Origin of the sequence: Acrocarpospora sp. B8E8, assembly GCF_039871605.1 — a bacterium.
GTDB classification, from domain to species: Bacteria; Actinomycetota; Actinomycetes; order Streptosporangiales; family Streptosporangiaceae; genus Acrocarpospora; species Acrocarpospora macrocephala.
Genome location: NZ_JBDPLV010000009.1, coordinates 1 through 57671, shown reverse-complemented (window position 1 = coordinate 57671; position 57671 = coordinate 1). Strand labels below are relative to the sequence as shown.

General features: G+C 72.6%; 24 protein-coding genes (1 of these 24 running past the window's edge). 13 read left to right on the top strand and 11 right to left on the bottom strand.

Translation table 11 applies throughout. The features are described from left to right. The 6 genes in view from purU to ABGB08_RS10595 are tightly spaced (at most 7 nt apart) and all read right to left on the bottom strand, a layout consistent with a single transcriptional unit that may run on beyond the window. A protein-coding gene (gene purU, locus ABGB08_RS10620) for a formyltetrahydrofolate deformylase (RefSeq protein ID WP_347588899.1) crosses the window boundary here: on the bottom strand, positions 1-214 show its 5' end (the start). 692 nt of this gene lie to the left of the window's left edge; the window shows 214 of its 906 coding nt (coding positions 1-214); it begins with the start codon at positions 212-214; its stop codon lies off the left edge, out of view. A 7-nt stretch (positions 215-221) separates the two neighbouring features. Next, a complete protein-coding gene (gene metK, locus ABGB08_RS10615) occupies positions 222-1445 on the bottom strand; it encodes a methionine adenosyltransferase (RefSeq protein WP_347588897.1) in 1224 nt (407 codons plus the stop codon). Continuing rightward, positions 1442-2500, bottom strand: a complete 1059-nt coding sequence (locus tag ABGB08_RS10610; RefSeq protein WP_347588895.1) for a hypothetical protein — start codon at positions 2498-2500, stop codon at positions 1442-1444. The genes metK and ABGB08_RS10610 overlap by 4 nt, the downstream gene beginning before the upstream one ends. Before the next feature lie 4 nt (positions 2501-2504). Next, positions 2505-3983: a hypothetical protein gene (locus ABGB08_RS10605; protein ID WP_347588893.1), complete on the bottom strand. Its 1479-nt coding sequence runs from the start codon at positions 3981-3983 to the stop codon at positions 2505-2507. Next, positions 3983-4918 (bottom strand): methylenetetrahydrofolate reductase, encoded by a 936-nt coding sequence (locus tag ABGB08_RS10600; RefSeq protein ID WP_347588891.1) that lies wholly within the window; start codon positions 4916-4918, stop codon positions 3983-3985. The genes ABGB08_RS10605 and ABGB08_RS10600 overlap by 1 nt, the downstream gene beginning before the upstream one ends. Further along, complete coding sequence (locus ABGB08_RS10595) at positions 4915-5460, bottom strand: methylenetetrahydrofolate reductase C-terminal domain-containing protein (protein WP_347588889.1); 546 nt, start codon at positions 5458-5460, stop codon at positions 4915-4917. The genes ABGB08_RS10600 and ABGB08_RS10595 overlap by 4 nt, the downstream gene beginning before the upstream one ends. 219 nt (positions 5461-5679) lie before the next feature. On the opposite strand from ABGB08_RS10595, the gene ABGB08_RS10590 reads away from it, so the two are divergent. Then, entirely contained in the window at positions 5680-6873 is a 1194-nt protein-coding gene (locus ABGB08_RS10590; protein ID WP_347589189.1) for a DUF418 domain-containing protein, read from the top strand. Here the strand turns inward: ABGB08_RS10590 and ABGB08_RS10585 are convergent. Genes ABGB08_RS10585 through ABGB08_RS10575 form a run of 3 tightly spaced genes read right to left on the bottom strand, consistent with a single transcriptional unit; the run spans position 6870 to position 9655 of the window. After that, positions 6870-7562, bottom strand: coding sequence for a rhomboid family intramembrane serine protease (locus tag ABGB08_RS10585; RefSeq protein WP_347588887.1), 693 nt, complete (start codon positions 7560-7562; stop codon positions 6870-6872). The two genes, ABGB08_RS10590 and ABGB08_RS10585, sit on opposite strands and share 4 nt — an antisense overlap. 21 nt (positions 7563-7583) lie before the next feature. Further along, positions 7584-8630, bottom strand: a complete 1047-nt coding sequence (locus tag ABGB08_RS10580; protein WP_347588885.1) for an ornithine cyclodeaminase — start codon at positions 8628-8630, stop codon at positions 7584-7586. Then, the gene (locus tag ABGB08_RS10575) at positions 8627-9655 is read right to left on the bottom strand and encodes a pyridoxal-phosphate dependent enzyme (RefSeq protein WP_347588883.1); all 1029 of its coding nucleotides are present in this window, start codon (positions 9653-9655) and stop codon (positions 8627-8629) included. The genes ABGB08_RS10580 and ABGB08_RS10575 overlap by 4 nt, the downstream gene beginning before the upstream one ends. A 233-nt stretch (positions 9656-9888) precedes the next feature. Between ABGB08_RS10575 and ABGB08_RS10570 the strand changes: the two genes are divergently transcribed. Then, positions 9889-11748, top strand: coding sequence for a BTAD domain-containing putative transcriptional regulator (locus ABGB08_RS10570; protein ID WP_347588881.1), 1860 nt, complete (start codon positions 9889-9891; stop codon positions 11746-11748). 84 nt (positions 11749-11832) lie between these two features. Next, on the top strand, positions 11833-12069 hold the full coding sequence (locus tag ABGB08_RS10565; RefSeq protein WP_155349147.1) for a hypothetical protein: 237 nt from the start codon (positions 11833-11835) through the stop codon (positions 12067-12069). Here the strand turns inward: ABGB08_RS10565 and ABGB08_RS10560 are convergent. Beyond that, the gene (locus tag ABGB08_RS10560) at positions 12056-12859 is read right to left on the bottom strand and encodes an alpha/beta fold hydrolase (protein WP_347588879.1); all 804 of its coding nucleotides are present in this window, start codon (positions 12857-12859) and stop codon (positions 12056-12058) included. The genes ABGB08_RS10565 and ABGB08_RS10560 overlap by 14 nt on opposite strands. Continuing rightward, a complete protein-coding gene (locus ABGB08_RS10555) occupies positions 12840-14126 on the bottom strand; it encodes an MFS transporter (RefSeq protein ID WP_347588877.1) in 1287 nt (428 codons plus the stop codon). Before ABGB08_RS10555 ends, ABGB08_RS10560 begins: the two co-directional genes overlap by 20 nt. A 189-nt stretch (positions 14127-14315) precedes the next feature. Between ABGB08_RS10555 and ABGB08_RS10550 the strand changes: the two genes are divergently transcribed. The 10 genes from ABGB08_RS10550 to ABGB08_RS10505 all read left to right on the top strand — a co-directional run. Then, positions 14316-19754, top strand: a complete 5439-nt coding sequence (locus ABGB08_RS10550) for an SDR family NAD(P)-dependent oxidoreductase (RefSeq protein ID WP_347588875.1) — start codon at positions 14316-14318, stop codon at positions 19752-19754. Positions 19755-19773: 19 nt separating this feature from the next. Next, positions 19774-19977 (top strand): MbtH family NRPS accessory protein, encoded by a 204-nt coding sequence (locus ABGB08_RS10545; RefSeq protein WP_155349151.1) that lies wholly within the window; start codon positions 19774-19776, stop codon positions 19975-19977. A 20-nt stretch (positions 19978-19997) separates the two neighbouring features. Beyond that, positions 19998-20936: an LLM class flavin-dependent oxidoreductase gene (locus tag ABGB08_RS10540; RefSeq protein WP_347588872.1), complete on the top strand. Its 939-nt coding sequence runs from the start codon at positions 19998-20000 to the stop codon at positions 20934-20936. Continuing rightward, positions 20933-26554, top strand: a complete 5622-nt coding sequence (locus ABGB08_RS10535; RefSeq protein WP_347588870.1) for an amino acid adenylation domain-containing protein — start codon at positions 20933-20935, stop codon at positions 26552-26554. Before ABGB08_RS10540 ends, ABGB08_RS10535 begins: the two co-directional genes overlap by 4 nt. Before the next feature lie 100 nt (positions 26555-26654). Then, complete coding sequence (locus tag ABGB08_RS10530; RefSeq protein WP_347588868.1) at positions 26655-30233, top strand: amino acid adenylation domain-containing protein; 3579 nt, start codon at positions 26655-26657, stop codon at positions 30231-30233. Continuing rightward, the gene (locus ABGB08_RS10525; RefSeq protein WP_347588866.1) at positions 30230-36943 is read left to right on the top strand and encodes an amino acid adenylation domain-containing protein; all 6714 of its coding nucleotides are present in this window, start codon (positions 30230-30232) and stop codon (positions 36941-36943) included. Before ABGB08_RS10530 ends, ABGB08_RS10525 begins: the two co-directional genes overlap by 4 nt. Next, positions 36940-37701: a thioesterase domain-containing protein gene (locus ABGB08_RS10520; RefSeq protein ID WP_347588864.1), complete on the top strand. Its 762-nt coding sequence runs from the start codon at positions 36940-36942 to the stop codon at positions 37699-37701. Before ABGB08_RS10525 ends, ABGB08_RS10520 begins: the two co-directional genes overlap by 4 nt. Next, positions 37701-44576: an amino acid adenylation domain-containing protein gene (locus ABGB08_RS10515; protein WP_347588862.1), complete on the top strand. Its 6876-nt coding sequence runs from the start codon at positions 37701-37703 to the stop codon at positions 44574-44576. Before ABGB08_RS10520 ends, ABGB08_RS10515 begins: the two co-directional genes overlap by 1 nt. Then, complete coding sequence (locus ABGB08_RS10510; protein WP_347588860.1) at positions 44573-54670, top strand: amino acid adenylation domain-containing protein; 10098 nt, start codon at positions 44573-44575, stop codon at positions 54668-54670. The genes ABGB08_RS10515 and ABGB08_RS10510 overlap by 4 nt, the downstream gene beginning before the upstream one ends. Continuing rightward, positions 54667-57671: amino acid adenylation domain-containing protein (locus ABGB08_RS10505; protein ID WP_347588858.1), on the top strand; the 3005-nt coding region annotated here is incomplete at its 3' end. The genes ABGB08_RS10510 and ABGB08_RS10505, both read left to right, overlap by 4 nt.

Sequence of the window (57671 nt, the reverse complement as noted above, 5' to 3'; positions counted from 1 at the left end):
GGTGGAACTCGGTGCGCAGCATGAACCGCCCGCCCCTGGACCCGGTGGAGAACTGGTCCGACTGGAGGATGTTCGCGCCGTGCCGGTAGAGGAACGCGCTGATGAGGGCCACGATGCCGGGCCCGTCCTGGCAGGAGACGACCAGGCGCCCGATGTCGTCGGCGACGGCGGATCGGGCCGGGGCGAGGGGCTGCTCGGAGACAGTGATCGACATGCCGGGCTCAGACCATCGACGGGGTGGCGTCGGCGGTCAGCCCGGCGGCCACCCGCAGCTCGTCGGCGCGGTCGGTGCGCTCCCAGGGGAGGTCCACGTCGGTACGGCCGAAGTGGCCGTAGGACGAGGTCGCCTGGTAGATGGGCCGGTGCAGGTCGAGGTAGCTGCGGAACGCGGCGGGACGCAGGTCGAAGCAGTCCGTGACCAGGTCGTCGATCACGGCGGGGTCCACGCGCTCGGTGCCGAAGGTGTCGATGAGCAGGGAGACCGGCCTGGCCACCCCGATCGCGTAGGCGACCTGCACCTCGGCGCGCCGCGCGAGACCGGCGGCGACGACGTTCTTGGCGACGTACCGGGCGGCGTACGCGGCGGAGCGGTCCACCTTGGACGGATCCTTGCCGGAGAACGCGCCCCCGCCGTGGCGGGCGAAGCCGCCGTACGTGTCGATGATGATCTTGCGGCCGGTCAGGCCGGCGTCGCCCACCGGTCCGCCGATGACGAACCGGCCGGTCGGGTTGACCAGGAGGCTTCGGTGGAGCTCGCCGGCCTCGTACAGATCGGCGGGCAGGACGGGCACGACGACGTGGTGCCACATGTCCTCGCGGATCCGGTCGGCCGTGGCGTCCTCGGCGTGCTGGGTGGAGATGAGGACCCGGTCGATCCCGACGGGGACGCCGTCGCGGTAGCGGATCGTCACCTGCGTCTTGCCGTCCGGCCGGAGGTAGCCGACCGCCCGCGTGGTGCGGGTGTGCGCCAGCCGGCGGGCCAGGCGGTGGGCGAGCGTGATCGGCATCGGCATGAGCTCGGGCGTGTCGTCGCAGGCGTAGCCGAACATCATCCCCTGGTCGCCGGCGCCCACCCGGTCGAACGCGTCGTCGGACAGGCCTTCGCGGTGCTCGTGGGCCCGGTCGACGCCCTGGGCGATGTCCGGGGACTGCCGGTCCAGCGCGACCAGCACGGCGCAGTGATTGCCGTCGAACCCGTAGGCGCCGTCGTCGTAGCCGATGCGGTTGACCGTGTCGCGGACGATGCGCGCGTAGTCGAGCTGCCTCGGTGTGGTGATCTCACCGGCGAGTACGACCATGCCGGTGGTGACCAGGGTCTCGCAGGCCACCCGCGACAGCGGGTCGGCGGCCAGCGCGGCGTCCAGCACCGCGTCGGAGATCGCGTCGGCGACCTTGTCCGGGTGACCCTCGGTCACCGACTCTGAGGTGAACAGGAAGTCCTTCATGGCGTGGCTCCTTCGGAGTGGGTGATCGGTGGCAGCTCGTCCCGGACGATCCGCGCCCCGCGGGCCATCGCGGCCAGCTTCGCCCGGGCGATCGCGCCGGTCACGTTGCGCAGCCCGCAGTCGGGGTTGATCATCAAGCGGTCGGCCGGGATGTGCCGCAGGGCGCGGCGGATGCGGGTCGCGATGAGGTCGGGCGACTCCACGTGGTCGGTCTTCACGTCCACGACGCCCAGCCCCAGGTCGCCTGGCCAGCCGAATTTCTCGATGATGGCGAGGTCGTCGTCGCCCTTGCGGGCGAACTCGAGGACCAGCTGGTCGATGTCGGCGCGCAGGACCTCAGGGAAGAGGAAGTCGTAGTGCCCTTCCCAGGACGGGCGGGCGTACCGGTTGCCGTAGCAGACGTGCAGCGCCCAGGTGACGTCCACCCCGGCGGTGACCACGTTGATCGCGTCCACCGCCAGCCCGGCCTGGCCGGTGTGGCCGGCGAGGAACGGCTCGTCGATCTGGAGCAGCTCCGCGCCCAGCTCCGCCAGCGCGCGCGCTTCGGCGTTGAGCACGGCGGCCATCGCCATGACGAGGTCCCGCCGACTGGCTGGGCCGAGGTCGTGCGCCCGGCACGAGAGCGAGAACGGGCCGGTGAACGAGAACTTGATCGGCGCCGCGGTCTGGGCCGAGGTGAACGCGTAGTCCGCGGCGAGGCCCAGCGGCGACGGCCCGGCCGGCTCGGGAAGCGCGGCGACCTTCGCCTCGTAGTAGTCGAAGTAGAAGTCCTTGGCCGTCTCCGGGATCTCGATGCCGGGCATCCGGGCCAGCGTGTAGTCGATGTCGTTGTCCCGGCGCAGCTCGCCGTCGGAGACGATGTCGATCCCGGCGAGCTCCTGGTCGCGCAGGGCGGCCTTGATGGCCATGTCGTGCACGTCCTGCAGCTGGCTGTAGCTCATCCGGCCCCGGAAGTAGTCGGTCTTGAGCCGCTCCAGCCAGTCCGGCACGGGGTAGCTGCCCACTACCGTCGTCGGCAGCACCGGCACGCGGGCGCGGACCGTTCCTCTCGCCATGGGTTCAGTCCCTCGCCTGCGCGGTCATCGTGATGATGTTGCCCGCCGACCGGTGCCGGAAGGGCTCGTAGTGCACGTCGAAGCCCTTGCGCCGCCCGACGTGCGCGAGCAGGGGGCCGTTGACCCAGTTCACGACCGACCCGTCGTACTTGCCTGGGCCGCGGAACTGGCTGCGGTAGCCCTCGACGCCGGTGACGAAGAGGTCGTGGCAGATGAGCCGGCCGTACGGGTGGAGCAGCATGAGGCTGTCGGCGAAGCTGGCCACCGCGCCGTTGCTGACGTGCATGCGGACGTCCGCCCCCGACTCGAGCAACGGCCGGAGCGCCTCCCCGTTGAACTGTCCTGTGACGGCGTACTGGTCGAGACCGGCCAGCGGCGCGTACCGCTCCTCCAGGCGCAGCATCGACCAGGCCTGCCGCCAGAACGCGACCGCGGTGTCCACGTCGGGGAAGTGCGCCGGGGCGGCGTCGGTCAGCAGCTGCGGGCCGAGCCGGAGCAGCTTGTGCACCAGGGCCGGGACCTGGTCCGGCGTGGCGGAGACCGAGTCCGCCAGCGTGGCCGCCGCGGCCGCGGGCAGGTAGGCGCGGGTCTCGACGCCGTACGTGCGGCCGCCGATCTGGGCCACCTCGTCCGTCGGCAGGTTGTCGTACACGTTGGACACGTAGACGAGGAACACCTTGTACTTGAGGAAGCCCAGCGAGGTCAGCGGGCGCGTCGCGTCGAGCGTGACGGAGCTGACGCGGCCGGCGTGGTCGGCGACGGTCTCCCCGGCCAGGTCGAGGACGTGCTGGGAGTAGTCGCACATGAGGTAGTGCAGGCGCCGGTAGTAGTCGCCGCCGCGGGCCTGGTCGGCGCGGCGGAACTCGTCGAGGAAGACCTTGGCCTGGTGCCCGTTGCCGACGCCGAGCTCGACGACGACCAGCTCCTCCGGCAGCGCCGCCGAGCTCGCCAGCGAGTCCCAGACGTCGAAGAGGTCGTTTATCACGCCGCGGGCGGAGTCCAGGTTGCGCGCGTCGCTCTCGCCGCCCGGCAGCGCCTGCTCGTAGCCGCGTCCCGACGCCTTCTCCCACAGTTCCAGCGCGGTCCAGTAGAGGGCGTTGAAGGCCCAGACGCAGCCGGCCGAGCCGAGCCCCCAGTCCTCCAGGTAGGCTCGCTCGCCGGACCCGCCCCGCAGGCAGGCGGCGGCCAGGCCGCCCAGCGCGACCTCGCCGCCGCGCCGCACGTCGACGGCGACCTCCAGGTCCTCCTGGCGGATCCCCGCCGGCGTCGGCACGGTTCCCCGGCCCGGGGCGGACAGGATGGGCCTCGCGTCGACGACGTCGCGGAAGTTCTCCCGGTACTGCACCCAGTCGCACACCACCCGCACCCGGGCGAGATCCCACCCGGAGTCGACCAGCGCCGCGACGACCGGGGCCACCGAGGCCACCAGGTCGACCGGCTTGTCGGCCCGCAACCTCGCGTGCGGCCGGAAATCAATCAACATCACTGTCGCCCTTCCTGGAGAGCCGCGACCGCCGGGCGGATGCCGGCCCGGCGCACGATGTCGGGAACCTCGTCGTCGTGGCCGAAGACCATCAGGTGCACGCCGCGCACGCCGGGAATCTCGACCAGGGCCTGGATCGTCTCCACGCAGGCGTTGAGGCCCTCCTCCGCCACCCGGTGTTCCGGCACCCCGCGCAGGCGGCGCTCCAGCTCCGCCGGCACGTGCACGCCGGGCACCGAGCCGGTCAGGAACGCCAGCATGCGCAGTGACCGGATGGGTCCGACGCCCGCGATCACCGCGCACCGCTCGGTGACGCCCTCCTCGCGCAGCCGGGCGACCCAGCGGGCGAAGGCGGCCACGTCGAAGACGTACTGCGTCTGCACGAACTCGGCGCCCGCGGCGACCTTCTTGGCGAGCCGCCGGGCGCGCAGCGCCGCCGGCGGGGCGAACGGGTTCTCGACCGTGCCGATCAGCCACGAGGGCCGGGTCGCGAGCGGCTTGCCGGACAGCAGCGTGCCGTCGTCGCGCAGCGTGCGCGCGGTCCAGACGAGCTGGACGCCGTCGAGGTCGAAGACGGGCTTGGCGTCCGGGTGGTCGCCGAGCGCAGGGTGGTCGCCGGTGAGCAGCAGCACGTTGGGGATGCCGAGGGCCGCGGCCCCGATCAGGTCCGACTGCAGCGCGATGCGGTTGCGGTCCCGGCAGGTCAGCTGCATGACCGGGTCGACGCCGGCGCGCTGGACGAGGACGCTGCCGGCCAGGCTCGACATGCGCACGCTGGCGCCCTGGTTGTCGGTCACGTTCGCGGCGTCCACCCAGCCGCGCAGCGCGGCGGCCTTGCGGGCGATCGCGTCCGGATCGGCGTCGCGCGGCGGCCCGATCTCGGCCGTCACCACGACCCGGTCCGACGCGAGCGCGGCCCGCAGCCCGCCGCTCATCGGCCCGCCCGCGCGGAGCCGGCCGCGATGGCCGGGCGCGGGTCGGCGCCGGTGAACGCGACCGCGATGCCCTCGTCGCGGCCCTGCCAGTAGTTCACCCACGAGCTCCGCGACCACTGCCGGTTGTCGACCGGCCGCTGGAGGAGGTCGAGGTCCGCGCCGCGGCCCGCGCTCTCCGCCCGGTCCCAGGCCGTGACCCACACGCACCGCAGCGTGCGGTCGACCTCGCAGGCGCCGTCCGGCGAGACGCCGCCGCACGGCCCGTTGCGCAGCTGCTTGGGGCAGGTCATCGGGCAGGCGTAGCCGGTCGCCGGCAGCGCGCACTGGCCGCACATCCGGCAGCCGAACAGCCGCTCCTTGGTGACCCGCTCGCCGGTGGTGAACCAGCGGTAGAGCCTCGGGTGGCGCTCGAGGAACGCGGCCAGCCACTGATAGACCGGGCTCCTGGCGAGGACCGCGTGCAGCGCGTATGCCAGGGACGCCGGGATCCGCGGGCGGAAAGGTCGCGGCGTCCCCGGATCTCGAGCCTGTTCCACGACCATTCGCACTCCTCACGCCGGTATGCGCACAAAGGTCGCAGGCCCGCAGTGAGCGCGTCTTCGGGTGGCGCCGCAACATTCCGGCCATCGTCTTTGTGTCCCGCCACAAGACCGCTCCGAGCCTTCGCCGCTCACCAAGCAGGACAAGCTCAAGGCGCGTGCTGAATGCCGCACAAATGGCGTATGCACGCCAAAACCATAGGAAAGTTGCGCGTGCGGATCATGCTGGTGAGCGTGACCACGCTGCCTCGGGATCCTTCCCCGTCCCTGTCGCCCCTCGTGCGGCGCGTCGTCGAAGTGGACATGCTTCGCGGGTTCGCGCTTTTCGGCATCCTCGTCGTCAACATCTCCTACATGGCCTCGCCGTACGGCACGTTCGGCCTGCCCGACCCCGACTTCACCGGAGCGGTGGACGACGTCGCCCGGCTGGTCGGCGAGGCGTTCTTCGTCGACAAGTTCTACCTGCTGTTCGCCTTCCTGTTCGGTTACTCCTTCACCTTCCAGGCGGAGCGGGCGGGCGCGTCGGTGGTGCGGCGGTCACTGCGCCGGTACGGGGCGCTGTTCCTGCTGGGCGCCTTCCACGCGGTGGTGCTGTGGCGCGGGGACATCCTGACCGTGTACGCCGTGCTGGGCCTGGTGCTGCTGGCGGCGCGCCGGGCCAGGCCGCGCACCGCGGTGAAGGCGGCCGTCATCCTGCTGGCCGTGCTCGTGGCGTTCTACGCGCTGCTGGCGGGGTTCAGCTTCTGGGCGGAGTCGGTGGGCCGGAACACCTCGATCAACGTGTTCGACGACCCGAGCCAGATGATCGCGGCCTACCGGGGCGGGCCGCTGGATGTGATCGGCGAGAATCTGGCCCTGCTGCCGGGGATGCTCGGCGGGATCTGGTTCATGCAGGCCGGCAGCGCGATGGCCATGTTCCTGCTCGGCTTCGCCGCCGGTCAGGTGCGGCTGCTGGAGGACGTGCCCCGGCGCTGGATCGTCCGGGCGCAGTGGCTGGGGTTCACCGCCGGGCTGGCCGGCTCCCTCGCGGTCGGCCTCACCCACCTGGTGGACCACAGCGGCAGCGGCGCCCTGATGGCGCTCGACCTGGCGGTGACGACCGCCACCGCGCCCCTGCTGGCCGCCGCCTACGCGGCCACCCTGCTGCGGATCAGCAACGCCCGCCCGGCGATCGGCCGGGCCCTGGCTCCGGCCGGCCGCCTGTCGGCCAGCAACTACCTCGGCCAGTCGGCGCTGATGGCCCTGCTGTTCACCGGCTACGGCCTGGCCCTGTTCGCGAAGGTCTCCCCGCCGCTGCTGCTCGGCATCGCCGCCGCCGTGTTCGCCGGCCAGCTACTCCTCAGCGCCTGGTGGACGCGGAGCCACCGGTACGGCCCTGCCGAATGGTGGCTCCGCACTCTCACCCACGGTCGTTAGAGGAACTGCCGCGCCACGGCCAGCGCCACCAGCAGCACGGCCGTGGCCGCGGTGACCGCGAGCCGGGCCCGGCCGAAGCCGAGCGCGAGGACCGTGCCCACCAGCAGGCCGCCCGCGTGCGCGGCGATGGACATCCCCGGGACCGCGAACGTGGCCACCAGCCCGACGCCGAGCAGGACCAGCGGCAGGGTCGTGTTCGCCCGGGCCCGCAGGCTCACCACCAGCAGCGCCGCGATCAGGCCGAACACCGCGCCGGACGCGCCCGCGGTGAGCACCTCGGGGTCGAAGTAGTAGACGGCCACCGCCGCGCCGAGCCCCGACAGCAGGTAGACGGTCAGCACGGTCCCCGATCCGGCCAGGGGTTCCAGGCGGCGCGCGGCCAGCCAGAGCAGCAGCAGGTTGGCCAGCAGGTGCAGCACGCCGTAGTGCAGGAACATGCTGGTGAGCAGCCGCCAGTACGCGCCGTCCTCGATGGCGGGGCTGTTCAGCTCGCCCCACTCGTGCAGCGGGCTGACGCCGTCGTAGAACACGGCGGCGAGGTCGAACCCGTCCCTGACGACGATCATGACGCTGGCGATCACCGCGACGCCGACGTTGACGGCGATCAGGGCGGTGAGCGCGTGACGCCGCCCGGCTTGGGCCTCTGGCGGGGCGGGGGAGGTGACGGCTCGGATCTGGTCGTTGCTCATGGCGGTCTCCTTCGCGGGGGGTCACATCGCCAGGCGGACGCCGGCGTCTCGCCGGGCGGCCACCTCCTCCACGGCCTGGCCGAGGGCGATGTCGAGGATGGACATCCCGAACGGGTTGCTGAGCACCACGTCGTGCTCGCTCCGGCGGCCGGGGTGGGCGCCGGTGAGGATCGCGGCGAGCGTGGTGTCCACCCGTCGCGCCGAGGGTCCTGGCGTGACCCCCGGGTGGCTTCCGCCGTCGGGGCCGAGCAGCAGCCCGTCGCGGTGGAGCCGCCCGAGCAGCCGCCGGTGGTCGTGCCTGACCAGGTCCCAGTCGTCGACCACGACGAGCCCGGCTCGCCGTACGACGTCGGGGAGCACGTCGTCGAGGGACACGTGCGCGACGAGCGCCCCGGGCGCGAGCCACTCGAACGGCAGGTAGCCCTCGGTCACCGTGGTGACCGTGACCACCAGGTCGCGGCCGCGTACGCACGACTCCGCATCCGCCGCCACCCGCACCTCGGCCCGGTCGCCCACCGCCTCCGCCAGGGCCCGCGCGCGGAGCGGGTCGCGGTCGTAGAGGCAGACCTCGGTGATCCCGGCGGGCAGCAGGGCCAGGTGCGCCTTGGCGAGCGTGCCGCAGCCGATGACCGCCGCGCCGCGCATGCCCGGGCGGCCGAGCAGCCGCGCGGTGAGGGCGGTGACGGCGGCGGTGCGGGTGGCGCTCAGGTAGGCCGACTCCATGATGGTCCGGGGCCAGGCGATCTCCGGGTCGAACATCATCAGCAGGCCCTGCGAGCGGGCCAGGCCCCGGTCGGGGTTGCCCAGGTTCCCGTTGATCGTCTTCAGCCCGAGCGCGAGACCACCGGACAGCCGCAGCCCGCCGGGCATGGCCAGCGACCGGGCGGCCGTGCCAGCCGAGGTCTCCCAGCCCAGGTAGGCCTCCTCGGGCAGCATCGTCTGCCCCCGGCCATGCCGGACCAGCGCGTCCTCCACCACCGCCAGGACGTCGATCTCCGCGCAGCACTCGATCACGGCCGCCCTCGGCAGGTAGCGCAGCTCGCTCGCCGGATACTCGGTGAAGTTCACGGGCGCGGATCCTCCAGGTGGAAGCGGACGCCGTCGCCGCGCAGCCGCGCCGCGGCCTCGGCGACGGCGGCGGTCAGCCGGTGGCGGGCCAGCCAGCCGTCGTCGTAGACGGTGTCGGCGTAGGTCAGGCCGGTGTCGGCGCACAGGCAGAGCGGGCGGCGCGGCGCGCCGGGGGCGGTCAGGTCGCGCAGGCAGGCGGCGACCACGCTGCCGCTGGAACCGCCCAGCGCCACGCCGGTGTCGGCGCGGAACAGGCGGCAGACGGCGACGGCCTCCGGATCGGGGACGCGGTAAGCCCGGTCGTACGTGCCTGGGGGCAGGAATGCCGAGCGGCGGCTCGCGCCCAGGCCGTTGATCAGGCGCGGCCCGGTGGCGGGGCCGGTGGCGAGCGAGCCCTCGGCGTCCACCGCGACCACCCTGACGCCCCGGTCCAGCGCGTGCAGGTGGGCGGCGACCCCGGACAGGGTGCCGCCGGTGGAGACGGCGATGTAGACGGCGTCCAAACCGGGCCCGCCCTGGGCGGCGATCTCGGGGCCGGTGGTGCGTTCGTGGATGCGCGGGTTGGCGGGGTTGCCGTACTGGTCGGTCCAGCGGTAGTGCGGGTTGTCGGCGAGCAGCCGGTCCACGGCGCGGAGCCGGGTCAGCAGGTAGCCGCCGTATCCGTCGGGTTCGTGCACCTCATGGAGTTCGGCGCCGGTCGCGATCAGCCGCTGCCGAGTGGCCCGGGGGGTGCCGGGGTCCAGGACGGCGATGAACCGGCAGCCGAGGGCCGCCAGCAGCCGGGCCAGGCCGAGACCGAGGTTGCCGGAGGTGGACTCGACCACCACCGTGCCCGGGGTCAGCGGCCGTTCCCGGTCCAGCGCCATCAGCAGGCCCGCGGCGGTCCTGTCCTTGATCGAGCCGGTGGGGTTGCCGCTCTCCAGCTTCAGCAGCACGCCGTGCGCGCGCCCGCGCAAAGAGATGTCGAGGCGCACCACAGGGGTGCCGGTGATGGCCGAGTGGAGTACCTCCAGCGGGGACAGCATCAGCGGTACCTCACGGCTGCTTGACGATTCCCCTGCAGGATCGAGTCCGCGCCGGTTATCGGGAAGGGCGTTGGCGAGTTGTCGCCAGCTGAACAGGTGATGTTACGAACTGCCAGGTTGGCGAGTAATGCCCTGGAATACCCGATGAACATGTGGACTGTGGGGCTTCACAGACGTAGACAATTTGTGAAGATCAGGGCGTGCGGCAACTTGAGTTCCACACACTTGGACCGTTGGAGATCTCCGTTGACGGCAGGGCGTGCTCGCCTGGCGGCAACACCCAGCGGGGTCTGCTCGCGATCCTGCTGCTCAACGCCAACCAGGTCGTCCCGGTCAGGGAGATCATCGACGAGCTCTGGGACGAGCCTCCAGAAACCGCGCTCGGCCAGATCCAGACGCGGGTGTGGCGGCTGCGCGTGCTGCTCAACGGCTCCGGCGGCAAGACCGACGGCTCGCCGCTGGTCACCCGCCCCGGCGGCTACATGCTCAGGGCCGACCAGGAGGCGCTCGACTTCGCCCGGTTCGGGGCGGGGGTCGACAGTGCCCGCGCCATGCTCGCCTCCGGGCGGGTGGAGGCGGCCGTCCGGGTGCTGGAGGACGCGCTGACCCTGTGGCGCGGTCCCGCTTTCAGCGACGTGGACCTGGCCACTGTGCGGACCGCCGCGGCCACCTTGGAGGAGCTGCGGCTGGCCGCGATCGAGGAGCAGGTGGACGCGGGCCTGACCCTGGGGCGGCACCGGAGGCTCGTTCCCGAGCTCCAGGTGCTGGTCGAGCGGCACCCGCTGAACGAGCGGCTGCGCGGCCAGCTCATGCTCGCCCTGTACCGCTCGCAGCGCCAGGCCGAGGCGCTGGAGATCTACCGGGACGGCCACCGGCGGCTGATCGAGCTCGGCGTCGAGCCCCGCGCCCAGCTGCAGGACCTGCACCAGGCCATCCTCACCTGCGCCCCGCAGCTCGACCCGCCACGGTCCGCCCCTGCCGTGCCCGCCTCCACCCGGCCGACCCCGTCCCCGCAGGGGCGGCGCGAGCTGCCGCCCGACCTCGCCGACTTCACCGGCAGGGCCGGCACGATCGACGCGCTCACCCGGTTCCTGTCCGGCTCGGCGGCCCACGCCGGGCTCGCGGTCGCCGCCATCACGGGCCGCGCGGGGACGGGCAAGACGGCGCTGGCCGTGCACGTGGCCCACCTGCTGGCCGACGCGTTCACCGACGGCCAGTTCTTCGTGGACCTGCGCGGCCTGGACCGCCAGCCGGTCGCACCGGCCACCGTGCTGGCCCGGCTGTTACACCGGCTCGGCGTCGAGGACGGCGACGTCCCCGCCGACGAGGCGGAGCGGTGCGCCCTCTACCGCGCCAGGATGGCCGGCCGCCGCGTCCTGCTCGTGCTCGACGACATCCGCGGCGAGGCCCAGATCCGCCCGCTGCTGCCCGCCGGGTACGGCTCCGCCGTGATCGTCACCAGCCGCCGCCGGGTCTGCGGGGTGCCCAACGCCCGCGCCTTCGATCTCGACGTGCTCACCGAGAGCGAGGCGGTGGACCTGCTGAGCCGCGCCGCGGGCCCGGAACGCGCCGCGGCCCGCGCCGACGCCCGCCGGATCGCCGACCTGTGCGGGCGGCTGCCGCTGGCGCTGCGGGTGGCCGGAGCCCGGCTGAGCGGCCGCCCGCACTGGCGGCTGAGCCGCCTGGCCGACCTGCTGGAGCACGAGCGCGGACGCCTGGACGCGCTGTCGGCCGGGGGCCTGAAGGTCCGCGCCAGCCTGGCGCTGAGCTACGAGAGCCTGGACGCTCCGGCCGCCCGCCTGTTCCGCCTGCTCGGCACGCTGACGGCGCCCACCTTCGCGGGCTGGGTCGCCGGACCCCTCCTCGGCGAGACCGGTACGCACCCGGAGGAGCTGATGGAGACCCTGGCCGAGGCCCGCCTGATCGACGTCGCCGGCGTCGAGGACTGCGGCACCGTCCGCTACCGCATGCACGTGCTGTTCCGCCTGTACGCCCGGGAGCGCGCCGAGGCGGAGGAATCCCCCGGCGAGCTGGACGCCGCGCTGCGCCGGTTGGCGGGAAGAGCTGTGAGAGAGGGTGAAGAGTGGGCGTAGAGGACAACCCAGGCGCCAAAGCATAGCGTGGCTCATGTTCGATCCGGTCAGATCCTCGGGGACCTGCGGAGAGGAACCGTGGTCATGGATGATGTCGTCTCCCGGCCCGAGGCTACGCGCCGTACCCTTCCAGATCACCTGCACGCCGTGCTGCTCCAGCTGCTGAGCGGCGCCACCGACCAGACGGCGAGCAACCGCCTGGGCATCTCGCCCCGCACCTACAGCCGGCGCGTGTCGGAACTGCTGGAGCACCTGGGCGTGGAGAGCCGCTTCCAGGCGGGCGCTGAGGTGGCGCGGCGCGGCTGGCTCAGGTCCGGCTGAGGAAGTCCACCAGGATCCGGTTGACGACCTGCGGGCGCTCCATGAAGCCGAAGTGCCCGCAGCCGGGAACCTCGGCGTACTTGGCGCCGGGGATGGCGTCGGCCACCTCCTTGCCCAGGGCGGGGGGCATCACCAGGTCGTCGGAGAAGGCCACCACCAGCACCGGCCGCCGCACCCCGCCGAGCGCCTCCCGCCGGTCGCCGGCGAGCGTCGCCTCGTACTGCAGGGCCGGGCCCTCACCCGTGGTGGGGAAGGCGGTCAGCACGTCGAGCCAGTCGGCGGCGGCCCGGTCGTCGGCGAGCGTGCGGGGCGAGAAGAGCTGGCACATCATCGCGACGGCCGCGTGCTCCGCGGACCCGGTCTCGGGCCGCCTGACCCGGTCGGCGCTGGCCCTGGTCATCGCGGCGCGGAAGTGGTCGGCGCGGGCGCGGGTGCCCAGCAGCACGGCCGAGGCGACCAGCTCGGGGTGGGCGAGCGCGAGCTCCTGCCCGATCATCGCCCCGAGCGAGGCCCCCACCACCCGGACGGGACCGCCTGCCACGGCGCGGATCAGGCCCGCCGCGTCGGCGACCAGCTCGGCCAGCGGGTACGGCCCCGGCGGGCAGGCCGACGGCGCGGTGCCCCGGCTGTCGAAGGTGATCACCCGGTGCCCGGCCGCGAGCAGGGCGGGCACCTGGTGCAGGTCCCAGATCCCGGCCTTGGACGCCGCGGGGGAGACCAGCAGCACCGGAGGCCCCGACCCCGTGTCGGTGTAGCTGAGCTCGACCCCGTTACTCCTGATCGTCGGCATCCACGCTCCCGGTCCTGCTCCACAGCCCGGTGGAGTACCGGGTCAGCGCGATCACGAACAGTATGGCGATCACGGCGGCGGCCACCAGGACCGGTGTGCGCAACCCGATCTCCCGGCCGCCGAAGAACTGGCCGAGCGTCACCAGCAGCCCGCCGATGGCCGAGCCGAGCGGCAGCGGGCCCCACGAGATCAGCCGGTAGATGCTGTTGACCCGGCCGAGCAGGCCCTCGGGCACGATCCGCTGCCGGTAGCTGATCGTGATGATGTTCCAGGACAGGCCGAGGCCGGCGCTGGCGGACAGGGCCAGGGCGACCACGATGCCGCTGCTGGTCAGGCCGACGATGACCAGGGCCGCGGCGCTGCCGGCCAGGGATGCCAGCAGCACCCGGCGGGGGCCGATCCGGCGCTCCAGCCACGGGGTGCCCTGGGCGCCGATCATGCCGCCGATGGCGCCGACCATGAACAGCAGGCCGTACTGCACGGCGGTGAGGCCCAGGATCTCCTGGGCGAACAGCACCTGGGTGGCGATGGCGACCGCGCCCGCCATGTTGAGCACGCCCAGCAGGAGTCCCAGGTCGCGCAGCGGGCGGTGTCCCCAGAAGAACCTCAGCCCGGCGATCAGGTCGGCGCGCATCGACGCGGACACCTCGCTGACCTGCGGTTCCGCCGTCGGCAGCATCATCACCAGCAGGCCGGAGGCGACGAACAGGACGGCGTCCACGGTGAACGGGACCGCCAGCGCGACCCCCACCAGCAGGCCGCCGACCCAGGGGCCGACGAAGACCCCGGCGACGGTGTCGGCGATGGTCAGCCGGGCGTTGGCCACCTGCAGCCGCTCCCGGACGACCAGCCGCGGCAGGATCGTCTGGGCGGCGTTCTCGTTGGCCACGGTGAGCGTGCCCAGGGTGAAGGCGACGACGTACAGGATGGCCAGGGCCATCAGGTCCAGGTAGAGCGCGAGCGCGATGCCGCCGACCAGGGCGGCGCGGCCCCAGTGGGTCGCGGCCAGCACCCGGCGGTGGTCGGCGCGGTCCACGATCGCGCCGATCGGCAGGCTGAGCAGCAGCCACGGCAGCTCGGCGGCCACCCCGATCAGCGCGATCAGCAGCGGTTCCCTGGTCAGCGAGGTGGCCAGCCAGGGGAAGCCGACCGCGCTGATGCCGGTGCCGAGGTTGGCGATGAGGAATGCCGCCCAGAGCATCCAGAAGCGCCGCCCCAGCCCGCGGCTGGGTGGCAGGGGCAGGGTCTGGCTCGGTCGCGACACCACGCGGCGACGCTCCTTCCTCCGGCGGCACCGGCGACACGCCCAGTGATGCGGTCAGCGGACCAAGCGGGGGGAAGGCCCGTCAACTCCGCTGGCGACTTGTCGCCAACCAGCTGTTTCGTCCTTGCCGGGCCGCGTGTTGTCTCGCAGCCTTGAGCTTGCCGAGGACCGGTGATCACTTCAGGAGCGCAGATGACGGCGGAGAGCGCGGCCAGCGGGCAAGTGGCGATCATCGGCATGGCCGGTCGATTTCCCGGGGCGCACGACATCGGGGAGTTCTGGCAGAACCTGGTGAACGGGGTCGAGTCGATCACGTTCTTCACCGACGAGGAGCTGCGCGCCGCCGGCACGCCGGAGGACCTGCTCGCCTTCCCCAACTACGTCCGCGCCGCGCCGATCGCGCCCGACACGGAGTTCTTCGAGCCCGCCTACTTCGGCATGTCGACGCGCGAGGCGGAGATCCTCGACCCGCAGCACCGGGCCTTCCTCGAGGTGTCCGACACCGCGCTCCAGCACGCCGGGTACGACCCGGCCCGCTACCCGGCCAGGATCGGGGTCTTCGGCGGCGTCGGCATCAACAGGTACCGCGAGCTGAACGTGATCCGCAACAGCGACGCGATCCGGCTGATGGGCCACTTCGCCATCGACCTGTCCAACACCAGCGACTACGTGGCCACCCAGACGGCCTACCGGCTGAACCTGCGCGGGCCCGCCACGACCACGCTGTCGGCCTGCTCGACCTCGCTGGTCGCGGTGCACACCGCGTGCCGGGCGCTGCGCACCGGCGAGTGCGAGATCGCCCTCGCCGGCGGCGTGGACGAGCCGCTGCCGCGCGTGTCCGGCTACTTCTACGAGGACGGCGGGATCTTCTCCGCCGACGGCCACGCCCGCGTCTTCGACGCCAGGGCCAAGGGCACGATCTTCGGCAGCGGGGCGGGCGTGGTCGTGCTCAAGCGGCTGGAGGACGCCCTCGCTGACCGCGACACCATCCACGCCGTCATCCGCGGCTCGGCCATCAACAACGACGGCTCGGCCAAGGGCGCGTTCGCCGCGCCGAGCGTGCCGGGGCAGGCGGCCGTCATCCTGGCCGCGCTGGCGAGCGCGGGCGTGAGCGCGGCCGACATCGGCTACGTGGAGGCGCACGGCACCGGCACCCTGGTCGGCGACCCGATCGAGGTGGCCGCGCTGACCCAGGCGTTCCGGACCCACACCGACCGGGTGGGGGACGTGCCGATCGCGTCGGTCAAGTCCAACGTCGGCCACCTGGGCGCGGCGGCCGGCATCACCGGGCTGATCAAGACCGTGCTGTGCCTGTCCCATCGGGCGCTGCCGGCCAGCCTCAACTTCGAGGAGCCCAACCCGGGCATCGACTTCGCCTCCTCCCCGTTCCACGTCAACACCCAGCTCACGCCGTGGAAGGTCAACGGGCATCCGCTGCTGGCCGGGGTCAGCTCCTTCGGCGTCGGCGGCACCAACGCGCACATGATCGTCGAGGAGGCGCCCGTTCGGGAGGCCGGGCCCAGCGGCAGGCCGTACCAGCTGATTCCGCTCGCGGCTCGCACGCCGACGGCGCTGGAGAGTCTGGGCGCGCTGGTGGGCGGGCACCTGGAGGAGCGGCCCGGCGATCTGGCCGACGCCGCCTACACCCTCGCCCTGGGCCGTACGGCTCGGGCCTCGCGCGGGTTCGTGGTCGCGGGCGGCGTCGCCGAGGCGGCCGAGCGGCTGATCGGCGGCGTCCCGGCCGGGCATCCGGCGCTGGCCCCGCCGCGCGGCGGCGAGCGCGAGGTCGTCTTCGTCTTCCCCGGCCAGGGCGCCCAGCACGCGGACATGGGCCGCGACCTGTACGACACCGAGCCGGTCTTCCGCGCCGAGATCGACGCCTGCGCCGAAACGCTGCTCCCGCTCACCGGCTGGGACCTGCGTGAGCGGCTCTACCAGGGCGGCGACCTGAACGAGACGGCCGTCACCCAGCCCGCCGTCTTCGCGGTGGAGTACGGGCTGGCGGCGCTGCTGCGCTCGTGGGGGGTGGAACCGGCCGCGATGGCCGGGCACAGCATCGGCGAGTACGTCGCCGCCTGCCTGGCCGGAGTCCTGGACCGCGACGACGCGCTGGCCCTGGTCGCGGCGCGCGGGGCGCTCATGCAGGGCCTGCCGCGCGGCGACATGCTGGCGGTGCCGCTGGCCGAGGAGCAGCTGGTCCCGATGCTCGGCCCGGGGCTCGACCTGGCCGCCGTCAACGCCCCTGACCTGTGCGTGGTGTCCGGACCCGCCGAGGCCGTGGCGGAGCTGCGGGAGACGCTGGAGGTGCAGGGCGTTTCCGGTCGCCCGCTGCACACCTCGCACGCGTTCCACTCGGCGATGATGGAGCCGATCCTGGCCGAGTTCACCGCCAGGGTGGCCGCGGTGGAGCTGCGCGAGCCCACGCTGCCGTACGTGTCGAACGTGACCGGGACGTGGATCACCGGGGCGCAGGCGACCGACCCGGCGTACTGGAGCGAGCATCTGCGCCGCTGCGTGCGGTTCGGCGACGCGGTGCGGCTGCTGGCCGACGGGCGCCGCCGGGTGCTGGTGGAGGTCGGGCCCGGGCAGACGCTCACCACGCTGGCCCGCCGCCAGCTGGACGCCGGGCAGGCCGGCCTCGCGGTGCCGGCGATGCGGCATCCGCAGCAGCGGCAGTCCGACGTGGTGGCGCTGCTCACCGCGGTCGGGCAGGTGTGGCAGGCCGCGGGGCGGCTCGACTGGGAGGCGTTCTGGCGGGAGGAGGAGCGGTCGCGGATTCCGCTGCCGACCTACCCGTACGAGCGGCAGCGCTGCTGGGCCGAGCCGGACCCGGAGTCGGAGCAGGCCACGGTCGCCGGGCCGCGCGACACCGGACCCTACTATGTGCCGGTCTGGCGCGAGACCTCGGCGCGGCCGCCGGCGACCCCCGACAGCGGCCTGTGGGTGGTGTTCTCGCCCGGGCACGGTCTGGTGGAAGAGCTTGTCCGCCGCCGCAGGGCCGAAGGGCTGCCCGTCGTGGCCGTGGTTCCCGGTTCCGAATTCGCGGAAGGCGACCGGTTCACCGTACGGCCGGGAGAGCCGGCGGACTACGGCGCGGTGTTCGCCCAGACGGGCGGCGAGGAACGGCTCACCATCGTCCACGGCTGGTCGGCCGCCGACACCGCCGAGGGCCCAGACGGCTGGCTCGACCTGGGCTTCTACAGCGTGCTCAACCTGCTGCAGGCGCTCGCCCGCCAGCGCAGCGCCCCCGACGCCGACCTGGTCGTGGTCTCCACCGACATGAACGACGTCTCCGGCGACGACCCCGTGGTCCCGGCCAAGGCCGCGCTGCTCGGCCTGATCAAGCTGGTGCCCAAGGAGCTCACCGGGATCGGCTGCCGCGGCGTCGACTTCAGCGGCACCGGTGACCCGGTCGCGGACGCGGCACGGCTCGCGGCGGAGATCTCGGCCGTCTCCCAGGACGATCAGGTCGCCTACCGGGGCCGCAAGCGCTGGATCTGGGGCTACGACCAGGTGGACCTGGACCGGCCGACCGGGGAGCCGCTGCGCGAGGGCGGCGTCTACCTGATCACCGGCGGCCTGGGCGGCCTGGGCCTGGTGCTCGCCGAGGACCTGGCCGCGCGGGTGAACGCCCGCCTGGTGCTCGTCGGCAGGACCGGCCTGCCCGGCCGCGACCAGTGGGACGCCTACCTGGCCGCGCACGACCCCGCCGACCCGATCGCCCGCAAGATCCACCGCGTCCGCGCGCTCGGCGAGAACGTCCTGGTGATCGCCGCCGACGTCGCCGACGCGGCCGCCATGCGCGCGGTCCGGCAGCGGGCCGAGGAGGCGTTCGGGCCGGTCGAGGGCGTCTTCCACGCGGCCGGGATCTCCGGCGGCGGCATGCTGGAGACCCGCTCTCCCGAGGCCGCCGCGCAGGTGTTCGCCCCCAAGGTCGGCGGCCTGTACGCGCTGGAGGAGGTCTTCGGCGACGAGCTCGACCTGCTCGTCCTGTACTCCTCGATCGCCGTCATCTCCGGCGACTTCGGCCTCGGCGACTACTGCGCGGCCAACGCCGTCATGGACGCCTACGCCCAGTCCCGCACCGGCGGGCGCACCCGGGTGCTGTCCATCAACTGGCCGATCTGGTTCAACGTCGGCATGGCGCACGACACGTACGCCCCCGCCGTCCTCACCGACTTCGAGCGCGGCGACCGCTACGAGCCGGTCGACCATCCGCTGCTGGACAGCCGCCTCCACCAGCTCTACTCCGACGACGTGGTCTTCGTGAAGCGCCTGTCGGAACAGGACTGGGAGGCCTCCGAGCACCGCCTGCAAGGGCTGCCGACGATGCCGGGCACCAGCCTGGTGGAGATCGTCAGGGCCGGGTTCGAGCTGGCCACCGGCGACCCGAGGGCCGAGATCAGGGACCTGGTGTTCATGCGCCCGCTCTCCTTCGAGCAGAGCCGCAACATCCGCGTGCAGTACCGGCCGGACGGCGAGGGCGGCTACCAGGTGTCGATCCTGGACGCCGACGACGGCTCCGGCCAGGAGATCGCCGAATACACCAGGGCCCGGGTCAGGCACGCCCCCGCGGAGCAGGTTCCCACCCACGACCTGGGCACGCTGCGCGCGATCTGCGACCAGGAGGACACCCCCGCGTACGAGCCGAGCATCGGCGGCCTGACCGTCGGCCCGCGCTGGGACAACATCCGCGGCCGGTGGCGGGGCCAGGACGCCGAGCTCGTCCTGGTCGAGCTGCCCGAGGCCTACCTGGGCGATGTCCCCCGGTACGGCCTGCACCCCTCGGTGCTGGACAGCGCCAACGCGCTCGGCCAGAGCATCGCCGCCGACGCCCGATTCCTGCCCTTCGGCTACGACCGGGTGGTGGTCCGGGGCAAGCTCCCGTCCCGCGTCTACAGCCACATCCGGCACCGCGACGACACCACCGGCGACATCACCCGCAGCGACATCACGATCATGGACGAGGCGGGGACCGAGCTGGTCGCCATCGAGGGGTTCACCCTCCTCGCGTACGACACCGAGGGCAACGCCGACGTGCTGCCGCCGGAAGCTCCGAGCGCGCCGGAGGCGGGGCCCTCGGCCGCCGCCGACCTGGAACTTCGGCTGCTGCGCGAGGCCGACCTGGAGTTCGGCATCCACCCGGAGGCCGGCTCCGCCGCGCTCTGGCAGATCCTCGCCAGCGGGGTGGCGCCGCAGCTCATCATGTGCCCCGACGGGCTGGGGGAGCGGCTGCGCCGGGCCGCGGGCGTCACCCGCGAGGCGCTGCGCGCCCAGATGGCGCAGGCGCCGCAGCGGGCCGCGACCGTCACCACCCGCACCCTCACCAACCCCTACGTCGAACCGGAGAACGCCGCGCAGCGGGCGCTGGCCGGGTTCTGGGAGGACTCGCTCGGCGTGGACCGGGTCGGCGTGGACGACGACTTCTTCGACCTCGGCGGCAACTCGCTGATCGCGGTCCAGCTGGTCGCCCGGATCAGGGAGCACTTCAGGACCGAGCTGGCCGTGGCCGTGCTGTTCGAGTGCCGCACCGTGCGCAACCTCGCCGCCGACATCGAGAGCGTGCTCGCCGAGCAGGTCGCGGCCATGTCCGAGGAGGACGCGGCCGCGCTGCTCGCAGCCCTGGAATAGCACATCGAGAGGGGATCCCATGTTCGAGGACGACGACGACCGGGAGTACACGGTCGTGATCAACCACGAGGAGCAGTACTCCATCTGGCCCACCCGCCGGGTCATCCCCGACGGCTGGTCGGAGGTCGGGAAGTCGGGCCTGAAGGCCGACTGCCTGGCCTACATCGAAGAGGTCTGGACGGACATGCGGCCCCGCAGCCTGCGCGAGCGGATGGGCGGCTGAGGTTGCCCGCCACGACCGGAGTGGTGATACACGGGCAGGACCTGCCCGTGGCCGAGATGCTCGAGCGGGCCCGCCTTGCCGAGAAGCTCGGCGCCGACGCCGTGTGGCTGGTGCAGCTGCCCAGCCTCCGCGACAGCGCCGCCGTGCTGGCCGCGATGTGCGGCGTCACCGACCGGGTCACCCTGGGCGCCGGCGTGCTGCCCTACTACACCCGGCCTCCGGTCACCATGGCCCAGACCGCGCTGACGATCGACGAGCTGTCCGGCGGGCGGTTCGCGCTCGGGGTCGGCACCGGTCACCGGCTCACCGCCGACTGGATGCTCGGCCGGCCGGCGGACGCGCCGGTGCCGTCCATGCGCGAGTATCTGGAGGTCGTCACCGCTCTGGTCCGCGACGGCGAGGTGCACACCACAGGCTCCCGGTTCCGGGCCAACGCCGTCTACGTCTCGCCGCGCCGCGCCGGGCTGCCCGTGTACGTCGGCGCGTTCGGGCCGGCGCTGGCGGAGCTGGCCGGGGAGGTCGCGGACGGGCTGCTGGTGTGGATGTGCACGGCCGATCACCTGCGCGAGGTGGTCATGCCCGCGTTGCGGCGGGGCTTGCGTGCCGCCGGGCGCTCCTTGGACGGGTTCCCCGTTGTCGCGATGGTTCCTGGCGCGGTCTGCGACGATCTGGATCAGGATCGGGAGCTGTTGCGCCGTTACCTCGCCGCGTACGCGCGGGTGCCCTCCTACCGGCGGATGTACGAGCGGAGCGGGTTCGGCGGCGACCTCGCGCGTGGCGCGGTCGGGGATGAGATGCTCGCCGCCATCGCCGTGCTGGGTGTCGAGAACGACATCCGCGCCATGGCGGACCGGTACGAGCAGGCGGGGGCGACCCAGGTCGTCATCACGCCCATGGCCTCCGCGCACCACGACCGCACGCTGTTCACCCGTACCGTCGAAGCGCTGGCCTGCCGATGACCGCGACGTTGCATGGAGCGGTGCTGGCGGCGGCGGCGCGAAGGCCTCAGGCGGTCGCCGTCGTGTGTGGCGCGGAGCAGCTGACCTATGGGGAGCTCGCCGAGCGTTCCCTGGCGCTGGCGGGGCGGTTGCGGGCGCTCGGCGCGGGGCCCGAGCGGGTGGTCGGGGTCTGCGTGCCGCGCGGGGTACGGCTGGCGGTGGCGCTGCTGGCCGTGCTGGAGGCGGGGAGCGCGTTCCTGGTAGTGCCGGTGGGATCCCCTGATCGGCGCGCGCGGGCGATCCTCGCCGACGCCGGGGCGACCATCGTGGTCGGTACTTTCACGGGGCTCACGAACGTGGACGTGGACCGGCCCGGCGGGCCCGCCGTCGCGGCCTGGCCGGAGGTTCCGCGGGAGGCGGCGGCCTACGTCGTCTACACCTCGGGGTCCACTGGGACGCCCAAAGGGGTCGTCGTGGCGCATGGGGCGGTGGCGGCGCATGTGCGGGCCATGGCCGTACGGCTGGGGGTTGGGCCGCGGGACACCGTCCTGCAGGTGGCCGGGGAGTCGGTGGACGTCGCGATCGAGCAGCTGTTCGTGGCGCTGGGCAGTGGGGCGACCGTGGTCATGCGTGGCCCCGATCCGTGGGGGACCGCCGAGGTGCGCCGTGCTCTCGGTGACGGCGTGACCGTGGCCGATCTGCCCGCCGCGTTGTTCGCGGAGCTCATGGCGGAGGAACGCCCGCTGCCCGCTGGGTCGTTGCGGTTGCTGCTGGCGGGTGGGGAGCGGCTTCCGGTTCAGGCCGCGCGACGTTATCTGGGTGCGCATCGTGTGCCGCTGGTCAACGCGTACGGGCCGACGGAGGCCGTGATCACCGCCAGCTTGCACGAGGTGGTTTCGGCCGAGGCGGAACAGGTGCCGATCGGGCGGCGGGTCGGGGTTCGGCGGCTGGCGGTTCTGGATGGGGAGTTGCGGCGGGTCCGTGGTGGCCGGGGCGGGGAGCTTTACATCGGCGGCGACGCTCTGGCCCGGGGGTACCTGGGGCGTCCGGGGGAGACGGCGGAGCGGTTCGTGCCCGATCCGTATGGGCCGCCGGGGGCGCGGATGTATCGCACGGGTGACCGGGCGGCGCGGCGGAAGCCGTATGGGCTGGAGTTCCTCGGGCGGGTGGACGAGCAGGTCAAGATTCGCGGGCATCGGGTGGAGCCCGGTGAGGTGGAGGCGGCGCTGGGCGCGCATCCGGCGGTGGCGTGGTGCTGCGTGGTGGCCGGGCCCGATCGGCTTGACGCCCATCTCGTCGCCGCCGGCAGCCCGCCGTCTCCTGGGGAGCTGCGGGCGTGGCTGGCCGAGCGGCTGCCGCCGTGGATGATTCCGGGGGCCTGGCACCTGCACGACCGGCTGCCCGTCACGGCGGCGGGCAAGCTCGACCGGGCCGCGCTGCCGGGGCGGCCGATGGAGGCGGGGACTTCGGGCCCGCCCAGGACTGAGATGGAGCGCGAGCTGGCCGGGATCTGGCGGCGGGTGCTCGGACTGCCCTCGGTCGGCGTGGACGACGACTTCTTCCAGCTGGGCGGCACCTCGATCGGCGCGATGCGGGTGCTGGCCGCGCTGCGCGCCTCGACCGGCGTGGAGCTTGAGCTACGCGAGGTGTTCGCGGCCCCGACCGTAGCCGGGCTCGCGGCGCTCGCCGGTTCCGGCCGGTCCCGCTCGACCTGGCCGCCGCTCACCGCCGCCGGTGGCGGGCCGGGGGAAGTGCCGCTGTCGCTCGCCCAGGAGCAGATCTGGTTCCAGGAGGAGCTCCAGCCCGGCAACATCGCCTACAACGCGCCCACGACGTTCCGGCTGGCCGGGCCGCTTGACCACGCCCGCCTGGAATACGCGGTCACCCGGCTGGTCGAACGGCACGAGGTGCTCAGGACGACAGTGGCGACCGGCGCCGACGGAGGGCCGGTGCAGCGGGTGCATCCGCCATACCGGGTGGAGATCCCCCTGGTGGAGGTGGACGAGGCCGGACGCGAGGCGGCCGTGCTCGCCGAAACGCGCGTCCCGTTCGACCTGACCCGGCTACCGCTGGTGCGCTGGACGCTGCTACGCCTGAACCCCCTGCTGCACGAACTCGTGCTCGTCGAACACCATCTCGTCCACGACGGCTGGTCATTCGCGCTGCTGGTACGGGAGCTCTCGGCGCTCTACCGGGGGGATGAATCGCCGGAACCGCAGGTGCGCGGCTTCGCGCAGGTGCGACAGCGGCCGGATATGCCGGAACTGCGGGTTCAGTCCGGCGACTTCGCGGACGGGCGACGGGGGGCAGATCTGCCGGAACCGCAGGCCCAATACGGCGATTTCGCGCGCTGGCAGCGGCAGGCCGATCTGCCGGAACCGCAGATCCAGTACGGCGATTTCGCGCGCTGGCAACGGCAGACGGATCTGTCGGAACAGAGGGAGTACTGGACGCGGCGGCTGAGGGGCGCCGATGACTCCCTGGACCTGCCCTACGACCGGCCCCGGCCGCCGGGACCGGCGTTCGCGGGCGCGGCCCACCGGGTGGAACTGCCGGCCGAGCTGTCGCAGCGGGTCCGCGCCTGCGCCCGCGAACGCGGCGTGACGCTGTTCGCCACGCTGCTGGCGGCCTACGCGACACTCCTGCACCGGGTCGGCGGCCAGCGAGACCTGTGCGTCGGCTCGGCCTTCGCCAACCGCCGCGTCCCGGGCAGCGAGAACGTTCTCGGGATGTTCGTCAACCCGGTGACCCTCCGCTTCGACCTGACCGGAAACCCCAGCTTCGCCGACGTGCTCAGCCAGGCCATGGAGGTCGCCCTCGGCGCCCAGGCCAACCAGGAACTCCCGTTCACCCGCGTGGTGGAGGCACTGGCTCCGGCCCGAACCCCCGGCCGCAATCCGCTGTTCGCGGCGATGTTCAACATGGACGACGCACCACTCGGCCCGATCGACCTGGGCGACGTCCACGGAACCTACCTAGAACGCCAGAACGGCACCGCCAAGGTAGACCTCTCCGTCCTGGCGGTTCCCCGCGCGGAACGCCAGACAGATCTCCCCGCCAACGAGCGCGACCCCCGAATCACCATGATCTGGGAATACCGGGCCGACCTGTTCGCCCCCGCCACGATCACCCGCCTCACCCACCAGTACGAGCACCTCCTCACCGCCGCCCTCAACGACCCAACCCTGCCGGTCGGCGAACTGACTCTGGAGTCCCCCGACCCCGTCCAGGCCCTGGTCGAGCCGGAGGTTCCGGTCGGCGAGTTGGCTTTGGATCGCGCGGATCTCGTTGAGGTGCTCGTTGGGCCGGATTCGCCGGTTGGCGAGTTGGCTTTGGATCGCGCGGATCCCATTGAGATGCTCGTCGAGTCGGATGTGCGGGTGGGCGAGTTGGTTTTGGATTGCCCTGACCCCGCCCAGGCCCTGGTCGAGCCGGATCTGCCGGTTGGCGAACTGGTCCTGGGTCGCCCCGACCCGGTCCAGGTCCTTGTCGAGCGGCACGCTGCTGCCCATCCCGGTGCGGTCGCGGTCCGGCTCTGCGGCGGTGGCTCCCTCGCCTACGGGGAGCTGAATCGGTGGGCCAACCAGGTCGCGGCCTTCCTGCGGCGCGCGGGGGCGGGTCCTGAGCAGGTCGTCGCCCTGTGCCTGGATCGCGACCTCGCCATGCCGCCTGCCGTGCTGGGTGTGCTCAAAGCGGGCGCGGCCTACCTTCCCCTGGACCCCTCCTGGCCGACTGAACGCCTCCGCCACGCCCTCCTCGACACTTCAGCGACGATCATCCTGACCACCGCGCGGCTCAAGCCCGCCCTCGCCCTCGCTGTCGGCGGTTCCGCCACGGTCGTCGCCGTGGACGCTCTCGCCGGGCCGGACGAGGGGAACCGGCTGTCCGTCGCCGATCCGGAGAACGCCGCCTACCTGATCACGACGTCGGGATCCACCGGACGGCCCAAGCGGGTCGTGCTGACCCACGGCGGGCTGGCGGCGGAATACCGGGCCTGGGCTGAGGCCTACCAACTGCGCCCCGGCGCGCACGCGCAACTCGCCGCGTTCCCGTTCGACGTGTGCACCGGCGACCTGGTCCGGGCGCTGGCCAGCGGCGGCACACTGGTGATCTGCCCACGCGACACCGTCCTCGACCCGGCCGCGCTTTACCAGGCGCTGCGCGACAACGACGTGCGCTACGGCGAGTTCCTGCCCTCGGTCGTGCGGCTGCTAGTCGATCATTGCGCCGCCACTGGCGAGAGCCTGTCCTTCCTGCGGCTCATCGCCGTCGGCGGCGAGCCATGGACCCCGGCGGAATACCGGGCGTTGCGCCGCGTGACAGGTCGTGGCCCACGCATCCTCAACGTGTACGGCGTGACCGAGGCCACGGTCGGCAGCACCCTGTGGGACGGGGTCTTGCAGGACGAGGCCTTGCAGGACGGGACCTTGCGGAACGAGATCTTGCTGGCCGAGATGCGGCACGGGGCCTTACAGGACGAGGCCTTGCAAGACGGGACCTTGTGGAACGAGATCGTGAGGGATGGTGCCTTGCGGCACGGGGCCTTGCAGGACGAGATCTTCCGGGACGGGGCTTTACGGGACGGGGCTTTACGGGACGGGGCTTTACGGGACGGGGCTTTACGGGACGGGGCTTTACGGGACGAGGCCGCCATTGGCGGTGCGCTGTGGCTGCCCATTGGGCGCGGGCTGCCCGGCGTCACTGCCCGCGTCTTGGATCAGGCCGGGCGACCCGCCGCCACCGGGACGGCCGGGCAGATCCACCTCTCCGGCCCCACCCTCGCCCGCGGGTATCACGGTGAGCCCGCCCGCACCGCCGAACGGTTCGTGCCCTGCCCGACCGGCCCGCCCGGCGCTCGCTCTTATGCCACCGGAGACCGCGGCCGGGTGCGCCCCGACGGAGCCATCGAGTTCCTGGGCCGCGCCGACGACCAGGTCAAGGTCCGCGGCTTCCGAGTCGAACCCGGCGAGATCGAAGCCGTGCTGCGCACCTGCCCCGGCGTCCGCGACGCGGTCGTGGTCGCTTGCCGCGATGCGGGCGCCGACTCCGCTGGTCAGGCCACGGGGCGGTCCGAACGGCTCGCCGCGTACCTGATCGTCGCCCCCGGGAGGGTCGCCGACCTGCGGGAATGGCTCGGGTCGCGGCTGCCGGACTACATGATCCCCGGGTCGTTCACCGAGGTGCCCGCCTTTCCGAGGACCAGCTCAGGCAAGGTGGACCGGCGGGCCCTGGCCGAGACCGCGCCGCCCGCGTCCGACCTGCCATTTGTGGCGCCTCGGGACGAATTGGAACTGACGGTAGCCACAGTGCTCGGCGAGGTGCTGGGCGTGCCACGGGTGGGCGCCTTCGACGACTTCTTCGCCCTCGGCGGGCACAGCCTGCTGGCCGCACGCGCCGCCATCCAGCTGCGCGCTCGGCTCGGCCGCGAGGTGTCCGTACGGGACCTGCTCGCCGCGCCGACCGTCGCGGCCATCGCCCAGCGGGTCGCGGCGAGGGGGCTCGCGCTCACCCTCCCGCTGGTGGCCGCGGGCCGGGAGGCGTACCGGATGGACGCCGACCTCTTCGACGACCCCGACGGAATCGATGGCTTCGACGAGCCCGGCGGGTTCGGCGGAATCGGTGCGGAGGTGGCCCGGTGAGCCCGGTCGTCGCGGTTCCCGCCTCCTACGCGCAGGAACGGTTCATCGATGGGTTGGTCGGGCCCGGCGGGTTCGGCGAAATGGGTGCGGAGGTGGCCTGGTGAGCTCGGTCGTCGCGGTTCCCGCCTCCTATGCACAGGAGCGGTTCTGGTTCCTGGAACAGCTTGCCGGGGGTCCGCCGCCGCACACGATGCACCTGGCGCTGGAACTCACCGGCCCGCTGGACGTCCCAGCTTTCCACGCGGCGCTGCAGCGGGTGGTCGCGCGGCACGAGTCGCTGCGCACCACACTGCGGCCGGTCGGCGGCCGGCCCCATCAGGTGATCGCGGACGAACTCGCCGTCGCGCTGCCGGTGATCGACATCGGGCCGGGCGAGGTTGAGGCGCACGCCGCCGAGCACGCGCGGCGGGCGTTCGATGGCCCGCTGGTGCGCAGCGAGATGCTGCGGACCGCCCCCGACCGGCACGTCTGGCTGCTGGCCGTGCACCACGCGATCTGCGACGGGTGGTCGGTGGGGGTGCTGCTGGACGAGCTGAGCGTGGCCTACCGGGGCGCGGAACTGCCGCCGCTTCAGCTGCAGTATGCCGATCACGCCCTGTGGCAGCGTGCGCTGGTCGAACGCGGCGAGCTGGATCGGGGGATCGCCTACTGGGCGCAGTCTCTGGCCGGAGCGCCACCGCTGCTGGAACTGCCGGTGGACCGGCGCCGACCCAGCGTGCGGGGATACCAGGGCGCGCTCCTCGCCGTGGACCCGCCACCTGCCGCGCTGGCCACGCTGGCCAGGGAACTGCGGGCGACGCCGTACACCGCGATGCTGGCGGCCTTCGCGCTGCTGCTGCACCGGGTGAGCGGCGCTGAGGATCTCGTGATCGGAACCACGCACGCGGGCCGCGACCGCCCCGAGACAGCGGCGCTGATCGGGTGCTTCGCGAACACGCTCCCGCTCCGAGTCCAGGTACGGCCCCGAGAGGGATTCCGCGATCTACTCGCCCGAGTGCGGGAAACGGTACTGGCGGCCCATGAGCACGCCTCGGTGCCCTTCGACCGCATCGTCCACGCCGTCAACCCCACCCGCACACCAGGCCACAACCCCCTGTTCCAGGTCATGCTGGACGCCGAACCCCTCTCGTCGGGACGACTCCACCTGGACGGCGTCAAGGTCACCCCGCTGACCGTGCTGGACCGGCGAGTCTCCCTGTTCGACCTCAGCCTCACCGTCACCGGCGACGCCCACCTGCTCGCCGAGTACAGCACCGAACTCTTCGAGACCCCCACCGCCACTTCCCTACTCGCCTGCCTGTGCCCCCTCCTGGCGGCAGCCGTCACCCACCCCACCCGCCCGATCACCGAACTCCCGCTGCTCGACACCCACGACCGAGCCAGAATCCTCGCCACACCGCCCAGCGTCCCCCGACCCACTCCCGAACCGCGCACGACCAGCGCACTGCCGCCCGCTCCCGAACTAAGCACGTCCGGCGCATCTCTGCTGACTCCCAAGTCGCGCACGACCAGCGCGCTGCAGCCCACTCCCGATCAAAGGATGTCCGGCGCATCCCCGCTGACTCCCGAGTCGTGCATGCCCAGCGTCCTTCGGGCCTCTCCCGAACCGAGCACGCCCAGCGCACCCTGGCTTACCCCCGAACTGGGCACGCCGGGGGACCCCCGGCCCGCTCCCGAACCGCGCACACGTAACGCCCTTCGGTCCGCTCCCCAACCGCACACGCCCAGTGCATCCCCGCTCACCCCCGAACCGCGCACTTCCAGCGCACCCCGGCTTGCCCCTGAACCCCCCACGCCCAGCCCGGTGGCGGTGATCTCGGCGTCGGGGTCGGAGCGGCTCACCTACGCCGAGTTGCGCCTGGCCGCTGATCGGCTGGCCGGGCAGCTTGGGCAGCGCGGTGTGGGGCCGGGATCGCTGGTCGCGGTCTGCTGTGACCGGTCGCCGGAGGCGATCGTCGCGATCCAGGGTGTGCTGCGGGCAGGGGCGGCCTACCTGGCGATTGAGCTGGACCAGCCCGTGGAGCGAATCGCCGATCTTCTCGGCCACGCGGCCCCGGCCGCCGTACTCACCAGCGCTCGGCACGCGACCGCTCAGCACGCGACCGGCCTCCCGCCGGACGCGCTCGTGGTGACTCTCGCGGAGACTTCGCATCGGGTCAGCTCTGCGCAGAACGCGCTCGTTGTGGATCTCACGGAGACCGAGGCTCCCGAGGAACCGGCGCAGGCGTGGCCCGAGGTCGGTCCCGACGACCTTGCCTATGTGATGTTCACGTCGGGGTCGACCGGGCGGCCCAAGGGGGTCGAGGTCACTCGGGGCGGGCTTGAGGCCTATGTGGCGGCCGATCTCGTGGCGTACGGGCTGAACTCGGAGGATCGGGTGCTTCAGTTCGGCTCGCTGGGGTTCGACCTCAGCGCGGAGGAGATCTTCCCCTGTCTGGCCACCGGGGCTGCCCTGGTTCTGCGCTCCGACGACATGCTCGACAGCCCGCAGACCTTCCTGGAGGCGGTAGCCCGGCTCGGCGTCACCGTCGCGCATCTCCCGACGTCCTACCTGAACCTCCTGTGCGCCGCCATCGCTGAGGACGGCGCGCCGGTGCCCGAGTCGCTGCGGCTGGTCGTGATCGGCAGCGAGCCCGCCGACCCGGCCCAGCTCGCGCGCTGGCGCCAGGTCGCCCCCTCGGTACGGCTCGCGCACGCCTACGGCGTCACGGAGGCGAGCATGGTCTCCGCCATCGCCCACCTGGACGCGAGCACCGACCGGGCCAGGGTCACGATCGGCCGGGCCATCCCGGGAACCGAGATCCACCTCCTGGACCGGGAGCTGGAACCCGTGCCCGACGGGGTCCCCGGCGAGATCCACATCGGCGGGCTCGGGCTGACCCGGGGTTATCTCCGCGCGCCCGGCGCCACGGCCGACCGTTTCATCCCGCACCCCTTCGCCACCGGCCGTCGCCTCTACCGGACGGGCGACATCGGCCGACGTTTCGCCGACGGCTCCCTGGAGTTCGTACGCCGCGCCGACAACCAGATCAGCCTGCGCGGTTACCGGATCGAGCCCGCGGAACCCGAGTCGATCCTGCGCCGGCATCGGTCCGTGCGGGACGCGGCGGTGACCGTACGCGCCGGGAATCTGGTCGCCTACCTCGTTCCGAGCGAGGAGGGGCAGGTCAGCGCACGCGAGATCCGGGCGCACGCGGCCCGGCTGCTGCCGGGCCACCTGGTCCCTGCCGCGTACGTGTGGCTGCCCGTCCTGCCCAGGACAGGCAGCGGGAAGATCGACACGCAGGCGCTGCCCGACCCCGTTCCCGCCCGCGCCGACCGGGCTGAGCTGTCCGGACAGACTCAGCACACGCTGGCCGAGATTTGGTGCGAGGTCCTCGGAGTCGCCGAAGTCGGCCCCGATGACGACTTCTTCGAACTCGGCGGCCACTCGCTCCTGGCCGCCCAGGCCGCGGCCCGGATGCGCCGCCGCCTCGGGGTGAGCGCGGGCGTTCGTTTGATCTTCCAGCACCCCCGCCTGGCCGACGTGGCCGACGCCGTCGACCGCGCGACGGCTTCACCCGGACCGGAGATCGCCACCGCGACCCGCCTCCGCGCCGGCCGCGCCCTGGCCGCAGCCGTCGGCGACACCCCGGAACTGGCTGAACTCTTACGCGGACTCGGAGGTGACTCCCGATGACCGAACTAGCCCCACCGACGGAAACCCTGGTCGCACCGGTCTCCCTGGGTCAGCGGCGGCTGTGGTTCGTGGACGGTCTGGCCGGTGGTGGCCGGGATTATTCGGTGGTGTGGCCGTTGCGGCTGACCGGGGTTTTGGATGTGGGTCGCCTGAATGGGGCGTTGTCGGCTTTGGTGGCGCGTCATGAGGTGTTGCGGTCGCGTTTTGTGGGGGTGGGCGGCGAGCCGGTGATGGTGGTGGATCCGCCTGTCCCGGTTCGGGTGGAGTGGATCGACGCGTCGGGAGGGTCCGGTTTACCGGAGGACGTGGCCGCGGGCTGGGAGTGGGTCGACTCGCCGGTGGAACCCGGTTCGCCGGGGGACGTGGTCGGGGGGTTGGTTCGGGCGGAGGGGCGGCGGGTTTTCGATCTGGCCGCGGGGCCGGTGGTGTTTTTCCGGTTGGTGCGGGTGGGTGCCCGGGAGCATGTGCTGGTGGTGTCGGCGCATCACATCGTCTTTGACGGCTGGTCCGGGACGGTTTTCCTGCGGGATCTGGCCGCTTTGTATCGGGGCGATGTTCTAGCGGATTTGGCGGTGTCGTTCTCGGACTTTGCGGTGTGGGAGCGCGAGAACGGGGTGCCGCAGGAGAGTCTGGCGTTTTGGCGGGAGGCGTTGAGCGGGGCGGATTCGGTGCTGGATCTGCCGCTGGATCGACCTCGTCCAGCCCGGCGGAGCGGGGCGGGGGAGCGGGTGCCCTTCGGTCTGGACGTGCGGGTGACCCGGCGGCTGGTCGAGGCATGCCGGGGTGAGGGTGCGACCTTGTTCATGGGGTTGCTGGCCGCGATGAACGTGGTGGTCTCGCGCTACTGCGGGAGCGGCGATGCGGTGGTCGGGACCTTTTCCTCTAATCGGGTGGTGCCGGAGTTGGAGGAACTGGTCGGCTTCTTCGTCAACACTCTGGTTTTGCGCACGGATCTGAGTGGTGATCCGGGGTTGGGCGAGGTGATCCGGCGGTCCCGGGACACCGCCGTGAACGCATTCGCTCATCAGGAGGTTCCTTTCGACCGGATCGTGGAGGAGTTGGCTCCGGTTCGTACGCCGGGGGTGACGCCGTTTGTTCAGGTTGCGGTGGTGGTGCAGAACACGCCCGAACCGACGGAGGAGTTCGCGCCAGGTCTGCGGGTTGAGCCGGTCCCGGTCGAGGTGAGCACAGCCGCGTTTGACTTGTCGCTGCACGCCTGGCAGAGCGAGTCGGGCGAGTTGGAGGGGTTCCTGGAGTACTCCACCGAGTTGTGGGATCGGGGGAGTGCCCAGCGGCTGGGAGATGCGTTGCGGCTGGTGCTCGAGGCGGGGCTCGCCGATCTGGACCTGTCCATTCACGAACTGCCTCTGGTTCCACCCCTGGTGCAGGAAGTGGATCAGTCGACTCCGGCGCGCCTCCTGCACGAGTTGATCGTTGAGCAGGCGGCTCGGTGTCCCGGCGCGGTCGCCGCGACTTGTGCCGGAGCCGAGCTGACCTACGGCGAGCTCGAACATCGCGCGCGTCGGCTCGCAGCCCGTCTGAACGAGCTCGGCGTCTCACCGGGGACGACTGTCGGCGTCTGTCTCGAACGATCGCTTGACGTGCCGGTCGCGCTGCTGGCTGTGCTCTTGGCCGGAGCCGCGTACCTGCCGCTGGAACCCGAATACCCGCGGGAACGCCTGACGTACATGATCGAGGACTCGGGGACGACGGTGATCATCACCGACGATGCCTCCGCTCCTCGCCTCCCGGAAGGGCTCCGGCTCGTTCGGGTCGCGGATGGCGTCGCGCCGGGCTTCTTGAGTGCGGCCGGATATGGGCCGGACAGCCTCGCGTACGTTATCTACACCTCCGGCAGCACCGGGCGGCCCAAAGGAGTCGGGGTTCCGCACGGCGCTGTCACGCGGCGGGTCAGCGAACCGGGCTGGCTGCCGCTGGACGGGCACGAGGTGTTCCTGTTCGCCACTCCGCTCTCGTTCGACGTGTCGGTCCTGGAGGTGTTCGGCTGCCTGGTCAACGGGCACACCCTGGCGATCCTCCCGCCGGGAAAGGCGCTGCCCGAGCGGGTCGCCGCGTTCCTGGCGGCCGAACCGGTCACCGTGACCTGGCTGACGGCCGCGCTCTTCCACGCCGTCGTCGACTGCGCCGAGCGCCCGTTCCCGACCGTACGCTGGCTGATCGCTGGCGGGGACCAGCTGTCCGCCGACCACGTCGGGCGGGCCGCCGCGCTGGTCCCGAACGGCCAGGTCATGAACGGGTACGGCCCGACCGAGTGCACGATCTTCAGCACCTGCTATCCGGTGCCGCGCGACCACACCGGGCATGTGCCCATCGGCGACGCGCTGCCGTACACCAGCGTGAGCATCGTGGACCGGCGTCTCCACCGCGTGCCGGACGGCGTCACCGGCGAACTGCTCGTCGGGGGTGACGGGCTGGCCCGAGGGTATCTCGGGCGGCCGGGGCTGACAGCCGAGCGGTTCGTGCCCGATCCGCGCCCGGGAGCGGCGGGGCGGCGGCTCTACCGGACCGGGGACCTGGTGCGACGCCGCGGCGACGGGCTCATCGAGTTCCTCGGCCGGGCCGACCAGCAGGTCAAGATCCGGGGGTTCCGGGTCGAACTGGCCGAGATCGAGGCGGTGCTCCGCAAGCATCGGTCGGTACGGGACACCGTCGTCACCGCGCCCGAGCACGAGGGCGACCGCAGGGTGATCGCCTACGTGGTCGCGGAAGGGGCGTGGCCGGGGCCGAGCGAGATGTTCCGGCACGCGCGGCTGGCGCTGCCCGGATACATGGTGCCGTCGCAGTTCGTCCTGCTCGACGCGCTGCCGGTCAGTCCCAGCGGGAAGGTCGACCGGGCGGCGCTGCCGGAACCCGAGGCCGGGCGTCCAGATCTCGACCGGTCGTACGAGCCGCCGCGTGACCCCATCGAGCAAGCAGTCGCCGGCATCTGGACCACGCTGCTCGGCCTGGACCGCGCGGGAGTGCACGACCACTTCTTCGACCTCGGCGGCCACAGCCTCCTCGCCGGCCGCCTGCTGGCCCGGATCCGGCGCGCCTTCGGCCGAGATGTCCCCCTCGCGGACTTCCTGGCCACCCCCACGATCGCCAACCTGTCCGAACTCCTCCGAGACCGCCTGACCTCCCCCTCCCCCTCCACCCGCCCCGCCATCACCCCCGGCCCTCATGAGGGCCCCCTGCCCCCCTCCCTGGGTCAGCGGCGGCTGTGGTTCGTGGACGGTCTGGCCGGTGGTGGCCGGGATTATTCGGTGGTGTGGCCGTTGCGGCTGACCGGGGTTTTGGATGTGGGTCGCCTGAATGGGGCGTTGTCGGCTTTGGTGGCGCGTCATGAGGTGTTGCGGTCGCGTTTTGTGGGGGTGGGCGGCGAGCCGGTGATGGTGGTGGATCCGCCTGTCCCGGTTCGGGTGGAGTGGATCGACGCGTCGGGAGGGTCCGGTTTACCGGAGGACGTGGCCGCGGGCTGGGAGTGGGTCGACTCGCCGGTGGAACCCGGTTCGCCGGGGGACGTGGTCGGGGGGTTGGTTCGGGCGGAGGGGCGGCGGGTTTTCGATCTGGCCGCGGGGCCGGTGGTGTTTTTCCGGTTGGTGCGGGTGGGTGCCCGGGAGCATGTGCTGGTGGTGTCGGCGCATCACATCGTCTTTGACGGCTGGTCCGGGACGGTTTTCCTGCGGGATCTGGCCGCTTTGTATCGGGGCGATGTTCTAGCGGATTTGGCGGTGTCGTTCTCGGACTTTGCGGTGTGGGAGCGCGAGAACGGGGTGCCGCAGGAGAGTCTGGCGTTTTGGCGGGAGGCGTTGAGCGGGGCGGATTCGGTGCTGGATCTGCCGCTGGATCGACCTCGTCCAGCCCGGCGGAGCGGGGCGGGGGAGCGGGTGCCCTTCGGTCTGGACGTGCGGGTGACCCGGCGGCTGGTCGAGGCATGCCGGGGTGAGGGTGCGACCTTGTTCATGGGGTTGCTGGCCGCGATGAACGTGGTGGTCTCGCGCTACTGCGGGAGCGGCGATGCGGTGGTCGGGACCTTTTCCTCTAATCGGGTGGTGCCGGAGTTGGAGGAACTGGTCGGCTTCTTCGTCAACACTCTGGTTTTGCGCACGGATCTGAGTGGTGATCCGGGGTTGGGCGAGGTGATCCGGCGGTCCCGGGACACCGCCGTGAACGCCTTCGCTCATCAGGAGGTTCCTTTCGACCGGATCGTGGAGGAGTTGGCTCCGGTTCGTACGCCGGGGGTGACGCCGTTTGTTCAGGTTGCGGTGGTGGTGCAGAACACGCCCGAACCGACGGAGGAGTTCGCGCCAGGTCTGCGGGTTGAGCCGGTCCCGGTCGAGGTGAGCACAGCCGCGTTTGACTTGTCGCTGCACGCCTGGCAGAGCGAGTCGGGCGAGTTGGAGGGGTTCCTGGAGTACTCCACCGAGCTGTGGGACCGCAGCAGCATCGAGCGGCTGAGCACGGCGTTAAGGCTGGTGGTGGAAGCCGGAGTCGCCGACCCGGACCTGCCTATCTACGAACTGTCCCTGATCTCCCGCGAACAGCCGTATGCCCTAGATGGTGGGCCTGCCGCGAGTGACGAACGAATCGCATGCCTTTTCGCGAGACGGGTCGAACAGCATCCCCAGGCCGTCGCTTTCAGAACCGCCACAGCCGAGCTGACATACGCGGAACTCGACCGCCGCGCGCGGGCCCTGGCGGTCAGACTCCACCGGCTCCCGCCGGAGAGCGTCGTCGGCGTCCGCCTCGGGCTCGGACTCGACCTGCCCGTGGCGGCCCTCGCCATCCTGTACGCCGGAGCCGTCTACCTACCACTCGACCCGAGCCACCCCGACGACCGCCTGAACTACATGATCGAGGACTCGAACGCCCAGGTGATCATCACCGACGGCACCTGGACGCCTTCCACGCGGCGGCGCATCATCCAGATCGACGACCTCGACCGCCTGCACAACCTGCCCGACCTGCACGAGCTGAACGAACTGGACGGCCCGCCTGACCTGCACGAGCTGGACGAATCAGACGGCTCACCCGAATTACACAACCTGCACGTCCTGCACAACCTGCACGTCCTGCACGAGCTGGATGGCCTGAGTGATCTCGGCGACGCGACCATGGTCGTCACCGGTGCCGATCCGGAGGCGCTGTCGGCCGTCGTCTACACGTCGGGGTCCACCGGCCGCCCCAAGGGAGTGGCGATCACCGGGCGCTCCCTGCTCAACCGTCTCGCCTGGATGCATCGTGACCTGCCCTTCGCTCCCGGCGAGGTGGCCTGCCAGAAGACTCCCATCGCGTTCGTCGACAGCCTGTGGGAGCTGCTCGGTCCGGCGCTGGCGGGCGTGCCCACGGTCGTCCTCTCGCCCGAGGCGACCCGCGACCCGCACGCGCTCGTCGCCGAGCTCGCCGCCAACCGGGTCAGCCGCATCCTGCTCGTGCCGTCGCTGCTGCGGCTGCTGGTGCGTACCGTCCCCGACCTGGCCGCGCGATTGCCGTACCTGACGACCTGGATCAGCAGCGGCGAGCCGCTCTCGCACGAGCTGGATCGTCTGTTCCGCGAGGTCATGCCGGGCCGCGCCCTGGTCAACCTGTACGGCGCGTCCGAAGCCTGGGACGCCCTCTGCCCGGACGCCGCCCCGGGCGAGCCGGGGACGGCGAGCAGTGTCCCGGTCGGGCGGCCGATCGCGGGCGTACGGGCATGCGTGCTCGACCGGCGGGGAAACCCGGTACCGGCGGGCGTTCCCGGCGAACTGCACGTAGGTGGCGCCTGCCTGGCCCGTGGCTACCTGGGACGGCCTACCCTGACCGCCGAACGTTTCCTCCCAGACCCAGCTGGATCGGGACAGCGCCTCTACCGCACCGGCGACCTGGCCAGGGTCCGCGCCGACGGGCAGGTGGAGCTGCTCGGCCGGGCCGACCACCAGGTCAAGATCCGCGGGGTGCGGGTCGAACCCGGCGAGGTGGAAACCGTCCTCGAAGAACTCCCCGAGGTGGCACAGGCCGCCGTCGTGGCCGTGCCGGAGGCCGCCGGACGCGAATCCGCCGGACGCGAATCCGCCGGGCACGAATCCGCCGGGCACGAATCCGCCGGGCACGGATACGTCGGCGACGGAAGCGCCAGGCACGAAGACATCGGGCACAAAAACGTCGGCCAGGGGAACGTCGGGCGCGAAAACGTCGGCCAGGGGAACGTCGGGCGCGAAAACGTCGGCCAGGGGAACGCTGGGCATGGAGACGTCGGGCACAGGCTCGTCGCGCACGTAGTTCCGGCCGGGCGCTGCACCCCGGACGGGCTGCGGCGAGCCCTGGCCGCCCGGCTGCCCGCGCACCTGGTCCCGGCCCAGGTCGTGCTCCGCGACGAGCTGCCCCGCACCGCCACCGGCAAGATCGACCGCCGGTCCCTGGCCGAGGACCCCCTTCCCGCCCAGGAACCCGTCCAAGCCGTTCCCGCCACCCCACTGGAGCGGCGGATCGCCGCCGTCTGGGCCGAGGTGCTCGGTCGTGACGTCGGCGGGCACGACGACTTCTTCGACGTCGGCGGGCACAGCCTGCTCGCGCCCGTGCTGGTCGGGCGGCTGTCCGCGGAGCTGGCCGTCGAGCTGCCGCTGAGCTGGGCCTTCGACCATCCGACCGTGCACGCCATGAGCCGGTCGCCGGAAGTCGCGGCCCACCGGACGCCGCAGGACCGGACGCTGGAGGAGAGGCCATGACGGACCCGAGGAACCCCTGGCTGGCCCGATTCCGGCCGGCCGGAGACGGCGCGATCCGGCTGATCTGCTTCCCGCACGCGGGGGGCGGCGGCGCGACCTTCCGCGACTGGGCCGACGACCTGCCCCCGGAGATAGACCTGTGCGGGGTACGGTTCCCGGCACGCGAGAGCCGCCTGCGCGAGAAGCCGTACCTGCGGATGGACGAACTCGTGCCCGCCCTCGCCGAAGGCCTGGCCGACGACCTCGCCCGGCCATACGCGCTGCTCGGCTACTGCTCGGGGGCGCTCGTCGCCTGGGAGCTGGCCGCGTTCCTGGCCAGGTCGGGACGGCGCCCGCCCGAGCTGCTCGCCGTCTTCGCCTTCCCCGCCCCGGCCCTGATCGAGCCGACGCTGGTGCACCGGCTGCCGACCGAGCAACTGACCGCGCACCTGCGCGGCCTGGGGGTCATCCCGGACGCGATCCTCGCCGACCCGGGCCTGTTCTCCATGTTCGAGACCGGCGTACGCGCCGACTACGAGGTGTTCGAGACCTGGACCCGCCGCGCCGAGCCACCCCTGACGGTTCCGGTGACCGTCTTCGGCGCCGCCGCCGACCCGAGCGTCACCGTGCCCGAACTGGCCGCCTGGCGGGCCGAGACGAGCGGCGAGTTCACCCTGCGGGTCCTGGCCGGCGACCACTCCTTCTTCACCGCGTCCCGCCGCCGCCTCACCGGCTCCGTCGCCGCCGACCTGCTCGCCGTCCGGGCGGTGAACCGCTGATGATCGAAGCGCCGATGTCGGAGGTCAAGCGCCGCCTGCTGGCCCGCCTGGCGGCCGGTTCCGCGGGCCCGCCGCGCGCCCGCGTGCCCCGCCGCGAAGGCGACGGCCCGGTACGGCTCTCGCCCGCTCAGGAACGCGTCTGGCTGATGGACCGGCTGGCCGGTGACGTGCCGCTGTTCAACCTGGTCATCGCCGGCCGGCTGCGGATGGACGTGGACCTGGCCGAGATCCGGCGGCGGCTGGCCGCCATCGTGGCCCGGCACGACGCGATGCGGATGACCGTGGCGGAACACGACGGCGAGCCCGTCATGCGGATCGCGGCCTCCGTCCCGGTGGAGATCCCGCTGGTGGACCTCTCCGGCGCCGAGCCCGCCGCCGCAGAACGCCTCGCCTACCAGCGCGCGTACGACACCGGTGCCCGCCCCTACCGGCTCGACCAGGGACCGCTGTGGCGGGTGGAGCTGATCCGCCTCGGCGAGGGCGACCACGTGCTGGTCATCGCCGCCCACCACATCGCCGTGGACGGCACCTCGCTGACCCTGATCCTGCGCGAGCTCGCGGCCCTCGAACCCGCCCCCGAACTGCCGGTCGGGTACGCCGACTACGCCCAGTGGCAGCGCGAGCAGCTGGCGGGCGGCGGCCTGGACGCCGATCTCGGCTACTGGCGCGAGCGGCTGGCCGGGCTGGAACCGCTCGAACTCCCCGCCGACCGCCGCCGCCCGGCCAGACCGACCTACGAGGGGCATTCGCTCCAGGTCCTGCTCGACCCGGAGCGAGTGCGGGCGCTCGGCGAGATCGGGCGGGCGGCCGGGGCGACGCCGTACATGACCGTGCTTGGCCTGTATTGCGTGCTGCTGCACCGTTATACGGGGGCCGCCGACATCGCGGTCGGCAGCTTCGTCTCCGGGCGGACCGAACCCGAGCTGCATCACCTGGTCGGCATGTTCGCCAACATGGTGGTGGTCCGGGCCGACCTCGGCGGGCGTCCGGCTTTCCGTACCGTGCTTGAGCGGGTCAGGGACGCGCTGATCGGTGCGATGCGGCACCAGAACGTGCCCTTCGAGCGGCTGGTACGCGAGCTGCGCAGCGACCACGACCCGTCCGCGCCGCCCCTGGTCCGTCTCGCCTGCAACATGCCCGCCGAGGCCGGGGCGCTGCCCCCGATCGGCGAGACGGTCCCGCTGGACGTCACCAGGCGGGGCTCCCAGCTGGACCTGACGCTACACATGATCGAGGAGAACGGCGGCATCCGGCTCACCTTCGAGTACGCGGCCGACCTGTTCGACGAGGCCACCGTCACGCGGATGAGCGATCATCTACTACGCCTGCTCGACGGCGTCCTCGCCGAACCTGACCGGCCGATCGCGGAACTCCCGATGACTGCGCCAGGTGAAGAGCGGCTACTGCGGTCTTGGGAGGAAGGGCCGGTCGCGGGCGCGGGGCTTGCGATGGCTACGCCGGGTGCGGAGCGGTTGCTCAGGTCCTGTGAGGAGGGACCGGTCGCGGGTGCGGAGCTCGCGATGGCCGCGCCGGGTGCGGAGCGGTTGGTCCGGTCTTCTGAGGAGGGACCGGTCGTGGGGGTCTGGCCGCCGCTGCACGAACTGGTCGCCGAGCAGGCCCGGCGCACCCCCGGCGCGGTGGCCGTAGTGGGCGGCGGGCGCGAGCTGACCTACGCGGAGCTGGAAGCCGACGCCGGCGACCTCGCCCACCGGTTGTGCGCGGCTGGCGTCGGCCCGGAGACGCCGGTCGCGGTGTGTCTGCGCCGCGGGCCCCGGTTGCCCGCCGCGCTGCTCGCGATCTGGAAGGCGGGTGGCGCGTACCTGCCGGTTGATCCCGGCCACCCCGCTGCCTGGATGGACACGGTGCTCGCTGGGGTGGACGTGGTGGTCACTTCCCGCGACCTCGCGGACCGGATTCCAGCACGCGGGCGCCACCTCGTCCTGATCGACGAAATCAACGACATCGGCGACATGGGCGACGTCACCGAGTGCACCAACGCCATTGAGGCCACCGAGGTCACCGGCGTCAGCGGGACTGGTGCGTTCGACCCGCCTGAGGTCCACCCCGGCAACGCCGCCTACGTGATGCACACCTCCGGTTCGACCGGCCGTCCCAAGGGTGTCGTCATCACCCACGCCGGTATCGCCAACCGGGTCCTGTGGACCGTGCGGGAGCACGGTCTCGGTGCCGGCGACCGGGTGTTGCAGAAGACGCCGCTCACGTTCGACGCGGCCGGGTGGGAGTTCTTCGCGCCCCTGGTCAGCGGTGCGACGGTGGTCCTCGCGGCGGACGGCGCGGAGCGCGACCCCGCCGCCCTGGTGCGCGCCGTCGGCGACCACGGCGTGACCGTGCTGCAGGTGGTGCCCGCGCTGCTGCGGCTGCTGGTCGAGGAGCCCGGCTGGGAGCGATGCGGCGCGCTGCGACTGCTCTTCTGCGCGGGCGAGGCCCTGCACGCCGACCTGTGCGCGCGGGTACAGGCGCTGACCCGGGCGCAGATCCACAACACCTACGGCCCGACCGAGTGCTCCATCGACGTCACCTGCCACCCGGTCGGCGCCGAGCAAGGCGCCGTGCCCATCGGCACGCCGATCGAGAACCTGCGCGTCCTCGTCCTCGCCGACGGAGCGCGCGCCCCGGTCGGAGTCCCCGGGGAGCTGTACGCCGGGGGAGTCGGCCTCGCGCGCGGCTACGCGGGACGTCCCGGCCTGACAGCCGAACGGTTCGTGCCTGATCCTTTCCGGCCGGGCGAACGCCTCTACCGCACAGGCGACGTCGCCCGCTGGACCGGTGCCGGAACGCTGGAGTTCCTCGGCCGGACCGACCACCAAATCAAGATCAACGGTGTCCGGGTGGAGCCCGGCGAGGTGGAGGCCGCGCTGCTCGCCCACCCTGCCGTGCGCGGGGCCGTCGTGAGCGCCCACCGCCTGCCGTCCGGGCCGGCCCGGCTCGTCGCCCACCTCACCACCCGCACGCCGGTCACGCCCGCCGCGCTCCGCGAGGACCTGCGCTCCCGCCTGCCGGACCCGCTCATCCCCTCGGTCCTCGTCGAAGTGGCCGACTTCCCCCTGACGACCAGCGGCAAGATCGACCGGGCCGCTCTGGCCGCGCTCCCGCTTCCACTCCCGCAGGAAACGGCCACCCCTCCGCGTACGGCCACAGAACGGCTGGTCGCCGAGGTCTGGCAGGGCCTCCTGGACGTCTCCCCCGCCGCCGAGGACGACTTCTTCCAGCTCGGCGGGCACTCGCTGCTGGTCGCCAGGCTGGCGGCACGCCTGCGCGAGGCCACCGGCCGCGAGGTGGACCTCCCCGAACTGTTCGCCGCCACCACCGTCCGCGCGCAGGCCCGCTACCTGGAAGGCCCCGCCGCCGCAGCACCGCCCCCGCTGACCCCCCGCACCTCCACCGGCCCCGGCCCGCTCTCCTTCGGCCAGCGCCGCCTATGGTTCCTGGACCGGCTCACCCCCGGCAGCCCCGAGTACGTGGTGCCCCTCATCATCCCCGCCCCCGGCCAGGAACGCCCCCGGCTGGCGGCCCTTGCCCACCGCCACGACGTGCTGCGCACCCGCTACATCGCGACCGAGGGCGAACCACAAGCGATCGCCGACGCCCACACCGAGGTCCCACTGACCGAGGCGTCCGCCGAATCGGCCGCAGAAGTCGCCGACCTGATGGCGGGACTCCTGGCGAACGGCTTCGACCTCGCCACCGGCCCAGTCTGGCGAGCCCTCCTGATCCACCTACCCGACGACGAGAACCTCCTCGCCCTGACCATCCACCACATCGCCTGCGACGCCCGAACCCTGACCATCCTCGCCCGCGACCTCCAGGACCCAGACCTCCTCACCCGCGATCCAAGAAAGATCACGACAGGTGAGGGACCTGGTGGGTCTGGCGTTCTTGCTCGTGATTTGGGCGAGGTCGTGAGGAGGGGTGAGGGGGTTGGCGGGTCCGGCCTTCTTGGCCGTGGTTCTGGTGAGGTCGCGGCAGGTGAGGGAGTCGGTGGGCTTGGCGTTCTCGCCCGCGATTCCGGCCGGTTGGGATACGCGGACTTCGCCGACTGGCAGCGGCGGGTGCTTGATGGGGAGCGGCTGGCGGGGCTGATCGCGTTCTGGCGGGAGCGGCTGGCCGGGGTTGAGGCATTCGATCTGCCTGGGGATCGGCTCAGGCCCGCTGTGCGTGATCCCCGCGGGGCGATGTTCGGCTTTGAGGTCGCGGCCGGGGATCTGGTCGAGCGTGGGCGGCGCTCTGGAGCGACGCCGTTCATGACGCTGCTGGCGGCGTTCTACGTGTTCCTGGCCCGGCACACCGGCCGTACCGACCTGGCCGTCGGCGTGCCCGTGGACGGACGCGACCGGCCCGAGCTCGACGACATGGCCGGATTCTTCGTCAACACGCTCGTGCTGCGCGCCGACCTCGGCGGCGATCCGGCGTTTCCCGAGCTGCTGGAGCGGGTCAGAACCGTCGCCCTTGAGGCGTTCGCGCACCGGGACCTCCCCTTCGAGCGGCTGGTGGACGAGCTGCGGCCCGAGCGGGACCTGTCCCGTACGCCCCTGGTGGGCGTTCTGTTCGACCTCCAGACCGGCGACGACCCCGGCACGGACACCGGCGACGACGCGCTGTCGGCCTGGCAGACCGCGAAAGCCGACCTCACCCTGATGCTGCGCTTGCGTCCGGACGGAACCCTGGCCTGCCGGTTCGAGTACGCCACCGCGCTATTCGACCGGGCGACGATCCAGCGTTTCGCCGACCGCTTCACCCTGCTCCTCGATGCTCTCACCGGCCATCTCGACGCGACCGACGCGACCGACGCGACCGACGCGACCGACGCGACCGACGCGACTGGCGAGGTGCCGATCTCCCGGCTGGCCATCCTCGGGCCGGAGGAGCGGCGGTCTTTGGCCGAGTGGGGGAGCGGACCCGCAGTCCAGGACCCGCCCGCCTGCCTGCACGAGCTCGTGGCCGCCCAGACCCGCGCCACCCCGGCCGCCGTCGCAGTCTTCGCCCCCACCGGCTCGATCACTTACGCCGAGCTGGACGCGCGGGCGACCAGGTTGGCGGCGCGGTTGCGCGCGGCCGGGGTTGGCAGGGGCGAGATAGCCGGAGTCTGCCTGGAGCGTGGCCCCAGCCTGGTGGTCGCCCTGCTTGCCGTGCTCAAAGCCGGAGCCGCCTACCTCCCTCTCGACCCTGAGGACCCCCACGAGCGACTGGCCTGGCTGATCGCCGACACCAGCGCGGCCGCCGTCATCACAGACCGGCCCGACCGGCTGCCTCCAGCTGTTCCCACCCTCGATCCCGAAGACCAGCGGATCGACCGGCCCGACCTGCTGCCCTTAGCCGTACCCACCCTCGATCTCGAAGATCAGCAGTTTGACCGGCCGGATCGGCTTCCCTCGGCTGTTCCCACCCTTGATCTCGAAGACCAGCAGTTCGACCGGCCCGACCTGCTGCTCTCGGCCGTACCCACTCCCGATCCCCAAGACCAGCGGATCGACAAGGCCGGCGGCCTGCCGGAGACGGATGCTCGGGATCTCGCGTACGTCATCTACACCTCCGGGTCCACCGGGACTCCCAAGGGGGTGATGGTGGAGCACGGCGCGATCGTGAATCGGATGCGGTGGATGCAGCGGGCCTACAGGCTGGGGCCGGGGGATCGGGTGTTGCAGAAGACCCCGTTCACCTTTGATGTCTCGGTTTGGGAGTTCTTCTGGCCGCTCATCACCGGAGCCGCACTCGTGACTGCCCCGCCGGGGTTGCACCGGGACGCGCGCGGGCTGGCCGCCTTGGCGGAGGAGGAGCGGGTCACCCACCTGCATTTCGTTCCGTCGATGCTGGACGCCTTCCTCGACGTGGAAGCCCGTCTGCCGGGCGGAGTCAGGGAGGTGTTCTGCAGTGGCGAGGCGCTCACCGCCGCCACCGTGCGCCGCTTCCGGGAAGCGAGTTCGGCGCGGCTGCACAACCTCTATGGCCCCACCGAACTCGCTGTGGACGTCACCTTTCATCAGACCGCCGACCGCGATCCGGTCCCCATCGGCGTACCGATCGACAACATGCGCGCCTTGGTGGTGGACGGCGATGGCGAGCCGGTCCCCGTCGGTGTGCCGGGCGAGCTGCTGGCCGGAGGGGCGGGAACCGCGCGCGGATACGTGAACCGGCCGGGGCTGACCGCCGAACGTTTCGTGCCTGACCCCGGCTGCCCCGGCGAACGGCTCTATCGCACCGGTGACATCGTGCGCTGGACCCCCCAGGGAGACCTGGAGTTCCTCGGCCGCGCCGACGACCAGATCAAGATCCGCGGGTTCCGGATCGAACCGGCCGAGATCGCGGCGGTCGCCGCCACTCACCCCGCCGTTCGCGAGGCCGTGGTCGTGGCCGAGCGGGACCGTCTGATCGCCTACTACGTGCCCAGGGCCGGCGAACCGCCGGCCGACGATGACCTGATCCGGTACTGCGGGCGGCGGTTGCCCGCCTACCAGGTGCCCGCCACCTGGATTCGCATCGACCAGCTCCCGCTCGGCCCCAACGGCAAGCTCGACCGCCGCGCTCTGCCATCCGCCGGGACGATCCAGCCCGAGGGCGACGAACCGCCCGGTACCGCCGCGGAGAAGCTGGTCGCCGCCATCTGGGCCGGGCTGCTGGGCGTCGAACCCGGCATTCACCAGGACTTCTTCGCGCTGGGCGGCCACTCGCTGCTCGCGCTCCGCGTGCACCATCGTCTGATCGAGGAGTTCGACGTGGACCTGCCGCTGCGCGTGCTGTTCGAAGCCACCACGGTGGCCCGCCTGGCGCGGGCCGTCGAGGACGAGATGACGGCACAGATCGAGGGACTTTCCGACGCCGAGGTGGAGCGGCTGCTCTCCCGAGGAGGGCCGCGATGACCCACGACGCACGCGACGTACCTGCTACGCGGGACGCAACTGGCACACGCGACATATCTGACATACGGGACGCATCCGAGGCGCGAGGCGTTTCGCGTTCGGCCGCCCTCCGTCGTGAGCTGCTGGAACGCCGCCTCGGCGGGACCCAGCGCAGCGGGCGCACGCTGCCCCGCGCGGACCGCGCCCTGCCCCTGCCGCTGTCACCCGCGCAGCGCCGCCTCTGGTTCCTGGACTGGCTCTCCCCTGGCACCGGCGAGTACGCGGTCCCGCTCGTCCTGCGCCTCCACGCCCACCAGGACCCCGATACCGTACGCCGCGCCCTGTCCGCGCTGGTGGCCCGCCACGAGATCCTGCGCACCCGCTACGTGCTGGCCGACGGCGAACCCCGCCAGGTGATCGACCCGCCCGCCCCGGTCGAACTGAGCTGCGCCGATCTGGACGGCGAGGACGTGAGCGAGGCGATCGGCAAGGAGGTCTGGCGCGGGTTCGACCTGGCCGAACGGCCGTGGCGGGCGCTGCTGCTGCGGCGGCCCGCGCCGGACGGGCCGCTGCTGGCGCTGACCGTTCACCACATCGCCTGCGACGGGTGGTCGCTGGGCATCCTCGGCAGGGAACTGGCCGCGCTCCTGGCCGGTACGCCGCTGCCGCCCCCTCCCGCCGTCCAGTACGCCGACTTCGCCGCCTGGCAGGCCGCGCGTCCCGCCGAAGGCCGCGATCTGGACTACTGGCGGGCCAGACTCGCCGACCTCACCCCGGTGGACCTGCCGGCGGACCGGCCCAGGCCCGCCCGCCGCGACGCCGCGGGCGCGATGACCGTCTTCGAGGTCCCCGCCGCGGTCGCCGAAGCGGCCACCGCGGCGGGGCGGGTCCGCGGCGCGACGCCGTACATGACGATGCTCACCGTGTTCCTCCTGCTCCTGGGCCGGTACGCGGGACAGCGGGACGTCGTGGCGGGAACCCCCGTCACGGGCAGGACCCGGCCGGACCTGGACGGCGTGGTCGGCTCCTTCGTCAACCTGCTGGCGCTGCGCGCCGACCTGGGCGGCGACCCGGCCTTCGCCGAACTCCTGGACCGGGTCAGGGAGACGGCGCTCGGCGCGTTCGCCCACCAGGAGCTCCCCTTCGAGCGCCTGGTGGACGCGCTCGGCGCGGACCGCGACCTGTCCCGCAATCCGGTGTTCCAGCACGTCTTCGCCTACGAGGAAGCACACGAGGAAGGCGGCAGGGAAGTCCACGAGAATGGCGGGCGCCACGCGGGCCCCGAGCCGGTCGCGGTGGCCTCGGTGACCGCCAAGTTCGACCTCCAGCTCACCCTGCACCGCCGCCGGGACGGCTCCCTGCTCGGGGCGGTCGAGTACGCCACCGCCCTGTTCGACGCCGCCACCGCCGAAGGTTTCGCCCGCCGCTTCACCCGCCTGCTCGGCGCGGTCGCCGCCGCCCCGCTGGCCCGGCTGAGCGAGCTGCCCATCCTGGACGAGCCGAGCCGGGCCGAACTGCTGCGCTGGAGCGGCGCGCCCGCCGAGGATCGCACCCCCGACGTGGTGAGCCGCTTTGAGGAGCACGCCCGCCGGGCACCCGGCCGGGTCGCGCTGGTCGCCGGGACCGACCGGCTGACCTACGGCGAGCTGAACACCCGCGCCAACCGCCTGGCGCACCGCCTGCGCGCCGAGGGCGTGCGCCCCGAGACGCGGGTCGGCGTCTGCCTGGACCGGGGCGCGGACCTGGTGGTGGCCCTGCTCGCGGTGGCCAAGTCCGGCGGCGCCTACGTCCCGCTCGACCCGGCCTACCCGGCCGACCGGCTACGCCTCATCGTGGCCGACGCGGGGATCGACCTGGTCGTCACGGCGGAGGCCCACGCGCATCTGGTCCCAGGCCGCCAACTCCGGCTCGATCAGAGCTTCGACGATCAGCATGCCGATCAGGGCGTCGGTCTGGGCGTAAATCAACACGATCAGAGTCTTCGTGTGGGCGTGGATCGGCGCCTCGATCAAGGCGTCGGTCTGGGTGGGTACGACCGTGATCCGGAACCGTGGGGCGAGCACGACCGGCTGGCGTACGTGATCTACACCTCGGGCTCCACCGGGCGGCCCAAGGGTGTGCTCGTGACGCACGCCAACCTGGCCCGGCTGTTCACCGCCGATCGGGAGCGGTTCCGCTTCGGCCCCGGTGACGTCTGGACGATGTTCCACTCCTTCGCCTTCGACTTCTCGGTGTGGGAGATGTGGGGCGCCCTCGCTCACGGCGGGCGGCTGGTCGTCGTGCCGCACGCCGTCGCCCGCGAGCCGGAGGCGTTCGCCGCGCTGCTGGCCGCCGAGCGGGTCACCGTGCTCAACCAGACCCCGTCGGCCTTCGCCGCGCTCGCCCGCGCCGCCGCCCACCGGCCGCGCCTGGTCGTCTTCGGCGGCGAGCGCCTGGACGTGGCCGCCCTGCCCGACTGGCCGGGCGTCGAGTTCGTCAACATGTACGGGATCACCGAGACCACCGTCCACGTCACCCACCAGACCGTCACCTCCGGCCTGACCGGCAGCCCGATCGGGCGGCCCTTGGCCGACCTGCGCGCTTACGTCGTGGACGCGTTCGGCGACTTGGCCCCGCCCGGCGTGGCGGGCGAGCTCTACGTGGGCGGGGCCGGGGTGGCCCGGGGCTACCTCGGCAGGCCGGGACTCACCGCCTCCCGCTTCCTCCCCGACCCGTACGGCCCGGCGGGCGCCCGCCTCTACCGCACCGGCGACCTGGCCCGCTGGACGCACGCCGGTGACCTGGAGTTCCTCGGCCGCACCGACCACCAGGTGAAGATCAGGGGCTACCGGGTGGAGCCCGGCGAGATCCGGGCCGCCCTGCTGACCTGCCCCGGCGTCGCGGACGCGGCCGTGGTCGCCCGCGAGGACACTCCCGGCGCCCGCCGCCTGGTCGCCTACGCCGTCCCCGCCGGACCGGAAGCCGCCGCCGGGCTGAGGGCCGCCACCGCAGCCGGGGTGCGCGAGTTCCTGCGCGGAACCCTCCCGCCGTACATGGTGCCCTCGGCCGTGGTGTTCTTGGACGCCCTGCCCCTCACCTCCACCGGCAAGCTCGCCGTGGCGGAGCTACCGCCACCCGGCGGCGACCGTGAGGACGGATTCGTCGCACCCGCCACCCCTGCCGAGCGCCGCATGGCCGCGGTCTGGCAGGACGTCCTCAGGCGCGACACGGTGGGCACCGGGGACGACTTCTTCGACCTCGGCGGCGACTCCCTGCGCGCGGTCGCGCTCGCCGGAGCGCTGCGGGCCGAAGGCTTCGACGTCGCGGTCCGGGACGTGTTCGAGCACCGCACCGTCGCCGGTCTCGCCGCGCACACCGCCGGACGCCACGCCCCCGACGCCTTCACCCCGATCGCCCCGTTCAGCCTCATCTCCGCCGCCGACCGCGAACGCCTCCCCCCGGGCGTGACCGACGCCTACCCGCTGTCGCGAGTCCAGGCCGGAATGGTCTACGAGATGCTCGCCGACCCGGACGTCCGCAACTACCACAACGTCACCAGCTTCAGCCTGCGCGACGAGGTCCCCTTCTCCGCGCCGGCCCTCCGGGAGGCCGCCGCGATCGTCGTGGCCAGGCACGAGGTGCTGCGCACCTCCATCGACCTCACCGGGTACGCCGAGCCGCTCCAGCTCGTCCACGACCACGCCGACATGCCCGTCGGCGTCCACGACCTGCGCGGCGACCCGGACCAGGACGCCAGGATCGCGGCCTTCCTCGCCGGGGAACGCCAGGCGCTGTTCGACCTCGCGGCCCCGCCGCTGCTGCGCGTCTCCGCGCACCGCCTCACCGACGGCGTCTGGCGGCTGTCGATGACCGAATGCCACGCCATCCTGGAAGGCTGGAGCTACCACTCCTTGCTGATGGAGCTCCTCGACTGCTACCGCGCGCTGCGCGACGGCCTGCCCGTGCCGCCGCGCGCGACGCCGGAGTTCCGGTACGCCGACTTCGTGGCCGCCGAGCGCGCCACCCTGGCGGATCCGGACGCGCGGGCGTACTGGACCGGCGTCGTACGCGAGCACGCCCGGCTGGCCGTACCCGCCGCCTGGGCCGACCCGGCGGGCGGGCGGGAGCCGTACCAGGTGGCCGTGCCGCTCTACGCGCTGCACGCCGGGCTGGCCCGGCTGGCGGCGGAGGCAGGGACGCCACTCAAGAGCGTGCTGCTGGCCGCACACCTGAAGGTGCTGTCCCAGCTCACCCACGAGGACGCCGTCCACACCGGGCTGGTCTGCGACACCCGGCCCGAGGTGCTGGACGCCGACCGCGTCTACGGGATGTTCATCAACACCGTCCCGTTCCCGCACCGGCCCGGCGCGGCGACCTGGCGCGAGCTGACGCGGCAGGTGTTCGCCGCCGAGACCGCGATGTGGCCGCACCGGCGCTTCCCCCTGCCCGCGATCCAGCGCGAGCTGGCGGGCGGGCGGCAGCTGGTCGAGGTCTACTTCAATTATCTGGACTTCACCGTCGTCGACACCGGTCTGGTGGACCTGCCCGGCAGCATCGACCTCAGCCCGAACGAGTTCCCGCTGTCGGTGACCGTCCTGGCGGGCCTGCTGACGCTGACCTCACGCCCCGAGGTACTCGGCCGGGCCGGCGCCGGGCGGCTGGCCGGGATGTACGAGGCGGTGCTGACCGCGATGGCGGCCGACCCGGACGGCGACGCCCTCGCGGCCCGCCTGCCGGACGGCGAGCGGGACCGGCTGCTCGGCGAGTGGAACGCCACCGCGCTGATCCGGCCCGAGGTCAGCGCCCTGGAGGTGATCGAGGAGACGGCCCGCCTGCTGCCCGACACGCTCGCCGTCTCCGCCTGGGACGGCTCCCGCCGCACCTACGCGCAGCTCGACGCGCGCGCCAACCAGGCCGCGTGGCTGCTGCGCGACCTCGGCGCGGGGCCCGAGTCGGTCGTCGGCGTCTGCCTGGACCGGGGTCACGACCTGCTGCCCGCGCTGCTCGGGGTGTGGAAGGCGGGCGCCGCCTACACCCCGCTGGAGCCCGCCCACCCGGCCGAGCGCCAGGCCGCGCTGCTGGCCGACGCGGGGGCCAGGATCCTGATCGCCGAACCGGCGTACGGCGCTGCGCTGCGGGCGGCGGGCTGGGACGGCACGCTGGTCAGCGCGCCCGACTGGGACGACCTCCCCACCGGCCGCCCGCCCGTCGAGGCCGACCTGGACGGTCTCGCGTACGTGATCTACACCTCGGGTTCCACCGGCCGCCCCAAAGGCGTCCTGATCGGGCATCGGGGCCTGGCCAACTACCTGTGGTGGGCGGTGGAAGGCTACGCCGCCCACGGCTGCGGCGGCGCACCGCTGTTCTCCTCGATCGCGTTCGACATGGTGGTGCCCAACCTGTTCACCCCGCTGATGCTGGGCCAGCGGGTGCACCTGCTGCCACCCGACCCCGAGCCCGGCGCGCTGGGCGGGCTGCTCGCCGACGCCGCCCCCTACAGCTTCGTCAAGCTCACCCCCGGCCACCTGGAACTGCTCACCCACCAGCTCGACCCCGCCCGGGCCGCCGGGCTCGCCGAACTGCTGGCGGTCGGCGCGGACGCCTTCCCGGCCGGCGTGCTGGACCGCTGGACGGCCAAGGCCGGCGCCACCCGGCTGCTCAACGAGTACGGCCCCACCGAGATCTCCGTCGCCAACAGCACCTACACCGTGGCCGGCCCGGTGGACGGCGACCTGGTGCCGATCGGCCGCCCGATCCCCAACACCACGATGTACGTCCTGGACGCCTGGCTCGAGCCGGTCCCGGTCGGGGTGATCGGGGAGATCTACATCGGCGGGGACGGCGTCGCCCGCGGCTACAACCGCATGCCGTCCCGCACGGCGGAGCGGTTCGTACCCGACCCGTACGGCCGTGCGGGGTCGCGCCTCTACCGGACGGGCGACCTCGGCCGGGTTCGTCCCGGCGGTGACGTGGACTTCCTTGGGCGTACCGACGACCAGATCAAGATTCGCGCGTACCGCATCGAACCGGGGGAGATCCAAGCCGTGCTGACGGCCCATCCTGAGGTACGCGAGGCTCTCGTCCTGGCGAAGGGCGAGACACTGGTCGCGTACTGGGTGCCCGCGGTAACTGAGCGCACCGGGGACGGCCGTCCTGACCTGGCAGCCTGGTGCGGGGAGCGGCTGCCGGACTACCTGGTGCCCGCCCGTTTCGCCCGGATCGACGCGATCCCGCTCAACGCCAATGGCAAGGTCGACCGCAAGGCTCTGCCCGAACCGGAGGAACCGGACGTCGCCCGCCGCGCGCCGCGCACCCCGGTCGAGCTGCGCACGGCCGAGATCTGGGCGGAGATGCTCGGCGTCCAGCCCGGCCTCACCGACGACTTCTTCAGGCTCGGCGGCCACTCCATCCTGGTGGTCCGCATGATCGCCCGCCTCCGGGAAACCTTCGGCGTGGCCATCCCGATGCGCGCCGTCTTCGACCACCCCACCGTCGAAGGCGTCGCCAGAATCATCGCAAGCCTGTCGACTCCAGCCCCTGATGGCACCTCTGCGATTCCGCTCGCCGACCGCAACCTCCCGATGCCCCTTTCGCCCGCGCAACGGCGGTTGTGGGTGCTGGACCGGCTCACCCCGGACAGCCCCGAATACCTGGTCCCGATGGCGGTCCGGCTGTCCGGGCCGATCGACGCGGAGGCCGTCCGCGCGGCCTGGTCGCGGATCGTGGCCCGCCACGAGATCCTGCGCACCCGCTACGTGACGGCCGACGGTGAACCCCGCCAGGTAGTCGACCCCGCCGGACCCGTCCCCTTCGAGACCGCCGACGCGGCCGATGAGGATGACGCGTTGCGGCTGGCGACGGCGGCGGCGCGGCGGCCCTTCGACCTGGCCGGGGAGTGGCCGATCAGGGTGCTGCTGCTCCGCACCCCGGGCGAGGACTGCCTGATGGTCGCCGTCCTGCACCACATCGCCTGCGACGGCTGGTCCACCGGCCTGCTGACCAGCGAGTTCACCACCCTCTACCAGGACGCGGAGGACCTGCCCGCGCCCCGCCTCCAGTACGGCGACTACACCGCCTGGCAGGCCGCACAGGCGGGTACGGCCTCGCTCGGCTACTGGCGCGAGCGCCTGGCCCGGCTGGAGACGCTGCCGCTCGCGCTGGACCGCCCTCGGCCGCGCGTACGGGACTGGGCCGGGGACGGAGTCGGCTTCCACGTGCCCGAGCCGACCGCGCGGGCGCTGCGGGAGCTCGCCCGCGAGCAGGGCACGACCCTGTTCGTCACGCTCCTCACCGCCTTCCAGGTGCTGCTGGCCCGCCAGAGCGGAGCCCGGGACATCGCGGTCGGCACACCCGTCGCCGGCCGGGACCACCCCGACCTGGCCGGACTGGTCGGCTGCACGGTCAACACACTCGTCCTCCGGGGCGACCTGTCCGGCGACCCCGCCTTCACCGACCTGCTGGCGGCCGCCCGCCGCACGGTGACCGACGCCCTCCAACACCAGGACGTACCGTTCGAAACCCTCGTCGAGGAACTGGCCACCGACCGGGACCTGTCCCGGCACCCGCTCTTCGACGTGATGTTCGCCATGGAACACGACACCTGGACCGGCACCCCCGGCGCGACCCCCGTCGTCCTCGACGGCACGGTCACCAAGTTCGACCTCGACCTGCACCTGGACGACCACCCAGACGGCACGCTATCCGGCCTGTTCAGTTACGCCACCGCCTTGTTCGACCGCACCACGATCGAACAGCTGAGCGCGCGTTTCCTCCGCCTGCTCGACCTGATCACCGCCACCCCGGGCGCACGCCTGTCCGATCTCGGCGCACTCGCGCCCGCACCTCAACTGGCGACCGCTCCGCCGGTGTGGTCCCGCCCGGTACCTCAAAGCATCGCCGCCCAGGCCGCGGCCACACCCGACGCCCCCGCCGTGACCGGTTCCAGCACGACCCTGTCCTACCGCGAACTGGACCTGCGCGCGAGACGCGTGGCAAGCAGACTCCGTCGCCTCGGAACCACCCCCGACAGCGTCGTCGGCGTCTGCCTCGACCGCAGCCCCGACCTGCTGACAGCCCTCCTCGGCATCTGGTACGCCGGAGCCGCCTACCTCCCACTGGACCCCTCCTGGCCCGCCCCCCGCCGGTCATCCCTGCTCGCCGACGCCAACGCGGTCGCCCTCATCACCTCGAACCCGGTCTCGGCGAACTCCTCGGCGAACCCGGCTGCGGCGAACCCGGCCTGGGCGGACTCGGCTGCGGCGGACCCGGCTTCGCTAGGCACTGCTGTGGTGAACGCGGCTTCGGGCCCGGCTGCGGTGAGCTCCTCGGTGAACTCGGCTTCGGTGGGCTCGGCTTCGGCGGACCCGGCCTCTGCGGAGTCAGCCTTGGTGGACCCGATTTTGGGGGAGGCCGCGCTGCTATCTGCAGCCCCGGCGGCCGGGCTCCCCGTGTTCGCAATCGGGGAATGCGGGTCTGAGCCCTTGGCGGAGCCGGTCGTGGTGGATCCGGACACGCTCGCGTACGTGATCTACACCTCGGGCTCGACAGGCCACCCCAAGGGCGTTGAGGTCAGCCACCGGTCGCTGGCCTGCTACCTGCGGGACGCCGCCGAGCGCTACGACGCCGCAGGAGGCTCGGCCGTTTTGTCCTCGGCCGCGTACGACATGGCGGTGACCGCGCTGTTCGCGCCGCTGCTGGCCGGAGGCGAGGTCCGGCTGCTCCCGCCCGGCCTGGACCCGGCCGCCCTGGGCAGGATGATCGCCGACGCGGGCCCTTACGGGTTCGTGAAGCTGACCCCGGGACACCTGGAAGCCGTGCTCTCCTCCCCGTCGGGCCGCCTCCCCAGGACCGGCGTCCTGGTCGTCGGCGGCGAGGCCCTCACCGCCGGTCTCGCCGCCCGCTGGCTGGCCGCCGCGCCGGGCTCTACCCTCGTCAACGAGTACGGCCCGACCGAGACCACCGTCGCGTGCACGGTGTACGCGACCCGATCGCCGGGCGCGGCGATGCCCGTCGGGCGGCGCCTGCCTGGCGCCTCGGTGCGGGTCTACGACCCATGGCTGGACCTGTGCCCCGGCGGCGTACCCGGCGAGGTAATGATCGGCGGCTCGGGCGTCGCCCGCGGCTACCGGGGCCGTCCCGCGCTGACAGCCGAACGGTTCGTGCCCGACCCCTACGGCCCTCCGGGTTCCCGCATGTACCGCTCGGGCGACCTCGGGCGAATGACGGCCGAAGGTGACCTCGACCTGCTCGGCCGCCTGGACGACCAGGTCAAGATCCGCGGCCACCGCGTCGAGCCCGGCGAGGTCGCCGCCACCCTGGCCGCTCACCCCGACGTCGCGGAGGCGATCGTCGTGGTAACGAACGGCAAGCTGATCGGCTACACGGTGGCGTCCGGGAAGGCCGCCGCGACCGGAAGGTCCGGGGCTGCCGAGAAGGCCACAGCGACTGGGAAGGCCATCTCGACTGCGAGTTTTGGGGCGGCCGAGGAAGCGACAGGGAATGGGGCGGAGCCTGCGACCGCGAATTCGGGGGCGGCCGAGGAAGCCACAGGGAACGGGACGGCGACCGCGACCGCGAGTTTTAAAGCGGCCGGGGGAACCACAGCGACTGGGAAGGCCACCGCGACCGGGAGTTTTGGGGTGGCCGGGGTGGCCGCCGCGGCCGGGAGGGCTGGGGCGGTCGGGGAAGCGGCTCTGTTGGAGTGGCTGAGGCAGCGGTTGCCGGAGCCCATGGTGCCCTGGCGGGTCGTTGGGATCGATGCGGTGCCGTTGACTCCCAACGGCAAGGTTGATCGGGCGGCGCTTCCCGAGCCGTCGGCGGGGGCCGTCTATCAGGAACCGGCCACTCCCGCCGAGCGGCTGCTCTCCGAGATGTGGGCCGAGTTGCTCGGCCTGGACCGGGTGGGCGCTCATGACGACTTCTTCCAGCTCGGTGGCCATTCGATCCTGGCCGTCCGGTTGATCGCGCGAATCCAGGAGGTTTTCGAGGTGGACCTGGCGTTCCGGACGCTCTTTGAACGGCCCACGGTCGCCGGGCTCGGGCAGGCGATCGAAGCGGAGATCCGCGCCGAAGTGGCCCGGCTCACCGACGCGGAGGTCGCGGCCGACGCGCGTACCCAGGAAGGCAGGCGGACATGACAGACGCCGACCGCGAGGAGATGATCCAGCGACGGCTGGCCGGGGCGGGCGCCGGGCGGCGGGCCACGATTCCGCGCGTGCCACGCGGCGGACCGCTGCCGCTGTCGTTCGGGCAGCGACGGCTGTGGGTGCTGGATCGCATCGGCTCGATGGGGGCCGACTATCTGGTGCCCACCGTGATGCGCATGCCCCCGTCCCTCGACCCCGGCCTGACCCGCCGGGCCTGGGAGGCGCTGGTGGCCCGCCACGAGGTGCTGCGCACTCGCTACGTCCTGGTGGACGAGGAGCCCATGCAGGTCGTCGACGAGCCAGGACCGATCGACTTCGAGTTCCGCGAGCTGTCCACCGACGACGCCCTGCTGTGGGCCGCCGAGGTCTCGGAGACGCCGTTCGCCCTGGCCACCCAGTGGCCGGTCCGGGTGCGGCTGGCCCGGCTGCCCGAGGGCGACCACCTGCTGGTCGTGGTGCTGCACCACATCGCCTGCGACGCCTGGTCCAACGGCGTCCTGGGCGAGGAGTTCGGCACCCTCTACGCCGCCTACGCCGGAGGTGGCGAGGCGGAGCTGCCGCCGCTCCCGGTGCAGTACGCCGACTACGCCGTCTGGCAGCGCGACCGCCTGACCGGCGAGCTGCGCGAGCGCATCCTCGGCTACTGGCGCGAGCAGCTCGAGGACCTGCCCCGGATGCGGCTGCCGCTGGACCGGCCCCGCCCGCAGGCGCGCGGCGGAACCGGCGGCACGGTGCCGTTCCGGGTGCCCGCCACGGTCGCGGAACGCCTGCGCGAGCTCGGCAAGGAGCACGAGGCCACCCTGTTCATGGTTCTGCTGGCCGCCTTCCAGGCATTGCTGGGCCGGCACTGCGGCACCAGGGATGTCGTGGTGGGCACCGCCGTCTGCGGCCGTACCCGGCCGGAAGTGGACCGGATGGTGGGATTCCTGGTCAACACGCTGGTGATCCGGTCGCGGTGGGGCCACGACGCGAGTTTCGCCGAGCTGGTCGAGATCGTCCGGGGTTCGATGCTCGGCGCGCTGGACAACCAGGACCTTCCGTTCGAGCGCCTGGTAGAGGAGCTCCAAGCCGAGCGGGACCCGTCCAGGATGCCGCTGTTCGACGTCATGTTCGGCTCCCAGACCGACGACTCCCTCCGCGTCGACCTGGACGAACTCGCGGCCACCCAGGTCGTGCCCGACTCCCCGGCGGCCAAGTTCGACCTCTCCTGCTACGTCGAGGACGTGACCGACGGCTCGCTGCTGGGCCGCCTGGAGTTCGCCACCGCCATCTTCGACCGGGCCACGATCGAGGGCCTGGCCGCCCGGTATGTACGGCTGCTCGACCTGTTCGCCGCCGACCAGGACACCCTCGTGGCCCTCGCCGGCATGCAGGAGACCGGCACGGTCCTGACCGGCCCGCCAGCCGTGGAAGCGCCCCTGGTCCTGGACTCCTTCGAGGCCCAGGCGCGCGCCACGCCCGACGCGGTGGCGGTCGCGACCGGCGGCGTCCGCCTCACCTACGCCGAACTGGACGCCCGCGCGAACGGCATCGCTCACCTCCTGCGAGAGCGGGGCGCGGGCCCGGAGAGCGTCATCGGCGTACGCGTCCCGAGGGGCGAGCACCTGATGCCCGCCCTCCTGGGCGTATGGAAGGCCGGCGCGGCCTACCTCCCCCTGGACCTCGCCACCCCGCCCGCCCGCCTGGCCCAGCTGCTATCCAACGCCGGCGCCCGCATCCTCCTAGCCGCGCCAGGACCTGACGGCGTGGTGCCTGACGGCACGGCGCTGGAAGGCGTGGCGCTGGAAGGCGTGGCGCTGGAAGACACGGCACTGAAGGGCGTGGCGCTGGAAGACACGGCACTGAAGGGCAAAGTGCCGGGGGACACCGTGCCGTTAGGTGTGGTGCCGGAGGGCGTTGACGTGGTCCGGGTGGATCGCCTTGGCGACCTTCCCGCAACTGCTCCCGCGCGCGCGACCGACCCGGACCAGCTGGCGTATGTCATCTTCACCTCGGGATCGACGGGAGGCCCCAAGGGGGTGCTGGTCAGCCAGCGTTCTCTGGCCGGATATATCGCCTCAACCGCCGGATACCCGCACGGCCCCGGCGAGGTGCCGTTGTTCTCCTCGGCGGCCTTTGACCTCGTGGTGCCCGCGCTGTTCCAGCCGCTGATGTCCGGGCGCACGCTGCGGCTGCTGCCGGAGGGCCTGGACCTGGCCGACCTCGGCAAGGCCCTGGCCGCGTCCGCGCCGTACACGTTCGCCAAGATGACCCCGGCGCACCTGGAACTGCTCACCCACCAGCTCACCGCCGAGCAGGCGGCGGGGCTCAGCGGCCTGCTGGTGGTGGCCGGGCAGGCCCTCCCCGCCGAGCTGGTACGCCGATGGCGGGCACTCGCCCCCGCCACCCCCCTGATCAACTCCTACGGCCCGACCGAGACCACGGTCTCCTGCTTCGCCCACCTCGTGCCGCCCGGCGAGGAACCCGCGGACGGCACCGTGCCGATCGGGCTGCCGATGGCCGGGGTGACCGCGCTCATCCTGGACGCCGAGCTGCGGCCGGTGCCCGACGGCGTCATCGGGGAACTCCACGTCGGCGGCCCGGGGCTGGCACGCGGGTACCTCGGCCGCCCCGGCCTGACCGCCGAGCGGTTCATCCCCGCCGCGGGAGGGGGGCGCTTGTACCGCACCGGCGACCTCGCCCGCCGTACCGCGACCGGCGAGGTGGAGTTCCACGGCCGCGCCGACGACCAGGTCAAGATCCGCGGCCACCGGATCGAGCCCGGCGAGATCGCCGCCGTGCTGCGCGCCCACCCCGGCGTGCGGGACGCGGTCGTCGTCGCGCACGGGCAACCCGGCGCACCCCGCCTGGCCGGATACGCCGTGCCCACCGGCACTGCCACCACCGGCACTGCCACCACCGGCACTGCCACCACCGGCACTGCCACCACCGGCACTGCCACCACCGGCACTGCCACCACCGGCACTGCCACCACCGGCACTGCCACCACCGG

Excerpts from the sequence above, each read along its gene's own strand:
- ABGB08_RS10610 (WP_347588895.1), bottom strand. The coding sequence starts at position 2,500 with ATGGCGAGAGGAACGGTCCGCGCCCGCGTGCCGGTGCTGCCGACGACG.
- ABGB08_RS10520 (WP_347588864.1), top strand. The coding sequence starts at position 36,940 with ATGACGGACCCGAGGAACCCCTGGCTGGCCCGATTCCGGCCGGCCGGA.
- ABGB08_RS10535 (WP_347588870.1), top strand. The coding sequence starts at position 20,933 with ATGACCGCGACGTTGCATGGAGCGGTGCTGGCGGCGGCGGCGCGAAGG.
- ABGB08_RS10550 (WP_347588875.1), top strand. The coding sequence starts at position 14,316 with ATGACGGCGGAGAGCGCGGCCAGCGGGCAAGTGGCGATCATCGGCATG.
- ABGB08_RS10525 (WP_347588866.1), top strand. The coding sequence starts at position 30,230 with ATGACCGAACTAGCCCCACCGACGGAAACCCTGGTCGCACCGGTCTCC.
- ABGB08_RS10600 (WP_347588891.1), bottom strand. The coding sequence starts at position 4,918 with ATGAGCGGCGGGCTGCGGGCCGCGCTCGCGTCGGACCGGGTCGTGGTG.
- ABGB08_RS10575 (WP_347588883.1), bottom strand. The coding sequence starts at position 9,655 with ATGCTGTCCCCGCTGGAGGTACTCCACTCGGCCATCACCGGCACCCCT.
- ABGB08_RS10605 (WP_347588893.1), bottom strand. The coding sequence starts at position 3,983 with ATGTTGATTGATTTCCGGCCGCACGCGAGGTTGCGGGCCGACAAGCCG.
- ABGB08_RS10515 (WP_347588862.1), top strand. The coding sequence starts at position 37,701 with ATGATCGAAGCGCCGATGTCGGAGGTCAAGCGCCGCCTGCTGGCCCGC.
- ABGB08_RS10585 (WP_347588887.1), bottom strand. The coding sequence starts at position 7,562 with ATGAGCAACGACCAGATCCGAGCCGTCACCTCCCCCGCCCCGCCAGAG.
- ABGB08_RS10510 (WP_347588860.1), top strand. The coding sequence starts at position 44,573 with ATGACCCACGACGCACGCGACGTACCTGCTACGCGGGACGCAACTGGC.
- ABGB08_RS10560 (WP_347588879.1), bottom strand. The coding sequence starts at position 12,859 with ATGCCGACGATCAGGAGTAACGGGGTCGAGCTCAGCTACACCGACACG.
- ABGB08_RS10565 (WP_155349147.1), top strand. The coding sequence starts at position 11,833 with ATGGATGATGTCGTCTCCCGGCCCGAGGCTACGCGCCGTACCCTTCCA.
- ABGB08_RS10595 (WP_347588889.1), bottom strand. The coding sequence starts at position 5,460 with ATGGTCGTGGAACAGGCTCGAGATCCGGGGACGCCGCGACCTTTCCGC.
- ABGB08_RS10590 (WP_347589189.1), top strand. The coding sequence starts at position 5,680 with ATGCTGGTGAGCGTGACCACGCTGCCTCGGGATCCTTCCCCGTCCCTG.
- metK (WP_347588897.1), bottom strand. The coding sequence starts at position 1,445 with ATGAAGGACTTCCTGTTCACCTCAGAGTCGGTGACCGAGGGTCACCCG.
- ABGB08_RS10545 (WP_155349151.1), top strand. The coding sequence starts at position 19,774 with ATGTTCGAGGACGACGACGACCGGGAGTACACGGTCGTGATCAACCAC.